The organism is Aeromonas sp. S12(2024) (assembly GCF_041402305.1).
In the GTDB taxonomy this organism is placed as follows: domain Bacteria; phylum Pseudomonadota; class Gammaproteobacteria; order Enterobacterales; family Aeromonadaceae; genus Aeromonas; species Aeromonas veronii.
Genome location: NZ_JBGLRB010000009.1, coordinates 1 through 57,671, shown reverse-complemented (window position 1 = coordinate 57,671; position 57,671 = coordinate 1). Strand labels below are relative to the sequence as shown.

The following is a 57,671-nucleotide window of genomic DNA, read 5'->3' as shown; positions in this document are numbered from 1 at the left end:
ATGACGAGTTTGGCCTTATCGCCGCCAGCACCAATCAGATGATCGGTGAGCTGAAATCCCGCAGCGACGAGCTCAACCTGACCCGTGACGTGGCCATCCTCGGCCTCGCCTCCCTGGCGGAGACCCGTGACAACGAGACCGGCGCCCATATCATTCGCACCCAGCACTACGTCAAGGCGCTGGCGCAATACCTCAGTCGCAGCGATTGGGATCGCTATCCGCTCGATGACGCTACCATCGATCTGCTGTTCAAGTCGGCCCCTCTGCACGATGTGGGCAAGGTGGGCATTCCCGATGCCATCCTGCTCAAACCGGGCAAGCTGACCGACGAGGAGTTCGCCATCATGAAGCGCCACCCGCAGATCGGCGCCGATGCGCTGGCGAGCGCCGAGGCGCAGCTGGGCTCCAACTCCTTCTTGCGGCTGGCCCGGGAGATCTCCCTCACCCACCACGAGAAGTGGGATGGCAGCGGCTATCCGGCAGGGCTGGCGGGTGAGGACATTCCCCTCTCCGGGCGCTTGATGGCGGTAGCGGATGTCTACGATGCCCTCATCTCGAAACGGGTCTACAAACCTGCTTTCAGCCATGAAGAAGCGAAGGAGATCATCGTGAAGGGGAGTGGTAGCCATTTTGATCCCGGCATTGTCGCGGCGTTTCTCGCCTGCGAAGCGCAGTTCAGGGAGATTGCCGCGCAGTTTCAGGATCACCACTGAGCAAGTACATGCCGACCAGCTTGCCCTGATGGCTGACAGGGCAACCGGCGTCATAAATTGTACACAAACAGGTCTGACCATGGCCGACTCAGCACCATGCTGACGGCCTTTGCCACGCCGCGCCCATATTGATATTTCCCTTTATTTACAGCTATTTTTTGTCATTTTGTGATCCGGATTCGTGCCAATGACGCAACCGGGATCACAAGATGGCAGGAAAAGGCCGCAATTTGCCCTCCGGCGCCAATGATGGCTTCCAATGAAAGCGAGGTTTGCTATCATCCGGAGACATTTTTCATCTGTCGCCGGCTACAAAAGAATACCCTCATGTACACACAGTTCTTCGGCCTCTCGGAACACCCGTTTTCCATCTCGCCCAATCCCAAGTACCTCTATATGAGCGAGCGCCACGGCGAAGCCCTTGCTCATCTCAACTATGGATTGCAGGATGGCGGCGGCTTTGTGCTGCTGACCGGCGAAGTGGGCACTGGCAAAACCACCGTCTCCCGCTGCCTGCTGCAACAGCTGCCCGCCGAGACCGAGATCGCCTATATCCTCAACCCCTCCCTGACCGAACGGGATCTGCTGGCCGCCATCTGCGACGAGTTTCAACTCCCCTATCCCGAAGATGCCGGGATCAAGCGGCTGTTCGACCTTATTCGCGATCACCTGCTGGCCAACCTGGCGGCAGGCAAGCGCAGCGTGGTACTGGTGGATGAGGCGCAGCACCTGCTGCCCGGCGTACTGGAGCAGCTGCGTCTACTCACCAACCTCGAAACCGACGAACGAAAACTGCTGCAAGTGGTGCTGATCGGTCAGCCCGAGCTGCAACAGATGCTGCGCCAACCCCTGCTGCGTCAGCTGGCCCAGCGCATTACCGCCCGCTATCACCTGCTGCCGCTCTCCCACAGCGATGTAGATGCCTACGTCCGCTTCCGGCTGCAAGTTGCAGGCTGCGTACAACCCATCTTCACCCCACGCGCCATCAAGACGCTCCATCGCCTGAGTGGCGGCATCCCCCGTTTCATCAACCTCATCTGCGACCGCGCCCTGATCGCCGCTTTCGCCCGTGGCAGCTACAAGATTGTCCACAGCGATATCAGCCAGGCCGCCTTCGAGGTCAATGGCGTTCGGGACGAAGGGAGCTGGGCCTCCGGTCTGATGGTGACGCTGGCGGGCGCCCTGCTGGTGGCCGCAGGCTGGTGGGGCTGGCAATTTTTCGGCGTGTTCCCCACCCGTCCGGTAGTCAAGGTCGAGGTGCCGGTCACCATCGATGAGACCGCCGAGCAGCAGGAGCAGCTGACCGAGGCGATCAATCAGGCCATCGACCCCGACAGCGCCATGCAGAATCTCTATCGGGTCTGGGGGTATGAACCGGAACCGTTCGAAGCAACCTGCGATAACGCCCCCCGTGCCGGTCTGCGCTGTCAGGAGGGAGAGGCAAGCCTTGACGAGCTGCGCGCCCTGCAGTATCCCGCCATGGTCACGCTCACTGACCAGACTGGCGGCCTCTACTACGCGACCCTAGTCAATCTGGGGCCGAACAAGGCCAGCCTGATGATCGGCGACCAGAGCTGGCAGGTGGATCGCCAGTGGCTCAGCGACAACTGGGGCGGTAGCTACACCCTGCTCTGGCGTATGCCGAAAGGGGGCGTCAGCCTGATCGCCAGCAATGCCGGTCAGACCCAGATCCAGTGGCTCGACAACGCCCTGAGCCGTGCGCTGCAACAACCCGAGCGCAAGGTGCGCCGTTTCGATGGCGAGCTCAAGAACAAGCTGCAGCAGTTCCAGCGGGATCAGGGGCTGACCCCTGATGGCATCGCGGGCAGCAACACCCTGCTGCGTCTCAACGCCCTCTCCGGTGAACCCATGCCCAGACTGGAGGAGGCCTCCTGATGTCTACCCTGCTCAAGGCGCTGCACCGTGCGCAGCAACCGCAACTCTCTGCCCATATTCCGGCCATGGGCTTGCCCATGCCCCGGGAAGAGGAGCGCAACCCACGCCGCATCGGCTGGCTGCTGGCTCCCCTTGCCCTGTTGCTGGGGGCGGGCGCCAACTATGGCTGGCATCTGATCCACCTGCGCCCCATCGAGGAGAAGGTGGAGGTGAAAAAGGTGATCACCCCGCCCTTCGTGCGGGTCGAACCCAAGGCGATGGTGACCCGTCCGCTACCCCCGCCCCTGCCGGAGCCGGTGGTCCAACCCAGAGCAGTGGCCAAAAACGAGGGGTTCAGTCAGGGGAATACCCCCACGCTGAGTCTGGCCGAGCAACTGATGAAAGCCCTCAATGAAACCCCATTGCAGGAGACGCCACACGCCACCGGCCAGAACAACGTGCAACCGGCCCAGTTGATGGCGCTGGGCTCGGCACCCCAATCGGTGCGCCAGCAGGTACCTCAGCTGAACTACGGCTCTCATGTGTTCTCCTCCAACCCCGCCAAGCGGGCCGTGGTGCTCAATGGCCGGGAATACCGGGAGGGGAGCGAAATCGCCCCGGGGGTCGTGCTCGCCACCATCGACCAGCAATACATAGTGCTGCAGGTCGCCGGACAGAGCGTGACCCTCAAGGCGCTGCAGGATTGGCGAGGGTGAGTACACACCGTACCCTGATGTTCGCAGGCAAGCAGGATGCACCTCACCTGAGTGCCACTTTTGTGAGCATTCAAAGGTTTACGGTGTGATGAAATATCCATTTTTACGGTTTGGCGCGCCCCGACCCGTTGTGTCACAGCCACCGGCCGTACACAATACGCAGCCGCCCCAGAGCCTGGAATTTGTTGATTAATATGACGCTACGATTCAGGGATGACATCTTGACCATGCTGCTGGCCCAGTGCCGGCGGCTTCCCATGACCAGAGTCACCCAGGTGGCCTTTCTGGCGCTGCTGATCATGCTGGCCCAGCAGAGCGCCGCCCTCACCTGGCGTCTGCTCACCCTGGCAAGCCCGCAAACCAGCCAACCGTGGCAACCCTCCGCCGTGGCGGTCAGCGGCCAGAGCAACCCGCGCCTTGAACTGGGCGAGGTGAGCCGACTGGCACTTTTTGGCAAGGCGATCCCCAAGGCGCAAGCCAAGACCGCCGTGGCCGCCAATGCGCCGCGAACCCAGCTCAATGCCCAGCTCAACGGTGTGCTGGCCAGCTCGGATCCCGCCAAATCCATCGCCATCATCGCCATGTCCGGCATCCAGAACTCCTACGGGGTCGGTGACATGATTGACGGCACCCAGGCGCGGATCCGGCAGGTCTATCCGGATCGGGTGATCATCGAGCGGGATGGCCGCGACGAGACCCTGATGCTGGATGGCGAGGAGTATGGCAAGCCGCTGCCGCAGACCAACGCCGCCCCCCTTGGCTCCCTGCGCAGCGAGCTGATGGCCGATCCGGGCAAGATCACCGATTACCTCAATATTTCACCGGTTCAGGTGGATGGCCGCATGACCGGTTATCGCCTCAATCCGGGCAGCAATCCTGAGTTTTTCAACCAGAGCGGGCTGCAGGCCAATGACCTGGCCATCAACATCAACGGGCTGGATTTACGGGACAACATGCAAGCCATGCAGGCGATGCAGCAGATGGCTGGCGCAACGGAAATGACAGTGACCGTCGAGCGACAGGGCGAACAGTTCGACATCTATGTGCGCTTGTCAGAATAATGATTTGGAGTCGTACCAATAATGACCACTAAAGGGAAAAGCTGGCGTCTGGCCACTATCGCAGCGGCACTGATGATGGCGGGCTCAGCCTGGGCCACCGAATACTCTGCCAGTTTCAAGAACGCCGACATTGAAGAGTTCATCAATACGGTGGGCAAGAACCTCAATAAAACCATCATCATAGAGCCATCGGTGCGCGGCAAGATCAACGTGCGCAGCTACGACCTGCTCAATGAGGAGCAGTACTACCAGTTCTTCCTGAGCGTGCTCGACGTCTACGGCTTTGCCGTGGTGCCGATGGACAACGGGGTGCTCAAGGTGCTGCGCTCGCGGGATGCCAAGACCTCCGCCATTCCGGTGGTGGATGGCAGCAACCCGGGCTCCGGCGACGAGATGGTGACCCGGGTCGTACCGGTGCGCAACGTCTCGGTCCGCGAACTGGCGCCGCTGCTGCGCCAACTCAACGACAACGCCGGTGGTGGCAACGTGGTGCACTACGAGCCCTCCAACGTGCTGCTGATCACCGGCCGCGCCGCCGTGGTCAACCGTCTGGTGGAGGTGGTGAACCGGGTCGACCGCGCAGGCGATCAGGATGTGGACATCATCAAGCTCAAATTCGCCTCGGCGGGGGAAATGGTGCGGCTGGTGACCAACCTCAACAAGGATGGCAACCCCCAGGGGGGCACCGCCTCCCTGCTGCTATCCCCCAAGGTGGTGGCCGACGAGCGCACCAACTCTGTGGTGGTGAGTGGTGAGCCGAAAGCGCGCGCCCGCATCATCCAGATGGTGCGCCAGCTCGACCGCGACCTGCAAAGCCAGGGCAACACCCGGGTCTTCTACCTCAAATATGGCAAGGCCAAAGACATGGTCGAGGTGCTCAAGGGCGTCAGCTCCAGCATCGAGGCCGACAAGAAGGGCGGCGGCGCAACCACAGGTGGCGCCAGCATCGGCGGTGGCAAGCTGGCCATCTCAGCCGACGAGACCACCAATGCGCTGGTCATCACCGCCCAGCCGGACGTGATGTCCGAACTGGAGCAGGTGGTGGCCAAGCTCGATATCCGCCGCGCCCAGGTGCTGGTGGAGGCGATCATCGTCGAGATGCAGGATGGCGACGGCCTCAGCCTTGGCGTCCAGTGGGGCAATGCCAACGGCGGCGGCACCCAGTTCACCAACTCCGGTCTGCCCCTCGGCAGCGCCATTGCGGCGGGCAAGGATTACCAGAATGGCAAGACCGACACAGCTGCCGGTCTGCTGAAAGAGTTCAACGGCATGGCCGCCGGTTTCTATCACGGCGACTGGGCCATGCTGGCCACGGCGCTGGCCTCCAATACCAAGAACGATATTCTCTCCACCCCGAGTATCGTCACCATGGATAACAAGGAGGCCTCCTTCAACGTCGGTCAGGAGGTCCCGGTCCAGAGCGGTTCGCAAAGCTCCACCACCAGCGATCAGGTGTTCAACACCATCGAGCGCAAGACGGTGGGCACCAAGCTGGTGGTGACCCCGCAGATCAACGAAGGGGATTCGGTGCTGCTCAATATCGAGCAGGAGGTCTCCAGCGTCGCCCAGACCCAGGCGACCGGTACTGCCAACCTTGGCCCCACTTTCGATACCCGTACCGTCAAGAACGCGGTGCTGGTCAAAAGCGGCGAAACTGTGGTGCTGGGCGGTTTGATGGACGAACAGACCAAGGAGCAGGTCTCCAAGGTGCCGCTGCTTGGCGATATTCCGGTGCTGGGCTATCTGTTCCGCTCCACCTCCAACACCACCTCCAAGCGCAACCTGATGGTCTTTATCCGGCCGACCATCTTGCGTGATGCGGATGTCTATACCGGTGTCTCCAGCAACAAGTACTCCCTGTTCCGCGCCGAGCAGCTCAATGCCGCCTCGCAGGAGGGGTATCTCACCTCCCCCGCCCGTCAGGTATTGCCTGCCTATGGCCAGGATGTGATGGTGTCGCCCGAGCTGCAAAAAGAGATCCAGAAGCAGATCAACGAGATGCGGAGCAGACAGCAGAACACTGTCGAGACCACCACCCCGTTTGTACAGAGTAAGCCCTGATGAGCGCCTACCATCTGGATGGAAGCGTCGGGCCTGCGCCACTGCCCGAGCTCCCCTTTGTCTTTGCCCGCAATTTCGGGGTGATCCTGATTGAGCGGGACGGCGCCCCCGTGCTGCAGTGCCGCCCTGGCGTCACCCCGCAAGCCCTGCTGGAAGTGCGGCGGGTCGCTGGTTGCAGCTTCGCGGTGGAGCAACTCGACAACGAGGCCTTCGAAGAGCTGCTGATGGCCCACTACCAGCGCGACTCTTCCGAGGCGCGCCAGCTGATGGAAGATCTCGGCAACGAGATGGACTTCTTCGCCCTGGCCGAAGAGCTGCCGCAAAGCGAAGATCTGCTGGATGCCGATGATGACGCCCCCATCATTCGCCTCATCAACGCCATGTTGAGCGAGGCGATCAAGGAGGAGGCCTCCGATATCCATATCGAGACCTTCGAGCGGGCACTGGTCATTCGTTTTCGCATCGATGGGGTACTGCGGGAGATCCTGCGCCCCCATCGCAAGCTAGCCTCACTCTTGGTCTCGCGGATCAAGGTGATGTCGCGGATGGATATCGCCGAGAAGCGGGTGCCGCAGGATGGCCGTATCTCGTTGCGTATCGGCGGCCGCGCCGTCGACGTGCGGGTCTCCACCATGCCGTCCAGCTACGGCGAGCGGGTGGTACTGCGTCTGCTCGACAAGAACAACGTGCGCCTCGAGCTCAAGCAGCTGGGGATGACCGCGGCCAACCGCACCATCATCAGCGAACTCATTCGCAAGCCCCACGGCATTATTCTGGTCACCGGCCCGACCGGTTCCGGTAAATCCACCACCCTCTATGCGGCGCTGTCAGAAATCAACTCGCGGGATCGCAACATCCTGACGGTGGAAGACCCCATCGAATATGACCTCGAAGGGGTGGGCCAGACCCAGGTCAACACCAAGGTGGACATGACCTTCGCCCGCGGCCTGCGCGCCATCCTGCGTCAGGATCCGGATGTGGTGATGGTGGGGGAAATTCGAGATCTGGAAACCGCCCAGATCGCGGTGCAGGCGTCGCTGACCGGTCACCTGGTGATGTCGACCCTGCACACCAACACCGCCATCGGTGCCATCACCCGGATGCGGGACATGGGGATCGAGCCCTTCCTGCTCTCCTCGTCGCTCTTGGCGGTGCTGGCCCAGCGGCTGGTGCGTACCCTCTGCCCCGATTGCCGCGCCCCTCGCCCCATCACCGAGCAGGAGCGCCTCGCCATGGGCATCGAGCTGGCCCCCGATCAGCAGGTATGGCGTCCGGTCGGCTGCGAGCTGTGCAACCACACCGGCTACCGTGGCCGGACCGGCATCCACGAGCTGGTGGTGATCGACGAAGCGGTGCGTGAAGCCATTCACAGCGCCAGCGGCGAGCTCGCCATCGAGCGACTGATCCGCGGCCACACCCCCAGCATCCGCCGTGATGGCATCGACAAGGTCCTCAAGGGGCAAACCAGCCTCGAAGAGGTGCTGCGCGTGACCCGGGAAGATTGAGATGGCGGCATTCGAATACAAGGCCCTCGACAACAAGGGGCGCAGCAAGAGCGGCGTGATGGAGGGGGATTCCGCCCGCCAGGTGCGCCAGCTGCTGCGCGAACAGGGGCTCACCCCCCTCGAGGTGAACGAGACCACCGAGAAGGCGAAACGGGAAGCGACCCGCTTCGCCCTGTTTCGGCGCGGCGCCAGTACAGCCGAGCTGGCCCTTATCACTCGCCAGCTGGCCACTCTGGTGGGGGCCGGTCTCACCATCGAAGAGGCACTCAAGGCAGTGGCCGAGCAGTGCGAAAAGGCCCACTTGCGCTCTCTGGTGGCGACCGTGCGCAGCAAAGTGGTGGAAGGCTATTCGCTGGCCGACTCGCTGGGGGCCTTTCCCCATGTATTCGACCAGCTGTTTCGCTCCATGGTGGCGGCCGGTGAAAAATCGGGCCATCTGGAGAAGGTGCTCAACCGCCTTGCCGACTACACCGAGCAGCGCCAGCATATGCGCACCAAGCTGCTGCAGGCGATGATCTACCCCATCGTGCTCACCTGTGTCGCTATCGGGGTTATCTCGATCCTCCTTACCGCCGTGGTGCCCAAGGTGGTAGCCCAGTTTGAACATATGGGTCAACAGTTGCCGGGCACCACCCGCTTTCTCATCGGTACCAGCGAACTGATGCAGGCCTACGGCCTCTGGTTCCTGCTGCTGATATTCCTTGGCAGCTTTGTCTGGCGCTGGTGGCTCACCGATGAAAAGCGCCGCAGACGCTGGCATCAGGTGCTACTCGGTCTGCCGGTGATTGGCCGGGTCAGCCGCGGTCTCAACACCGCCCGCTTCGCTCGCACTTTAAGCATCCTCAACGCCAGTGCGGTACCGCTGCTGGAAGGGATGAAGATCTCCGGCGAAGTGCTCTCCAACGACTTTGCCAGAATGCGCATTCTCGAGGCCGCCGAACGGGTGCGCGAGGGGACCAGTCTGCGCAAGTCGCTGACCGAGACCAAGATTTTCCCGCCCATGATGCTGCACATGATCGCCTCCGGCGAGCAGAGCGGCGAGCTCGACAGCATGCTGGAGCGGGCGGCAGACAACCAGGATCGGGAGTTTGAATCCCAGGTCAATATCGCCCTCGGGGTGTTCGAACCCATGCTGGTGGTCTCCATGGCCGGGGTGGTGCTGTTTATCGTGATGTCGATCCTGCAGCCGATCCTCGAGCTCAACAATATGGTGAATATGTAAGTTTCCGGCGTTCGATAGCCCCGCTGGCGGCCCGTCGAACCCACCCAGTGATCACTCTCTGATGGGCTATCCCATCTCATTCGTTACGGAGCAACTCATGAACAAACGTCGTCAATCCGGTTTTACCCTGCTGGAAGTCATGGTGGTCATCGTGATCCTCGGCATTCTGGCCAGTCTGGTGGTGCCCAACCTGATGGGCAACAAGGAAAAGGCTGACCAGCAGAAAGCGGTCTCCGACATCGTGGCGCTGGAAAATGCCCTCGACATGTACAAGCTGGACAACAACCGCTACCCGACCACCGAACAGGGTCTGGACGCACTGGTGACCAAACCCTCCATCGACCCGGCGCCGCGCAGCTACCGCGATGGCGGCTACATCAAGCGCCTGCCGCAAGACCCCTGGGGCAACCCGTATCAACTGCTGAGCCCGGGCCAGTACGGCAAGATCGACATCTTCTCCATGGGTCAGGATGGCGAAGCCGGTACCGATGACGACATCGGCAACTGGAACCTGAAGGATTTCCAATAAGTGATTAACCGCCGCGTGCACTCTGTGTTGCTGGAGCAGTCCGAATGAGGGCTGCACCATCTGCCCGTCGCCAATCCGGCTTTACCCTGCTGGAAGTGTTGCTGGTCGCCATGCTGATGGGGCTGGTGGCTACCGCCGTCACCCTCAGCATGGGAGGCGCCAGAGGGGATCGGGAGCTGGACAAGCAGGCGCGCCGCCTGATGGCGACCCTGCAGCTGGCGCAGGAGTATGCGGTGATGGATGGTCGGCTGGTGGGCATTCGTATCGAGGATAACGGCTGGCAGTTTATGCAGCGTCAGGCCAAGGATCGCAAGTGGCTGGCCCTGACTGGCGACAAGCAACTTGGGCCGGTGCAACTGGCCGAGAACATGACGCTGGCGCTGGAGCTGGAAGGCTTTGGCTGGCAGCCGGACTCCGACGAGAAAACCGAACAGAAGCGCGACGAGAAGGAGCGCACGCCGCAGTTGCTCATCTTCCCGGGCGGCGAGCTGAGCCCGTTCGTGCTCACCTTCACCCAGCAGGATGAGGATGCCCGCTACACCCGCATCGTCAAAGGGGACGAGTTCGGCCGCCTCACCCTGCTCACCGGCGATGAAGATGAAGAGGTGAGCGAATGAAAGCCCGGGGCATGACACTACTCGAAGTCATGGTCGCACTGGCCGTCTTTGCCATCGCGGGTCTCGCGGTAATGAAAACCGCCAGCGAACATCTCTCTGCCCTCAACTATCTGGAGCAGAAGACACTCGCCACCTGGGTGGTGGAGAACCAGCTGGTGCAACAGAAGCTCGAGAACAAGTGGCCCGGTGACAGCTGGGTGGAAGGGGATGAGCAGATGGCGGGCAGCACCTGGTACTGGCGCTATCGCGGCGTCGCCACCGCCGACAACAACTTCCGGGCGCTCGATATGGAAGTGCGCACCGAGGCCAAGGCCGAGAACCCGGTCGCCATGATGCGGACCTATATCAGCCGATGACCCAGCTATCCGCCCGCACGCCTCGCCCCGTCCGCCATGCCGGTTTCACCCTGCTCGAAATGCTGGTGGCGATCGCCATCTTCGCCACTCTCAGCATGGGCGCCTATCAGGTGCTGCAAGGGGTGCTCACCAGCGACGAGGTAGCCAAGCGCAAGGAGGCCCGCCTCAACGAATTGCAGCTCGCCTTCACCCTGCTGGAGCGAGACATCACCCAAATGGTGCCGCGCAGCGGTCGCATCGAGGGGGAGAACAACAAGGTGCTGCTGGCGGCCTCCCGCTTCGGCCAGCAGAGCGATGACTGGGGCATGGCCTTTATGCGCAGCGGCTGGCTCAACCCGGACGGCATGCTGCCCCGCTCCCATCTGCAACGGGTCGGCTGGCGACTCAAGGATCAGAAGCTGGAGCGCCTGAGCTACCTCTATCCGGATCCGGTGATCGGCACCGAGCCGCGCATCCAACCGGTGCTGACAGGGGTCACGGCGTTTCGCCTCTACTTCTTCGACAAGGGCAACTGGAAAGAGGAGTGGAGCCAGCGCAGCGTGCTGCCCCACGGGCTGGCGGTAGAGCTGGATCTGGAAGATTACGGCACCATTCGCCGTCAGTTCCTGATTGGTGCCGGAGGCCAGCGCGCCGAAGAGAACAGCCAGAGCAGCAATCCCGACCAAGGGGGTGGCAGCAACAGCAACAACGGGAACAGTGGCGGCAACGGCAATACCAATGGCGGTAATGGTGACAACCAGAACGGAGGGGGCGCCAATGCGGGCTAATCTCGCCGCCCCCGGTCGCCAGCGCGGCATGGCGCTGCTGGTGGTGCTGCTGATCCTCTCGGTGATGGTGATCATCGCCAGCAATATGAGCGGCCGCCTGCAGCTTGAGCTTCGCCGCACCGCCAACATCACCACCGGCAAACAGGCATGGTGGTATGCCCTCTCGGCAGAGGCGCTGGTGAGCAAGGTGCTGACGCAGGATTTCAAGGACAATCCCGAGGTGGTCAACCTCAGCCAGAACTGGGCCCGCAAGAACACTGTATTTCCGGTGGACGATGGCCAGCTCAAGGGCGAGGTGACCGACCTGCAATCCTGCTTCAACCTCAACAGCCTGAGCGTGGCCTCCAAGGCGGGGAGCGGCGAGGAGCTGGCGCAGCAGCCCTATCCGGTGCAGGTATTTCGCGAACTGCTCAAACAGCTGGCGATGGATGATTACGAGGCGGCCCAGCTCACCGATGCCATCCGTGACTGGACCGACAAGGATACTGTGCTGGTCTCCAGCCTTGGCGCAGAGGACTCCTATTACGAGGGGCTCAAGCCCCCCTATCTGACCGCCAATCAGTGGATGCTTGGCAAGGATGAGCTGAGGGCGGTGCGCGGGGTGACGGCCCGGGTCTATGCCAAACTGGCACCCTACGTCTGCACCCTGCCCAACGACAAGTTGAAGATCAATATCAATACCCTTGCCCCCCAGCGCCCCGAGCTGCTGGTCGCCCTCTATCTGGGTACTATCGGGCTGGATGACGCCAAGCGAGTACTGAACGAGCGGCCACAGAAGGGGTGGAAAGAGAGCAAGCTGATGACAGACATGCTCGCTCCGGTCGATGCGGTGAAAGGGCTGAAAGAGGCGCTGGTGGTCAAGAGCGACTTCTTCGAAGCCCGAGTCGTGGCCGAGGTCGGCGACAACCGGGCCTGGCTCGAAACCCTGTTCCAGCGGGGCAAGGACAATAAACTGGTGATGTTGCGCCGCCTCAGTAGTGGCGCCGAATAAACAGCGCATCTGCGGGCCCTCGCCCGCGGGTTCGAGAGATGTTGGATGCAGCCTGCGGGCTGCGCACCGGTTGCCAGGGCGCACAACGCCCTTTGCAAACCGGTATCGCAGGAGAGAGATGCGTGAGCGAAAGTCTGGTCATCCGACTGGGGACCAATAAACAACAACCCGTGGCCTGGCTGGTCTGGTCCGGTCAGGAGCAGGAGATCATCGCCTCCGGCACCCTACCTTCGGCCGATGCCCTGAGCGAGCTGCAGGAGCGGGCCGGTGGCCGCCCCGTGGTCACCCTGGTGCCGGGCAGCGATCTGATCTTCCGGCGCGTCACCCTGCCGGGTCGCTACAACCGCCAGTCGGCGGCGGCCCTCCCCTACCTGCTGGAGGAGCAGACCGCCTCCGATGTGGACGAGCTCCATCTGGTGGTGCTGGCCCACGAGGGCCAGCAGGTGGATCTGATGGCAGTGGATCGGCAGAAGATGGGCGAGTGGCTCGGCTGGCTCGATGCCGCTGGCCTCAAGAGCCTGCAACTGCTGCCCGATGTGCTGGCGCTGCCACAGGCCGCTGATGGCTGGTCTGCGCTGCAACTCGGCAATGAGTGGCTGGTGCGCCAGGGCCCCTGTCAGGGGATCGTCGCCGACGAGCCGCTGCTGGCCATCTTGCTGGCAACCGAAGTCGAGCCAGTCACCATCCACAGCCACACCCCGGTGCCCGCCATTGCCGCCGCCAACTGGCAGGCGGCGGAGCCCGAGCTGCCCATGCTGCTGCTGGCCAAGGGGGCCCTCACCTGCCGCGCCAACCTGCTGACCGGCCCCTACCGGCCGCAGACCGAATATGCCCGCTACTGGTTGCAGTGGCGCAAGGTAGCCATCACCGCGGGTCTGTTGCTGCTGGTGGCCCTCGGCCAGCGCGGGGTGCAACTCTATCAGCTCACCGAGCAGGACAAGGCGCTGAAAGCGGAGATCCGCGCCGTCTATACCCGCATCTTCCCGGGTGAAAGCCGCATCGTGAACGTGCGCAGCCAGATGACCCAGCATCTGCAACAGATGGGACAAGCCCCGCAAAACGGCGTACTGCTGATGCTCACCGAGCTGGCCCCCACCTTTGCCGAAGTACCCGGCCTCAAGCCGCAGGTGATGCGCTTTGATGCCAGTCGCCGCGAGCTGCGGCTGCAGGTCACCGCCCCCGGCTTTGCCGAGATCGAGCGGTTCCGCGAGCTGGCAGGCAAGCAATTCGAGGTACAGCAAGGCGAGGTGCGCAGCACCGAGGGCAAGGTAGAGGGCGCACTGGTGCTCAAGGGTAAATCATCATGATGGAAAAATTGCAGAGCTGGTGGCACGGCATCACCGCACGGGAACAGCGGCTGGTGGTCACGGGTGGCGTTCTGCTGCTGGTCGGTCTCTTCTACTGGAGCGTCTGGCAGCCCATCGCCAACCGCATCGCAGAGCGGGAGCGGCAGGTGCAGAACCAGCAGCAGACCCTCGCCTGGCTCAAGGAGAAAGGTGAAGAGGTGCTGGCCATGCAGGGTGGCTCAGGTCGCCAGATCGACACCAGCGGCACCCTGGAAGGGGTGGTCAACCGCACCGCCTTCAACCACAAGATCAAGATTGCCCGGCTGCAACCCCAGGCGCAGGAGCTGCAAGTGTGGATCGACACGGTCCAGTTCGATGACTTGCTGCTCTGGCTCTCCACTCTGGTGGAGCAGCACGGCATTCAGGTTCAAATCATCGAGATCGCCCGCGAGGATCTGGCCCCGGGTCTGGTCAAGGTCAGACGTTTGCAGTTGAGTCGTCCACAATGAAAAAACGCATCCTGATTGCCAGCCTGTTTCTGGCCGCATATCTGGTATTCCTGCTGGCCACCCTGCCCGCGGCACTGGTGGCTCGCCATCTGCCGCTGCCTGCCAATGTTGCCAACCTGCTGAAACTGGAAGGGGTGAGCGGCACCCTCTGGAGTGGCCAGATTGCCCGACTGCAATATGCCAGCGAATCGGTGAACCAGCTGCGCTGGGATCTCAACGGCTGGTCGCTGCTGCGCTTCGCCCCCGAAGTGGCCATTCGCTTTGGCGATCGCAACGGCCTCAATGGTCAGGGCGTTGTCGGCTGGAATGGCGCCGCCTTCGGCCGCGACCTGACCCTCAATGCCCCGGCCCCCTGGTTGCTGAGCCGGGTGCCGATGCGCCTGCCGATCCCGCTCACCGTCAGCGGCCAGCTGCAGCTCAAAGTGGAACAGTTTGCTCAGGGCAACCCCTGGTGTGACAACCTCTACGGCAACCTCGACTGGTACAACGCCAGCGCCGATACCCCGGCGGGCAAGCTGGATCTGGCCGACCCCGAGCTGAAACTCACCTGCCTCGACTCCAAACTAGTGGCCGAACTCAAGCAGGGCTCCGATGCGGTGCAGACCATGGGTCGCCTCGAGCTGCAACCCAATGGCCAATACCTGTTCCAGGGCACCCTGAAACCGGGCCCAGAACTGCCACCGCAGATGCAACAGGGGCTCCCCTTCCTCGGCCAGCCCGACAGTCAGGGGCGCTTCCCCCTGCGCTATCAGGGGCGGATCTAAGCCATCATTCAAGGTGAAAATGGCTCAGGGACAACCCGAGCCATTTTTATCGTCCATGTGACGTGTCCGTTGAAATACCAGATACGGCAGATACAAAAAAGCCCAAGCGATTGAATCGCTTGGGCTTTCTCTTTGAATATGGCGGAGGAGGTGCCCGCCGCAATCAAGTCCAATCAACTCCACACAAACCCAACACACCATTTACTATCAGTAAGTTATAGCCAAGAATTGTCCAATCCATCCCAATCACATATTACCACTGCGCATGCTTGGTGGCATACTGCGTGGCATATTCAATTCTCAAGGAGGTTCCCTGATGGCAATCCTCACCGATACCAAAGCTCGTAACATCAAGCCGGAAGATAAACCCCTTGCTCACGGTGGCGTTACAGGCTTGACGCTACACCCTTCTACCGCCAAAGGCAGAGGCAAGTGGGTATTCCGCTATGTCAGCCCACTGACAAAGAAACGGCGGAATGCAGGCCTCGGGACTTACCCCGAGATATCCATCGCTGATGCAGCTCGAGACGCACAGGCAATGCGGGAACAGCTGGCGAATAACCTGGATCCGCTAGAGGTCCGACTGCAGGAGCAGAACAAGCCGAAGATCCCGACGTTGGAAGCATCTACCAGATTGGTCTACGAAAGCTTGTTACCAGGTTGGAAGAACCCCAAACACGGTAAGCAATGGATCACTACATTGGAGCAATATGCCTTTCCTACCATTGGCGCTATCTCCATTGATGCGATAACCCCAGCTAATATCGCTTCAGTTCTGCAACCGATATGGCTGACGATCCCGGAAACAGCAAGCCGTGTTAAGCAACGCCTACACGCAGTCATGGCTTGGGCATGGGCTCACGGCTATACCTCCGCAAACCCAGTAGATGTGGTGAGTCACTTACTACCGGCCCAACCCAGCAAATCAGTGAGGGTTGAACACCAGCCCGCGATGCCTTGGCGTGATATCCCCGCCTTTGTGCAAAAGCATCTGCGAACAGCGCAACAGTACGATGTAACCCGCTCCATGCTGGAGTTCTTGATCCTGACTGCATGTCGCTCAGGTGAAGTCAGAGCCATGAAGTGGTCAGAAGTAGACTTGGAAGCAAAGATCTGGACTTTACCTGCCGAGCGTATGAAAGCCAAGCAACAACATCGTATTCCGTTATCTCTTCGTGCCGTCGAAATCCTGAAGGGGTTAATGGGATTACATGACGAGTTGGTATTCCCTTCTCCCAGGGACCAAGTACCGCTCTCAGACACCGTGCTGACGATGTTTCTGAGAAGGGCCAAAGCGGAGAGCTGTACTCCTGGCCGAATGGCAACGGCACATGGCTTTCGTTCCAGCTTTCGAGACTGGTGCAGTGAGCAGGGCTACGCACGAGATCTCGCTGAACGAGCGTTAGCCCATACTGTGCAGAACAAGGTGGAAGCTGCGTACCATCGCACCGACTTGCTGGACCAACGGCGGCCCATGATGGATGCGTGGGCTGAGTTTGTATCCGGTAATTCACCAACTAAATAGGAAAGAAGCGGCCTTGGTGGGCCGCTTCCTGCTCTATTCATTTTTGGCTTTTCCTCGCGGAGGATGGCACCTTGCCAAGTGCAGCTATCCATCAGGGACTGCACAAAGCAGGTCGCGCTGTCGGCGGTGCTCTGCTGGCGCGCCTTCATCTGTTCAACCTGCTGTTGTACTTCCTTTTGCTGCTCGGGTGACATCATTACATCCTGGCCATAGGTGGACTTGGGCGAGGTGAGATAGCCCTCCTGAGCGGCAGCATCAAGCTGTTTAACACGGAACAGGGAGTACTTGTTTCTGGAGATGCCGGAGTAGACATCGGCATCGATCTGGCAAAACATGTTTTCTTTTCTGAGGTGACCCCTACGTGGGGTTATAAACCGGAACCGCTATAAGGACATCCCCTTGTGGTCAATACCCTGCGTGTGGCGTCTCGTTGACATAGCAGAAAGGTTGCGGACAGCGAGCCTATAAACGGTCATTGATGCACCAAACCATCACTGGCTGGTGCGGACCCTGATGAAAGACGCACGCCTGAGACTCCATTCGAAATGCAGGCATCAGCCCTTACGGACAGATATGCCTTGGCGGTTCCTCGAGTACTCTCTGGCGCAGGTCCAAACCTTCAACACATCAACTGTTGCTCATCACGCGGCGGTAGTTTTTTGCAGTCCAGTCAACGTCAGGCAGGCACCTTGAATTCCTCCTGCAGGTGCAGTGCAGCCCAACACATGCGCGCATTCTTTGCCGCTATGGCGACCAAGGCGCGACCATAGCCGCGGCGCTCCCTCAGTTGCAAAGCCCAGCGGCTAACAGGATCAGTTTTTCCAACCGCACTCGCTAGCAATGCTCTCGCCCCAAGTACCAGCAGTGTGCGTAGGTAGGGATCGCCTTCCTTGGTGATGCTTCCGAGCTTGGCTTTGCCGGCGGAACTATTCTGTCTCGGCACCAGACCCAGCCAAGCGCTGAACTGGCGCCCGTTCTTGAAGTCGTGCCCGTTGCCAATACTGGCGACAATGGCGCTGGCTGTTGTTGGACCTATGCCACGCAACCGCATCAACCGCTGGGCCTGTGCGTCATCCCGAGCCATCAGCTGGATCTGGCGCTCACTCTGCGTGATGCGATCCTGGAGGTGGCTGAGTTCGCTCATCAGCTCGCCAATGACCTGCTTACCGTAGCTGGGTAGGTCCTCCAGCGCTTGGTGCACGCCCAAGTTAAACGCCTTGAATGCTTGGGGTAGGACGATGCCAAACTCACTCAGCATGCCTCGGATACGGTTGATGAGGGCTGTTCGCTGGGCGACGTAGCCCTGGTGCGCACGGTGTACGAACAGCTTACCCTGTTGCTCGATGGTTTTGATCGGTACAAATCGCATGTTCGGCCGAGTGACCGCCTCGCAGATTGCCGCCGCGTCGGCGGCGTCGTTCTTGCCGTGCTTACCACCCATTCGGTAAGGCGCCACGAACTTCGGTGCCATAAGGCGCACGGTGTGACCACACTTCTCGAATTCGCGTGCCCAGTAATGAGCGCCAGAGCACGCCTCCATCCCGATCAGGCATGGTGGTAGGTTGGCGATGAGATCGAGCAACTTGGCCCGCTTGACATCTGAACGACGTAGTTCTGGCTTGCCGGCATCGTTGACGCCATGCACAGCAAAGACATTTTTAGCCAGGTCGACTCCAACAGTTACAATTGTCACGGGCATCCCCTTCGAGTTGATTGATGAGAGTTGATAACCCCATCATGACACTTTGGTTGCTGTCAGCCACCTGCACGGTGGCCAACTTGGGACGGGGATGTCCCTTTCATTCGAAATTTCTGTCGGGTTGCGATTGTCAAACAGGGGTTGCAAGTATTAGTGTGCGGCCTTTTCCTCCATCTCCTTGATAAATTTATGGTAATAGTCATAGAGTTGGTTACGCCGATAGATATTGGCAAGTTCACCACTGCGGATCAAGCTAACCATCTCTTGATCCCATATACGTCGCAATTTTTCACCCCGTTCGCTTTTGCTAAATGCTGGATAGGTGGGGATCCAGCGTAGCAATACTCGGTAAATGTTGTCCGGTGTTTCGTTAGCCGCATGTAACACGCCGACGGTTAGATAATAGCGATAGCGCTCTTTTTCCAGCCCCCACCCTCGGGGCCATAATACTTGTTGTCCTGCTAGGCTGGACTCACCATGCCAATGGGGCCCCCACTGTTTGAGCATCATCACCGTCAGGTCATCTGCCGAATCGGGGTATTCCGGCGTCAAGACGTTGCGCAGTTCATCTCGATAAACCCCCAGCATCATATCTCCGCCACTGCGGCTGCTCATGGAACTTGCACGTTTATAGGGCACGATATGGGGGACAATGGTGTAACCGTGGGGTTGGTAGATGGTGCTGACCAAGTCGAGATAAAAGCCTCTGCCATCGGCTTGGCAGAATCCGGGCCAATTGTCACAGTAGACGTTGAGTGGTTCTGCACGGCAGAAAAAAGAAGTTGCAAGGCAACAGACCAATAGGGCAGTGATATGGCGTGTTTTCACTCAAGTCTCACGTATGTATAGAGAGTCCATGATAAACTCATTTTACATCATGTAGAGTGAAGTGATTGGCAACTGGGCACGATCTCTGATGTTTGATTTCGGATACCCTTTACTTTGGATTCAATGGTAAGAAGGACGGAGGATAATACCGCTATCCATGATGTGAGCTCAGTAGGCCTGCACACTCCATTTATCATTGAAGTCACGAATAAGTCTCTCCCCCACCTCGTTACGCGAGGTGACAAGATAAAAGGTGACATTCTGGCGAAACAGGGACAGCCGATATAAGGCTGTATAGTCCTCCTTGGATAGGCTCTTTTTAGAGGTATCATTAATGGGGACAAGGTCTACTTTGCCCTTTTTCAGCAGTTCCACACACTGGCTCAAACGGTTGGTTGTTCTGACGATGAGCCCTTGTTCGGTAATGACCCGCGCGATGGCATCAGAGAACCATCCCTTAGGTATGCAGGCTGCTTTTTGTTGCCAAGACAATGATTCCAGTCTCTTCTTATCCGGAGTGGTGTACCAAGACTGAACATCGAAAGCGATGGGAATACTGAACAGAAGGCGGTTACCTCGCTCGTAGGTCCAGGTAAAAGGGAAAGCGGCGATGGCATTGCCAAGTTCGATGTTTTTAAGCCCTCTCGGCCATGGCTGGTAAGAAACCTGCAGATCCGGGTAGCCGACCGATCTCAAGACGGTGAGCACCTTGCTGGCCAGCTCGCCGTTGTTGGCTAGTCCAGCAGATGAGTAGGGGGGCAACTCCCCGGTGATGATCACTTCCGCCCTGACGTAACCGAACGAGAGAAGCAGTTGGAGGGCGGAAAGAGAAAGTAGGGGACACAAGCCGGATGCAACCGCAACGGCACGATGAGTGACAAAAGGGACCAACTGATAACGCATGTTCATACCTGTTGAACTCACCTTAATCTATTCTGTTTGACAGCATAGCGCTTTCACAGGGAAAAACCAGATTCGATGTACGCTGTATCCACTGGCGCAAAGGCAAGGAGAGTACTTGCCGAAATTTCCGTCTGGTTGCTCATGCCTGATGGACAACATAGCCATCTCAACGATTTTCTCGGGTATGCCACAGCCGCAGCACGTAATCGGTGATTGATTTTTTGATTAAATAGTCGGATTTATGGTCTGACGCAGCAGCGCCAAGAGCGGTATAGGTAAGTTCAGGCCACTACAACCCCTATCATCGGCTTAGCGTACGATATTTTCCGTTTTCTGAGGCAACCCCTAGTGGACATTTTCCAGCGAGACTACTTGTGCCGCCACGATATCGTGGGTCACAGGGTCTACCGCCAGATGCAACTTGCGCCAGACTCACCGCTTCTTAGCCCCATGTTTTCTGATCTTCCACTTGTCTTCATCAAATACCTTGAGGCCAGTGGAGTCGATAACCAAGTCGGTCATGCATCCCTTTGGGGGCTGTCGATAAGCCACTGTCACCGAGCGAGCCCGCTTGCTGACACAGCTATAGTCCGGAGCGTACAACGGCACATTCATCAACTCAAACTTCATCAACTCGAACAGGGAGCCATCAGGAAGGGACCCGCGCGTTTGAGTTGGAACCCAGAACGACTGCGGTGAGAATCCCACAGAGCAACGATATAGCGGAGAGCTTCGTGAAGACGATGAAGTGAGACTATATCGAGATGAAGCCAAAACCGGATAGCTGAACAGCGGTAGGCAATTTGGCTATCACGTTTGAACATTATAACGAGCCCCCCCGCACAGCGCATTGGGATACCGTTCACCCCGGGAATTTCTGTGCAGTCGGGTATCACAACCCTAAGTGGAAAAAGTGCCTGGAACTATAGGTGTCAAATCCAGTCTGTCGGATACTCTGCGTGGCACTTTAGATCCGCGAATTGCTTTGATCTGGTTTAGTTGCATAAGCCGTCTGACTCGATTTTTACAGCATATCTAGCCGGCCTCATTCAGATCACCAAGAACCCAGCAATAGCCATACACGCCAGTGCTCAGACTATATGAATTGCGGATGAGCGTCAGTAAACTCTGGTTGTCTTTATCATGTATCCTGACAGGATTCTGCAGCTATTAATAAAATCCGGCCCGGGCAACATTCAGTGCCAAACACATAGTCATGAAACCGTATACAGAGTGGTGTTCATTGATAAGGCGGTACTTCATTCGAGCTCCCTTGCCAAGTACCGCGCAGCCTCGTTCAGAATATCTAGCTCTTCTTCGATGCAATTCAACTGCGCCCATAGCTTCAGGATCTCACTCTTTGCTACCAGTAAATAATAGGCATGCTGCTCACTATTATTTGGTTGGATGCCCCTTAACCATTTATAACGACTGCATACAGACCTCCTGCTGGTCAGAAACCTCTGCCAATAAATAACCACTCGCAGTAAATAGTCTGACGCACTAAATTTCAGGTGTAAATCGTGGTGTGTCCATACGCTCCGCCTATGCTCAAAGTTGAGAACAGGATCGTCTCCTGGGGCGTGAACTGCCCAGTGGATTTTCAACATGAATAGCCACTGGAGGAGCAAATTAAAATAAAATAAAATAAAATAAAACGACTGCAGTTTATTTCTTTTTACTTTCCATGAAGCCAAATGAAAGTATCATACAAGAAATAAAACATATTCGGCCCACCTATTGAAAACATGAGTTTGTTTGATTGCTGTTTGTGTCCATATCCTGTGCGTGTGTGTCCTTTAGGAGGGGGGTTCCCCTCCATTTTTTGTAAGAACAGATACATTATCGACTACTCTCTGCAGTTGCAGAATATCTCATCCGAGAGCATCACAATAGCGCGAGCCGAAGCTCCATAAGCTATCTGTTCAGGCAGATTAAAATTAAAGCACTAGGGAATTATGGCCTTGCAAAATCTTAAATTGACTGACAAGTGTTTTTGCCGGTCAACTTACAATAACATCTGGTGACAGTCTGGATAAGCACAAATAACTTAAACTACAATCATTGAAATTCTTGCATGAGAGTAATTCTTATTGTTCAGATAAGAACACAAAAAACTCTTAATTTAAAGGAGATAGGAGTGCAAACGCTACACGTTAGTTTTAAAGACATGAGTGACAGTGTCAAGTTATCAAATGTCGTGTCCTGTGAGATACTTATGAATGGCACAAACATCTTGATCACTCAAGATGATTTTAGTGATTCCAAATTCATGATACAAACCCCAATAAATGACCATACAGGTAAGTATCAAATATTTAATATTCAATGTTTGGCAAGTAATGCATTCTTACTAAATGTCATCAGAAAGTAATTTATACAAAATCGTCTTGGCGCCTGTTAGATCACCAATTATATAATTATAGTGAATGAACACTATAAAAAATGTGTACAGATCTAGTTATCACCTGACACCGGCCTCAAACCGGTGTCTTGTTTACGCTACTTTAGTCCGCACTTCCTTCGGTATCAATTACAGAACCATTTTGAACATGCTGTTGGGGGTCTATGCCTCCATCATCCAGCCCTGATGTGACCGCTGGGCGTTGTAGTGCTCCAGGTAACTGTCCAGGTCTGTCTGCATCTGTTCCACCGACTCACACCAAGTCGTTCTCCCCTTGATGCGGAAGTGTTCATCCAGCAAGGTTCGATGCAGCCCCTCGATACAGCCGTTGCTCTGCGGCCTGCGCACCTTGGTTGTCCGATGTTCAATCCCCTCCAGTTGCAGGAACCGCTCGTAGGGATGATGGTCAGGGCGCCCACAGAACTCACGCCCGTTATCCGACAGGATGGTATAAACCTTCACTTCATGAGCTTCGAAGAACGGCAGTACCGTTTCATTAGGTACGTGGACTGAGCTCACGGCAGCTTGCAGTTGTAGAGCCGCCCCAAGCTTGGCGGCTGCAGCAGTCCCGCACGGTTTCCTCCTTGAGTACGCCGACGAAGAAGGTATCAACCGCCACCAGTTCACCAGTTCACCAGTTCACCAGTTCACCAGTTCACCAGTTCACCAGTTCACCAGTTCACCAGTTCACCAGTATTGACATTCGAAAAAGTCGGGACTGAAGCACTCGAGCAGACGAATTTTCTCTTCATTGAGCTCAATCGGCTGCTCCCGGTGGGTCTTCTCGAGGCGCAGCAAACGGTCGTGTTTGGAGAGCAAGTTGTGACGTTGCCACACGCCACGGCCCCCACCGGCACTGACGTTGATACCTTGTAGAGCCAGTTCTTGTGCGAACCGCAGCGGGCCATGGGTTGGTCTGGTGAGGGAGTAATCGAAGATGGACTGTTCAATCTCAGGAGCGATCCAATTCGGGTGCGCACCTTTACAGCTCGGCAGTTTGTCGAGTGGGCCTCAGCACCTTAGGTCTGGTAATTACGGAGAATATCAATCTTGTAGAACTGCTGGTGGCTGTAGTCGATGATCTTGCAGGCTTTGCTGACGTTATTGAGCTCTTTGGAGAGCACTAGCAGTGCTGAGTTTACGACGGGCTACTTTCTCCTTGATGGTCATACGGTGACTCCAGATAACACGGAAAGGGTACCGATTTGAAGCCGTAGACCACTCCCTTTGTGGACAACTGTCAGGTGAACTCCATCTCCATACACAAAAATGATTTTTCTGTCCAATAGTTCCCTCAAGTAGCCAAGGCGGAAAACCTGTACAGATTTGAAATTATATTTCCATCACCATAATAGCGCAGCCTACACCCCATATTTCATTGAACGAACGCACCTCACTAAGCATTTAAAAATACAATTAAACATCCCTCGTAAATATAGCAAACATTCCAATGCAACTACCAGAAGCTCATATCGCCATGAATTGTTGCTATAAATGATAATGGGGTTGGCGTTCTCGATAACACTACATACATATCAGGTTCGACTTTTTCCATATAGGAGACTCTCACTCTCATATCTCGATACAGATCATCGATCACATCATGTAATGAGGGTTGACCTTTAATTAATTGTTCGTCCCAACCATACAATGGTGAAAAGTCATATCTGACTGTAATAGCCTTATTTGAAACATAGCCAAACAACATAGTACTTTTAAAGATTCGACCTGTCTTTTTTTCATATTGAATGGATGAGAATACACCTGCCTGACAGCGTCCTTTAGAGTGGAAGTTATCTGTATTAACCTCATATGTAAAGTCACAACCACTGCCATTTATAAATGGATATAGAACCAGCAGACATAATGAAAAGGTAATGGTATAGAATATCCGCCTAAAGGTAAGTTGTTTTTGTTCTGTCATGATACTCAACCCCTATAAAATGCCGACCACTGGTAAATGGTGACGAAACAATTGGTGGCAATAATGATTGTTCTATACTACATAGTTCCAATTCATCATATTGCTTGCAATACAAAACAGGCTTTACTCTAAGATAGAATGCTAAACAATAGAAGCTAAATAAAAACAAAAAAATGACTACGAAAAAAAAACAGTACCAACGAAAACGTTTAATATAAATACTGAATTCTGTCAAATTCGACTTGATATCACTTCCCTTTTTACTAGTGGCATCATATAGATCAACATCGTGATTAATAATCCATTGATCCGTAGATACATTGCTACCATCACCTTCATTCCTTGCTGAGATTTCAACAAGTGCTGTAAGCTCTTCTTCAGACAGATCCCTATTACTTTCTTTAGAAAAATCCCTTTTTATAGTGGAATTTTCTCCACCATGACCGAATGTTAAAACTTCAAAACATGATGGCTCACTTAAAAAGAAGCCTTCCCGGGGTATGGTCACAATGGTATGATCTAACTTAACAGGCTCCAAAATTGCACGTAGCTTACGAATAACCATATTAATTGAATTTGGTACGACTACTTTCCCTGGCCAACCCAATTCAAGCAGCTGATAACGATTTAGCACACTTTTATTCGCATCAAGCAGTGCTATTAACACTCTCCGCTCAGCTTGATTTAAATATCCGAGTTCAATATCTCCTAGTCTGAGCTCCCCGGTCAGGCTATTTATACTTACCCTATTGGTAGAATCAACATCAACCATTTACACTCCTTTATGGATTAAAATCACTTGATATGCTCAACCAAATATCAAGCTAGAGAACTAATCGATAATGCTCTTCATAGCATCTCTGCCACTTTACCGCTTGCTCAGTGTCTTGCAGTCCCTGCCAAAACTCCACCATACATCTTGCCAACTCTGCCGCCATCGAATGGTCACCATCACGGCGACAAATGAGATAACTAGCGAGTAGATGTTGATACTCACTTATCTGCATCTTATTAAGCACTCAAAAAGCCTTTTTATCAAGATAACAACATTTAACTTCGTACACGATACATGAACTAGTCATTATGTACTTGATCAGATGGAACTTTCACATTTTTCAAACCAGTAACCCCCATCAGCCTCAAAAGCCCCCCCCTGTACCTCTCTCCACCCGCAGCAGCTTCAGTTGTTCGTGATACGAAACAATCGCTGCAGCCAATGGCCTCTCTCGAACACAAGTTCCATAAGCCTAAAACTATGCAAGGCTTACTTCCCCTTATAACAGAGATGTTTTTTCGCTTGCTGATGGACAGCGTATCTTGAACCAGAAAGACCGAACAATGCTGACCGCAACACTCTTCAGAGATGAAATCAGTCATGTCGTAATTGTGATAGCTCGCCAGCGCGCACCCAGCCCCTAACAGTGGTAGACACCGCCTCAGGCATACATGGGATATCGCAAAACCTGCCAGTGCCAGTGCCAGTGCCAGTGCCAGTGCCAGTGCCAGTGCCAGTGCCAGTGCCAGTGCCAGTGCCAGTGCCAGTGCCAGTGCCAGTGCCAGTGCCAGTAAAGGATATCGCTATCGCGCAACCTGAACACCTTACCAACAAAGGATATAGACTGCCGATATGATGCAGCCGGCCCTGAGGAACTCAATCTCTACCAGTCCGCTCCAGCAAAATCCCATTGTTGTAAATGATCTCAGACATCAGGGCCGCGGGCAAAGTTAATTCATAAATCCTCTCGAGAGCCCCATTGCGCCCCCCAGAGACACACATGGCTACTACCTTGCAGCGGACCTCTACCTCAAGGACCGCCATATCTAGCATTTGACAATGTTGGCTGGCAGGCGAAGCATAAAATTGATCAACGCACATCACCATCTGCTGCGCCATCCCCCTGGTCGGGATCAGCACAGCTAGCAAAAGTGACACCGTCATACCGAAATGCAATCCTTTTTTCCACCATCGGTGTACAACACCATCATTAAACGCCGTCTCGCACAACATAATTTTCAACTACTCCAGCACCGCTATTCCACTATTATAAACAGTGGCAATTTACAATTTCCGACAGCATCGCCCCCATCAATGTTGGTATGAAACTCTTAAACTCAAGTATATGTCAGCCTTAATAATTATCTCATTCGTTTATCGCGCCCCCCCGAATATCTTTCACGTTATGATGGATGATATAGCATCAGCAGTGATATAAATAGATGATAGAAATGCATCAAATATTAAACAGCGGTAACACTAAGCACGACCTTAAGATACTATTTAATATACCCACCATATGCGCTTACTTAGCAGCAGATACCTAGTGGGATCACCTGCCTGATATTATTTCATCCATCAAGACAAGCTTTGCTCACTGGCAACTCAAGTCTCTTTACGACTCTTGCATATTAGGCGCTGTTGTCATGGTGATACGAAGCAGCTAACGACAGCAAATAGGGATAAATCCAACTCCCTCAACTGCGCTTCCGCACATCATCTGTTAGCTATGATGGCAAGAGATTTTAGCGTTCTCCAACCATCAGGGCCCCCTGCTTATTGATCAAGATTGACATATCTGCCGGGGGGACGGTCAACACATGAACCTGCTCAACCGGACCTGTCGGTGAACGTGAACCACATTGTGCAACCAGTGTACAATGCGCGCCCTGCTCTGCCACCCGAACATCCAGCAACTGGCAGGTGATACTGGCGGGCGATGTATAAAAATGATCGACGCACTCAGTCAACTCCAACGCCAGCCCTCCTCGTGGCATACATATTGTCATTAAAAAAAATAACACTTGAAAAATAAAACAACTCGTTTTATTCATTAACAACACCTTAGCACTATAAATGTGCAACATTGTTATGGTATATCCACAAAACGCCATAAAGGCAGATGCCTCTATGGCTCATGTCATTCCTGTGTTTTAGCGTTCACAACAATTACTTTTATGATAACTCATCTTGGTCCTTTCTTGGGTTATACACAGGCCATCCATGTAACTGTTATGGGCAATTAGGTCCTCTAGCGACCAACATTTTATCATAATTACTCATTGAGATTTGGATATCATTATGAAACGCTTCCGCAGCATCACTACCCACACTACCACCGCTATGATTTATAGTTGCCCAACGAGCACTCTTATAGGGGTAATTTGGCCAACCTGCCACAGAGTAAATTTGTCGTCCTACCGTTGAATTTAAGTCCTCAAGAGTAGTAGCGCAAATAGATATGTAAGGAGGAATGTATGATGTGATAGGATAGCTGGTTGAATAAGGTATTGCAAACCACGCTTCATTATTTATCATTACCTCACTTACAGACTCGCCACGTCTGTTAGGTGCATTTACAGGAATTCGACACATTTTATCAGTATTAGCGTTGCCAACCCCACGAAAAAAAATTTGACAATCGTTGAGGGTAAACTTAGTTCCTGCGAAGACCTGAGTTATCGAAGACAACTCCTCTCTAAGGTAGGGGCGTTTTGCCTGCCCAACGATCTCTGTCATATTTCCCCACATATTAGCTTGGGGAGAATCTGGGCTGGTTTTTACTCTGCCACGCACCGTCCCCCCCTTGGCACCATTCCTGTCGCGAAATTCAAAGGCGTGGGCGACACCGATACCCGCGGGATCTGATATTTCCAAGGAAACGATACCAGAATGCGGAACGGTCAATGCTTTTTCTTGCCCAACCCTCAACTCAAAGACCTCATTAGAGACCAAGTTTCTAACGCGTAAGGCACCAGTGTCACTACGAGCTCGCCCTTTGCGATCTGTTTGTGCCAGAAGTTTGAAGCTTACGGTTTCGCCCCCCATTCCATACCCGAACTCATCAGCAAGCGCAGTCGCTACCTGACTCGTACTGGCAGCTCTTGCCTGTATATCGGCGACATAAGCCCCGCCAGTCGGGTTGGTAACGCTATATAACTGCTGGCGCTTGGATATATAGCGTCGTACGCACTGCTTCGGGGCTACTTTAGGTAACCCCTCGTGAGCTATCGCCCCCACGCAAAGCTCCAAATGCTTCCCTTGCCATGCATCAGGGTTTTGCATAAACACCCTGGGTATGGCAGGAGAGCTGGGGTCGAGTGGTATCGGCGTTTTGGTTGTACCATCCACCAAAAAAAATTCCACGGTCGTATCAGCCGTAATGTTTGTCGCATGAGAGTAATTGAATCGCGCATTAATATGTTGCTGTACTGGCACAATTTGATTTTGGAACTGTCGACTACCATTGGGGGTGGTGTTAAATTTTCCTTCAATTGCCAGTGACGAGATCACTGGTGGTGGCGACAATACAATGTCACTTGGAACACTGCGTATAGCCTGCACTGATGACGATACAGTTACCGCAAAGCACATCAGCAGTATATACACTAATTGGTATTGGCGTACTTTCATCGTTCTGTTCCATATCAATCTATTTGGGCTGCCTTACAGCATTGATGTTTTTATCGCTCCTCTGTCTGAAAAAAGCATCAACGCCATAAACAGGCAGATACTAGTTTAATAATGAGAAGTCGGGTGTCACATCGACAGATATTCTCTTTCCTATGTAAGCAGCTTGGATTTGATATTCAGGTGCGGTTGCGCCCGGGATATTCTCCCACTGCCCTGGGGCTTTTTCGTATAGCCACTGGTGCTTATAGAAACGGGGCATGGAGCATAACTGAGGATCAATATTGGCATTACAGCGATATGTAACATGCCACTTACTACCATGTATAGGAGATGTCACACTCCCCCCAACCCCTGTGGGTCCATACATTCCAGGATGACGCTCATCCAATGCTTGCCAAGAGAGCCCCGACAACAATTTCAGGGAGATATCCTCCAGAGCCATTTCAGGAATAACAGTATTTGGTGACACGGGGCCAATAGGGTCTTTTATGATAACCTCTCGTCCTTCATCCTTGACCTTAGCAATCGTTGCCCAGTACGCAGCGGGGCCTGTATCTGGGTTACTCCCTTCCCCTGTTTTAGGGGTGAATTTCGCAACCAGATGATAGCCAACCTCGCGAAACGAAACCCCTAGGCGGTTAGCCTTTATGTATGGCTGCCACTTATTGGGATCTACGCTGACTTCAGTGGCATCTGGCGTCGCTGGTTTGACCCACTGAAAGTAAATAGTTTGCTCAACAGGAGCATCGCCATCAGCATCATCTTGTGTGTCGGAAAATGAGATAAAGTTGGTGGGATGCAAGAGCTTGGCAATATCGCCTGAAATTGTTTTGATTTCTGCATCAATCTTTCCAATTGGTGGATGCCCCATGATTACGCCAGTCTCATCCGAATGCAGCCCCACTGCCTTATTAGACACCAATCCCACCATCATAGCTAAAACGACTCTATTAAGAGGTCTTTTGGTCTGCATGTGGTCATCATTCTCTATTAAAAATCACTGTGCTCAGCAAATCGCTGCTCAATTACGACTTATCCAGATACTCAAATCGGCATAAATAAAATCAATATCTCAGATTAGGCCTCCCTATACAAGGAGGCCCTATTGTGTCAGGGCCATCACAGCAATGATGACACTCAACTTGCCGATCAGTTAACCAACTTACCGTCCCGGATCATGGATTCAACAGCATCGATAAAGGTCTGGTTGGGGGTAACCTCAACCGACAATTTCTTACCTTGATATTCACGTGTAACCTGGTACTGGGCCGCTGTTGCCCCTGGGATCTCTTGCCACACTCCAGGCGACTCCTCATAACGCCACTTGTGACTGTATTTGGTGCTGTCATTACACAACGAGGCCTCAATTGAGGGCACGCAGGTGTAGGTCGCTTTCCATACAGCATGAACGATCGGCGAGTTTTCTGCGCCCTCGGTATAAAGATCCGGATACTTCGACTGCAGCGAACGCCAAGTATCACCAGACTCGATGACAGGCACTACTTTGGTCAATGCTTGCTCCGGAATGATGGTATTACCTTCTACTACACCACGATTTCCATTGGGTGTATACGTTTTGCCCTCTTCAATCACGTTGGCGACTGTGGCCCAGTAGACCCGTTCGCCTGTATCAGGATAGGTACCAGCCACCGTTTTCGGAGTAAACTTAACCACCAGATGACTACCAATCTCATTAGGAGTAACGGTGACCTTATCACCACGCTGATAATTAATCCACTTGCTACTATCAACCGTCACAGTGGTATCCGTAGGTGCTGCCGGCTTCACCCACTGGTAATAGATCTCCTGTTCGAGCCGATCATCACCATCCTCATCTGTCTGGCTATCAAGCACTTCAAAGGTATGGGTTGGTCTGATTTTGTCTGCTGCCCCCAACTGGGCTCCAGCAAGGTTTTTCAAAGGGACATCAAGGCTACCTACAGGTGGATGCCCCATCATAATGGCAGTCTCTTCGGAGATTAACGCCATTACTTGTCCGCTTCCTATAGCCATAACAACACTTATAGCCAATGCATTTTTTGTCAATTTATACTTCATCTCTCTATTCCTACTTTATTTCAGGGTGACACTATTTATATAACAACCAAGGTTTTATGCTTCAACTGAAGCAACCAATCGGAATACATAACCTTGATCTCTCGCACTGGTAACATATTCATCCCCCTGACTATCAGCAATCTTTTCCCAATCCCCATCATGATTGACAGATTTTCGCTCCCAGTGAAACTGATGTCCAATAACACCTGCGGCAATCACGCCTTGGAACTCAACATGTGGTATCAGTTTCACTTTACCAACACGAAGCACTGGGTCTGTATAAGGAGTGCCATCCAAATTGAATAGTTTTATCGCCAGCAAGGTTAATTTCCCATTCTCCTCATCGGCGATAGCCACACTCATAGAATCTTCAATTTGAAACCCTCCGGGTGTTACCACTGATATTTTTACCACTGCTGGTTTGAGTGCTTCGCCAGCAGCTATTACTTTTCTACCTTGCATATAAGGACGCAATGAATCATCAACTACCAAGGCAACTTCATAATCCAGATTTTCAACACCACAAGGTTGGCAAGATGGATTACGAGGATCAAAAATAGACCAGTCAATTTCATACACCGTATGCTTAGCTAATACTACTGATTTATCTTTTAACCGAACATGAGGCACTAAACTAGAATTTTCCTGTACAATGACATGCGTCATTGCACTTTTTGTCTGCCCCTTATGATCAGTAACACGTAGCGTCAAGTAATAGTCATTCCCCCCCATACGATCAAATGGGGGCATCCTCTCAATCTTTAGCTGGCGATCATGCTGAACTAAATTATCGATTGCTATTGTTTGCAATAGCTCACCTTCCCAGGTATAACTCAATCCTTTTGCATCACCGATAATTTCGGGTTCAAGTACAAAAGAGCTCAGCTCCAGCACACTGATTTGGTCAGGTAGCTTTATATTAAAGGTATCAACCTCCTTATATTGAAGCACGATATCATTATTACGTTCAACCAAATCCATGGCCATGCCACTTAATTTTCTAGAGGCCGCTACTTTAGAAGAATCGAGCATTTCATCAAAAGACTTACCCAAATTCCAATTCATCTGCAAGCTAATATCAGCACTGCTACCCTGGCCTTTAGTATTAACTTGTCCAGCCTTGACGGTCACAAGAGGAATAGGAGTGTACTCCAAACCCAAAGTCAAGGCATGGGGCGATTCAACCAACTGCCCATTTGAGAGAAGATCTACTTTCTCACCAAAATACTTTTCTAGCTTGCTATTAAATCCAAGTTGTGGATACGACGGAAGATAAGCTGTAGCTTGGATATCAGCACCGTAAGCAGCTTTTTCCAAATGATTTTTAATATTAGGCGATTCTTTCCAACCACTTATTGGCGCGTAAAGATTGACATTTGTTTTGTAATAATCTCCCCACGCCTCCCCACCTAAACCAAGGCGGTTATGTTTGCGTGAAACATCACGATCAAAAAATGCGTTGTAACCAAACATCTGTTCATTTGAAAAATACCGCTGCCCAATACCAATATTTGCAATCAGACGACTACCTTGCCCCTTATGACGGATGCCACCTTGGACAAAAGCAAGCTTCTTTTCCGTTTTACTAATTGGCATTAGCAGATCTGCACTAATAGATGTCACTTTCATTCTTTCATCTATTTTGACATTTGTCTTTGCCGTACCTATCCGCGTCGCTTGATTTGCAACAAATTCATTTACACTATCATTTACTAGTTGAGTTGCCTCACTGATAGCTTTTGATTTCCAATAATCGCCTTCTTTTTCCCTAGACTGCAGCCCCGCGCCATCGACCTCAATTTTTTGTGAAGAAAGATCTGAGTATTTATTCCCTAGCCTACTGGATTCATTTGCAATGAAACCCTCAACTTTTTCAGCTGTCAACCCAACTCGGCTTATTAAACTGGTTGGACCTTCCGCAGTAATATTTGGTAACTCATGTCTTTGCACACCACTAATTATTGGCAAAAATATTTTCTGACCGACTTTGATTGAATCTTTTTTAAAAACAACCCCACAAGATAAATTCAAGGCAGTTAATGACTCAACAGAAAAGCCCCTTGAGTTCGCCAATGAATAAAGAGTATCACCATACCGAACAATATAGTAGGATGCATGACAGGCATCATTTACTATTTCCTGAGGCTCATCCTTCTTGGAATGCTTCACTTCAGCGTACGCAGAAAATACCACTACAGATGAAATCAACAATCCCCTCAAGCACACAGACACTGCTTTAACGGTACATCTCATAGAAAACCTGTCCAAAATATAAAACCATTAAAATCTTCATGCTTAGCTTGTCGATAATATATAAAACGCTCTTGCACAAAAGGCAAATAAACACATAAAGAACGTAACCAAACAACAAACGATACATTTTTCAAGAAAAAGATACTCATCCAGAAGAAGGCACTGTGATGGATTCATTGTATCTAAGCACACTTGCACCAAGAACAGTATCGGCACCACAAGAATCATAACAAAAAAAAGCATCAGCATTGTTGAATCAACATGCCACAACCCAAATGAAACATCATGATGAGCATAACCTTTGCTTTGCAAGAACATATCTTGCAAAAAGTAAAGACCGCACACACACATAACAACAACCAAAGAAAAAACAATCACACTTCTTAAAATAAACATCATCACCTACATCACCTATCAGGCGGAAAGCCCATATCAACATTAAACACTCATTTTTTCTCGTGCGCCAAAATTTGGTCGATTGGTTTTACCGCCCCCCCCTGACGCTCTAGATGGGAATAATTTACCAGCCCCCTCAAAAACCCACCAATAAATTAATATAAAAGATAAATAACCTTAAAAAACAAAAACTTAACCGGTTAGCGTTGGCATTTTTTATTTTTATTTAAAATAAATCGAACCGAACCAGCTGAAATTAACATCATTTAAACTATTCATCGCTGAAAAAAGAACTAGAAATGGCAGTTTTAGAAATGGCAATAATTATTTCATGAATTCCTTTCTAACCATGCCCTAAACAATTGGAAGCATTTTTTTACAGGTTTGCACTTATCAGAGCCCGAAATGACATACTAGAATGATATGCCCTGCTCGAAACCTGTATGGTCTAACTAATTCACTGAGGTTGTTTACATTAATGTATCTGACCTGTCTGTGAACCACTTTAAAAATCTTGCATGAATAACCCCCCCTCCAATAAAGCGACCAGTCACGCGAGACTGCTTTTTGGCCAAGCTGTAACGTCGTTGGGTGAGTGCTTATGTCATCTATTTTTGGTTAGTAATAACAGAGAATGTGTTCTACCAGCTTGCGCTAGAATACACTTGGTAATCCCTGCTAGATGTCAGCACTTTCCAGCAACATAGCTAATCTTGTTGCCCAAGCTGATAAGGACCACATGATGGTGATAACCTCCCCCCCATTCGCATAACGATGATTATTCAGGCTTCATGTGAATTGTCAGCGCTGTTGTTCCCTTCCACCCTCAAATTGTTATTACCGCGCTTAAATATCCGACCCTGTTTAGTATTAGCTGCCCCCCCCCAATCAGGCTGAAAGTTAGCGTGCATTCTTGAATTTTGAGCAATTGCCAGCCTCAGCAATTAACTCGACTGATAAAATATATTCAATACCGAGGACGATACTTTTTTTGCGTAAACTCGATGCACTCGAGGTAACGGATAATGCCTCTGCTACCTGCCTCTGTAGTGGTCAACCAAATCCCCTTCCCAGTGACCCAAAGAGCGTCGGTTATCGATGAGCCTGGAACGCTCATGGATTGAAAAGCCGTTCACGATATTGATGGTGCCTCTCTCTCCCTTGCGGGTATGGCGTTTTCCATGGCGCAGGCTGTGGGAGCGACGCAGATGTTTGACAAGCAAATGGTGCAGCGCACTCCGACTGCGAAAATACAGCGTTTTATAGATTATTTCGGCAGAGATCTGCATCGCCTTCTGGCGGGGCATCGTTCTTCTGATCCACCCCGATATCTGCTCTGGAGACCATTTCAACTCGAGTTTTTCCAGCACCAGTTTTCGCAGTTGCGAATTCCGATCCAGAAGGCATGCCTTGGGTCTTTTAGCCATGCGGCTAGCGCGATTATTCGCATCGACAGCTTTGTAATAGCGTCTGCCACGGTTGCGTTTAACCTCCCGGGATATTGTTGATGGAGAACGGTTAAGGGCGTGCGCAATTGCACGGATACTCATTCTCGCAGACAAACCGGCACGAATTTCCTCGCGTTCAGATAGTGTCAGGTGAGCCACAGCACGGCGACGCTAGTTAGGCTTTATGCCCCCTGTGTCCCTCAACATGGTGAAAATTGTGCCGGGTTTCGAATCCAGGATTTTCGCTATCTCACTGAAGCCGGTTCCGCGCTTCCACAGCTCAAAAACAAACGCTTTTTCCTTTGCTGTAAATGTTCGCTTCATTCAACAATCCTCCGCACCTGCATGTTTTCACATGGTTGTTGCGTTGATCAATTGAATCTACAGACGCGTACTTTGCCAAGCTGTCAGGGTAAGGTACACCTTCATCCGGGAGCACGCGTCTACATATCCCATCCGCAGACTGTGTCGAATGATAAATGTCCACCCGAGCGGTTATTACGCCTGGCAGCACCAGCCTTTATCTGCCAGAGACCTAGAAGACCAACGCCTCTTGGGCCAGATCAAGCACTGTTGGCTAGAAAGCGGGGCGTCTATGGTTATCGCAAGATCCGGGATGACCTGCGAGAGATGGGCGAGACCTGCGGGAAACACCGGGTGGCGCGATTAATGCGTCATAAGGGTTTACGTTCACAAACCGGTTATCGTCGCCGTCCCGGTCATTATGGTGGCAAGCCGGCAGTGGTTGCACCGAATCATCTTGAGCGCCAGTTCGATGTGACTGAGCCAAATAAGGTCTGGGTAACGGACATCACTTATATCCGAACCCATGAAGGCTGGCTCTATCTGGCCGCGGTATTGGATTTGTTTTCACGACAAGTCATTGGTTGGTCAATGAGGCAACGGATCGAGAACTGGCCATCAGCGCGTTACTGATGGCGGTGTGGCGACGGCGACCTGGGCAAGAAGTGTTGGTTCATTCCGACCAAGGTAGCCAGTTTAGCAGCTATAACTGGCAGGATTTTTTGCGGGAGCCCCGGCTCAAGGCCAGCATGAGCAGACGTGGTAACTGTCATGATAGCGCGGTGGCAGAGAGTTTCTTCCAGCTCCTAAAACGCGAGCGGATCCGACGTAAATCCTATGCGGATCGCGAGGAGGCCCGGCGGGATGTATTCGATTACATTGTAATGTTTTACTACCCCAAGCGTCGGAACAGTTTCAACAACGGGCTATCGCCAGTAGAGTGTGAAAAGCAATATTTCGAACGGTTCAAAAGTGTCTAGAGAAGTCGGGGCGATTCACCCAAGAAATGAGGAAATTCGAATCAACTCACATTTTTAGCGGCGCCAAATACAGAACCCCCGATGTAATGCATCGGGGGTTCTAAATGGAGAAAAACGAGTTGAAAAAGTGCCAACCTATTTAAAGACTAAACATTATCAGATGCGGAACATACCTACCTGATTACTAAGTTCACCGGAAATATTTTTAAGTTGTTCGGAAAGATGGCGTGAGCTGTCGGCATCAACAGCCAACTCGTCCGAGACATCTTTCACCGCCTGAATGTTGCGGCTAACCTCATCAGTGACAGCACGTTGTTCCTCTGCAGCACTGGAGATCTGGGTCGCCATGTCGGAGATCTGGTTAATAGAGGCTGTGATCTGTTCTAGCGCCAGGGTGGCGTTGTTGGCATCATCCACGCTGTTCTGGGCTAGCAACTGCCCTTCATGCATGGTACTGACTGCCCCCTGGGTATTGCGCTGCAGTGTTTCGATCATGCTGCGTATCTCGACAGTGGAGCTGTGAGTGCGCTGTGACAGCACACGTACCTCGTCAGCCACCACTGCAAAGCCACGGCCCTGTTCCCCAGCTCGTGCGGCTTCAATAGCGGCGTTCAGTGCCAGCAGGTTCGTCTGCTCAGCAATGCCCTGAATGGTGGAGAGGATAGTGTTGATCTCCTGCGCGTTCTTCTCCAGCTCTTGAATAATGCTGGAGGCCTGCTCGACCTGAGTCGCCAAATTGGTGATGGAACGCTGGTTCCGGGCGATCACCTGTTTGCCATTCTCACAACTGCGGCTAGAAGAGCGTGCAGCTTCGGCAGTCTGCTCGGCATTGCCGGCTACCTCGACAGCAGTGGCCGACATTTCGTGAACGGCCGTCGCAATCTGGGAAATCTCGTTTTGCTGGCGAGTGAGCCCCCGATTGGCTTTCTCAGCCATGTTGTGAGAGGACTTGGCCTGCTGGTTGAGTTGGCCTGAGGAGTTGGATATATCCAGTACCATCACATGAAGCCGCTCGATGAAGGTGTTAACGTGTTTGGCGACAACGCCGACCTCGTCTTCACGCTCGATCTTGATGCGACGAGTGAGGTCGCCATTCCCACGGGAAAGCTCGGCAATCGCTTCACCCAGTGTTTTAAGCGGAGCCAGAGAGCCGCTGATGGCGACATAAGAGAAACCCGCAACAATGATAATAGTGATCAAACCTTGTAGCAAGGCTGAGGTGACCATCCGACTGACAGCTGTATAGGCAATATCTTGGTCAACAACAATGCCATAGTACCAATTGGTATTAGGGACTTGTGTGAGGTCAAATACGCTTGGCTTACCCTTGATAGTTAGCTCAGAAATTGTTCCATCATGACCAAACTCTTGAATTTTTGCTGCTGTTAATTCTGGAAATATTTCAGTACTAGATTTGGTCGAAAGATTTTTGTCCGGGTGAGCAATGATCGTACCATTACTATCCAGCAACATAGTGTAAGTTCCGTCCAACTCGATCGCAAGTATATCAGAAATAAGATCTTCGATACTGATGTCCCCTGCAATAACCCCTTTAGTGGCTCCTCGTTCAAAGGGCTCTGCAATAGTTATCACCATTTTTCCGGTACCAGCATCTATATAAGGAGAAGTGATAATCAATTTGCCCGCAGCGATGGCATCCTGATACCAAGGACGTTGACGCGGGTCATAGCCTACTGGGAGATCTACTGAGTGGCTCTGAAGCATTTTTCCCTTATCTGTACCCACGTAAACGAGGTCAAATTTACCTGCTTTTTCTGCTTGTAGCATATAGGTCAGAGGCTCATCTTGCAGCAAAAATGCCTCTTTGACTGAAGTGACCATGCCTGCACGTGATTCTAGCCAACGAGATATACCATGCACATAGGATACCGAGGCAACGTCAACGGAGTCCCATACTAACCTGCGAGTCTCTTCACGTAATTGCGAGGTGTTGTACCAGACTTGCAGGCCAGTGATCATAAGAATAATGATCACAATAGCTAGAACAAGTTTATTTTTAATCGAGAAGATCATAGTAAGTTCCTGTGAGTGAAATTTGTTGTGTGGTGACGAAATTAATTTCGGCTGGTATTAGATGCTGTGTATCCAAAAAATTAATTTTAAAAAGCATGTTCAAGCAGTTTCAAAAGTTTCGATCAGCCTCTCCTAAAGTAAAACAGTGATAGTAAAAGATAACACTACATGTCAATAACTTGAGTCGCGTTATGAGGTGAATTTTGCTACGTGAGATACATTTTGTGATAATTTATCCAGTTAGACGTATCTTCTTATGACTTCTCCCACAGTAATCCTTAGTCATCTTTCAACCAGAAGAGAGACACGCAGACACAGTGATTTCGCATTATTTAATGTTTAGTTATGGCCTCAATTATATCAGTGGCATTGATTTACTCCACATGCATAACGAAAGCCATGTGATAATGGAAATATAAAAAACATTGTAAATCAAAATTCAGAAGATTAAAAACTCCGCCCTATACCTTGATCTGGATAAACTTTTTTCAAAGGTTAATTCAATGTTATGAAATATAACCATTTTCGCAAAAACAGTCGCTAAGAGTGATTGCTTTTCGTTAATTTAACGCTTCTAGTTATGCTGGTGGATGCAAATAATTCACTCCATTATAAATATGGAGGGGTATTGCAAACACAACAAGTCGCCACACTTATTCGCATTACTTTATTAACATTGCTCAATGCCAAAACTCACCACCAAACCTAATTAATGATATAGCATCATAATAGCGCACGTTTTGGTAGATACCATCAATGCACCTTACTGCATTAAATACTTGATATAGCTGTGATTAAAAAATAACATCAAGCATCATCAATTTGGGTCGAATGTCATATCAGTAGTCCAGTTTAGACTTTCTAAAGTAAGTCTAAACAGGTGTAACACGCTTTTTAACAAAGTCGTTTAAGTCGTTTAAGTCGTTTAAGTCGTTTAAGTCGTTTAAGTCGTTTAAGTCGTTTAATATGATTTTTTAGTTTTTGGTTACTAGCTAGCCTTCACGGGAGGTATACGATATGCTCATATAGCGATAAATTGAAATAATTTATATTAAAAAAATTTTATTTATGGATATCACTTGATGACACCTGCTACATACAGTTACTGTTGTGCCACAAATCAATGTATGAACAGAACAATATCATCGGGATGCAACTAGCTGTTCCCAATAGCAAAACTATGCAGTAGATAGCTCAATCCAGTTTGGGAAACCCGATTAGTCACCAAACGAGACAAGCCGCGCCAAATGACCAGGTATGATCACTATCTCCCACATTCAATAAATCATCCATGCCACTCGTTAGTGGATTTGACCCCATTAATTGAGCCCCTTTTCCCATTCCACTATGTAAGTTAGCCCCTACTCTCAAGCCACGCAGGTGCTCGATGGCATTCTCTGGATACTTTACACCGGTCACCTGGGCAAGATCTGCCAGAACATTTCTGGCCCATGGTTCTCGGTCTACAACACCTTTTGTAGTGGTCAACGAAATCTGTACACTCAATAGGTTATGAGAAATATCTTTATACTAGCGTGTTGCAGATTTTGTCACCTCACAGTAAAATACATCATATGGAGTTAATCTTTCTTGTATTTCAATGATATGTGGGACTGGATTGGCTGAACTGATTTTTGAATCGAGACCTTGCTATATGGCATTCAGTAGTTGATTTTTTATCATGCTGCCTTTTATGTTTTCAGAACCACTTTGAAACTTATTTTTTATTTGTAAATGCCTTCAACTTATATTATTCACTGGGTTTTATATGGGTTTTATTTCCGACGCAAAAAGCTACAACAAAAAAATTATTGTGGCCGGTGTTGAGTATGATTATGCACGCCAAGAGTTTGTTTTTAAAAACACCAAATACACATTAGACCCTAAATCGACCAGTTTATTTGAGCTTCTTCTTAACAACCCAGATAAAACACTATCTTCCCATGAGATCCTCATTTCCATATGGAATAATGAGTTCATTTCAAAAAATGTAGTGACTAACCGTATCGGTATGATTCGCTCCTTCTTTTGTAAGAATTTTGGTTCTGGCATGGAGGATGTTATTATGACTTACCCTAGGAAAGGGTATAGTATTAAGCGGGGCGCAATCACCCTCATTGACACAGCCATATATCACCATGAAGATAAAGATACTTTTATTAATGATGGTGGAAATGAATTAACACATGAAGTGATATTGCCATCACCGTTTGACAAGCCTAACGAAACTCAAAATTCATCTGCTTTCTCTCAACGCCTTCAAGCTCTGCGAGAATTCAATTTAACATTGACCCAAATTACATATAGGCGATTACTTTTATCTTTGCTGCTTTTGCTCTTGTGTACAATTGCATTCCTCACTTCCGCACCACACCACACTAAAGCTTCAAATGAAAGCAACGTTTCGCGCCAGGAATTAAGAAAAAAGGATGTCGTAAGGGTAATGTTCAATAGTATTCATTCATCTAGTAACACATCAAATATAAGTGAGCTAGAGCTTTGTTACAGACTAATTAATGCAGCATCAAATTTCAGCAACATGTCAGTGGTGAATTTATACTCTCCACGTTTTTTCACTGGCGCTCAGAACCAAGTCTTGTGCCCTGGCAGTGAATCAAACAAATCGAATAAAGATACAGATTTCAACATTAGCATTATTCTCAATTCTAGTATGATGCAGCTTCTTATACAACACAATATAAATGGAAAACAATACCATCATGAGATTGAGTTGACGGATATCAACTCGATGGCAACTATTGCAGCTCACCACATTAATATGTTGTTAGAAAGTCTAGAGGTTGGTGAAAACAAGCAGACATATCATCTAACAGCACCTGAACAACAGGACGAGTATCGTTTCTCCATGCAATCAAGAATGATCGCTAATGGTGGGCATGATGAAATGCTTGGCAACCTAATAGATGAAATGATGGCGCATGAAAAATACAGAGGACTATCATTCGAGAATAAATCATGGCTTCTTTTTTTACTTGCCTACAATAAGAGGTATGATGATGCTCTAAGCATGTATCATTACTTTCAAAACGATGACGCATTGAAAAACCCATTATTATCTATGGTTTTGGCATATGTAGCATATGAAAAGAAGGACTATTCCCTTTCTGCCTATCACCATTTTAGCGCCATGGCATTGCTGGCAAGAAATCAGCAAGCATTGGCCACTCAGTGCTTTCTTAGCAATGATGAAGGCCAAACCTGTGCAAGATTATGGAGGCAATTATTAAATCAGAAAAGTGCGTTTTGGGAGTACCTCATCGGACAATATTGTAAAATGGTTGTTGATATTAGAAACAAGTCAAGCTAGGTATTCAGTGTGTACAGTTCTAGTTATCACCTGACACCGGCCTCAAACCGGTGTCTTGTTTACGCTACTTTAGTCCGCACTTCCTTCGGTATCAATTACAGAACCATTTTGAACATGCTGTTGGGGGTCTATCCCTCCATCATCCAGCCCTGATGTGACCGCTGGGCGTTGTAGTGCTCCAGGTAACTGTCCAGGTCTGTCTGCATCTGTTCCACCGACTCACACCAGGTTCTCCTCCCCTTGATACGAAAGTATTCATCCAGCCAGGTTCGATACAGCCGTTACACTGTGGCATGCGCACTTTGGTTGTTTGATGTTCAATCCCCCCCAGTTGCAGGAACAGCTCGTAGGGATGATGGGCTGGGCGTCCGCAGAACTCACGCCCGTTGTCCGACAGGATGGTATAGACTCACGCCTGGTGAGCCTCGAAGAACGGCAACACAGTTTCATTGAACACATGGACCGAGGCCACCGGCAGCTTGCTTGTGTAGAGCCGCTCCCAGGCGTGGCGGCTGTAGCAGTACAGCACGGTTTGCAGATACACCTTGCCAACCCCCTTGAGCGCGCCGACGAAGAAGGTGTCAACAGCCACCAGTTCCCCGGTGTAGTGAACCTCAATCTGGCTTTCACGAAACTCGGGGCTGAAGCGATATAATAGGCGAATTTGCTCGTCGTTGAGCTCAATGGTCTGCTCCCGGTAGGTTTTCTCGAGTTGCAACAAGCGGTCATGTTTGGAAGCAAGTCGTGCCGTAGCCACACGCCACGACACCCACTGGCACTGACGTTGATACCTTGCAGAGCCAGTTCTTGCGCGACCCGCAGCGGGCCATGGGTAGGGAGTCAGTGAGTAATCGAGGATGGCCTGCTCAATCTCGGGAGCGACCCGGTTGGGATGAGCCCCTTTACAGCCGGGCAGTTTGTCGAGCAATCCCTCGGCGCCATAGGTTTGGTAGTTGCGCCAGATTTCGTAGAGCTGCTGACGGCTGTAACCGATGAGCTTGCAGGCTTTGCTGACGTTATTCTAGCAAGCTGAGTTTGCGACGTGCTACTTTCTCGTTGGTGGTCATACGGTGACTCCAGATAACACGGTAGGCGTACCGTTTTGTTATCCGGTTTGAAGCCGTATGACCACTCACTTTTGTGGACAACTGCCAGGTGAGCGCCCCCTCCATACAGTTCCTAAAAGCACGGCATTCTCCTTCCGTTCGATGAACGCCAGGCTCGCCAGTTCCTGTATCTGTGCCCGAGGTGCGCCACTGGCGAACTTGAAGTCGAACTGCTCCAGCATCTTGACCACTGGCAAACCCTAAAGGCGTAACAGCGTCTGGCGTCGACGCTCATCACGACTATCAGACTCCAGCTTCAGGAGTTGCTCAAGAAAAAGCACCTAGTGAAGAGGCGCTATCTATCTCTTGATGCGCGAGAACCGGCCACTCAGATACGATCAAGCCGAAACTGTTCGCAGGGTTCAGCGATCCGTTGATCGATTACCGAGATGATGGCGCTTCTCAAGTTCCCACCGGTGGTTGGCACCATTCACAAAACTGGCATCGGCACTATGGTGCAGGTATGTGAATCGTAGTTGGCGATAAGCCTCGCCCAAGATCTCATTTCTTAGATCTCTAACCACGCCCCCCTTCACCGCAGCAAATTGCCATCGCGTAGCTAACCTTGACAGAATAGGGCTATTTTCCCCTTTAGATGGAGAGTTGAGAGCCAGGAAACTACTTTCCTCATTCCAGGGATTGAACGGAACACCCACTGATCGTGCAGCTTCAATCATCATGCGCAGCGGGATACGCGAATATTCCCCTTCCACTACACGGTACAACAATACCTCAACAGTCACTTCCCAAGCGTAAGGGGAGGCCAGCGTAGGCTGATGTCTCCTGGCCACAAGCAGGTTCACCTTGCCAAGTAAGGGGGGCGTGTCCAAGGAGGGGAGGACGGCAATGCCATTTGCCCAGCCTTGTACAACTTTGTTGCGGGCATATTCCATCGCCTGTCGGTAAGCCAAACTCGCCGTCAGGCGAGTTTGGCTGGTTTCGATACTTATAAAACGTTGTATCACCTTCCCCTCACTCAAGGCTGGATGTGGGTTGGCATGATTGATCTCATCTCGACTGTAGTAACCCCCTCCAACATCCGAATGAGAGCCTGGCAATATCACTTCGGTAAAGTGAGGGGAAATGTGCTTCCCTTCCCCGTCCTCACTAATACGTGTTAGAGCAAAGAAATGACGCGACTCATCCCCTGCAACCAGATGTACCACTCGCTCTGCACAATCTGACTGCAGGGTTAAGTGGCGCCTTCCCAGCGGAGAGGCACATACAGTATCAAATATACCAATAAAGCGAATACGGCATTCCGCAGGGTTAGACCAATCAAAACCTTCCCTGAGACGTAGAACACGCTCGCGGGTCACTGCTTTAGCCAACGGATGTTGGGTACGCCGATGGATTAAGTTAACAAACTGGCGAGCAGCGGAAGCGCCGCGGCTGAACCCAAAAACATCAAACTCAATGCGGTCAATTACCCCAGGAGGTGATAATCGCTGTTCTAACTGTTTTCTTATTTGTTCAACAATACGTTGACGGCAGGCTCTCATCATTTTGCTATAGCTCGATGTTAGCCCTATGTCCAACGCGAGCCCCAATAGAAAATTGCGGCGGCCTGGAGCGGTACCGATGCCATCGAGATAGACTTTCACTGTAAGTTGATCGCTGGTATCAGTTGAGTACATGGCATACGCCTTGGCAATATTGCTAAGCGCGCCTAGCGAGCTGCTCACCTCATTCAAGCCAAACGAGCATTCGGTACGGGGAGCTAAAGACGTGTCACTACATTTGGTTAGCAGTGCATTAACAAAATTCATATTCTGATGGTGATTGGTCAGACTGTTCCCTGTGCCATCAAAAAACAACCCCACCCTTAGTGTGGTGTAATTATTTTCCAATGGGGGGGGCTGTCGACAGGTGGGCCCTGTTAACGGGGTGTATTTATATTCATTCATATGAGGATACTACTGGTCATGAAATGGTATTGAAATTCAATGCAGGTGAATATAAATGATCTGGCTGTGGCCCCATAAAAATAATCAATAGGGCCACATAGGGTTTATTAGTGGATAGGCGCTAGTCGTTTATACGCAGTATCATTTTCATCTTCTTTCACCACGTACCAAGCGTGATAGGTGATCGTTGTTTCATCTTTCATTGCATTCACACGTCGTATTTCACGGTCAAATGCGTCATAAAATACCGAATGTCCCACCAATCCCTCTGTTGACCGAGTATAGGTATAATCTACTGCGTCATAGGGAAGATAGTTTTTGATGATCTTCCCGTGAGAGGTGATGAGCGCCTTGTGGGTGATAACCCAGCGTTGAGGCGTCACTCTTTGTGTGCTCTGGATCGTCTTACCCTGCCCATTGGTATAATGCAAGGACACTCGTACCGCTGCTGGCTGGCCAGTCTGAGGGAAATTCTCCGCCTGCAGTGTTACAGTGTAATTTGGTGTTCGCTGGGCCGCCATCAGCGCTTGATAATGGCTCGTGTTGAAGTCAGGACATAGCCGAGTTATCTCAATGTTCGACAACCAGCGACAACGAGCCCGAATCGCACCCTTGTCGGTGATAAGTCGGGCATTCAACAATTGTTCCCATGCTCTCCCCAACTGCTCTTCTGTGACATGCCCCATCCAGCTCCACTGTTCATAACAATGTACACTGGCATATCCCTCTATCTCGCGCTCAGGCGCGACTAAGCATACCTTTGGTTGTTTATTGGTAGCGTTACGCTCGACTGGATTAAACCCGACTCTGGCGCCTTGCTCTGTTCCATACACTGTGCGGAGCTCTACTTGCCCCAATACATTAAACTGGATTTCTTCCTTGTTCCCATTGATGTCCTCCAGGCAATGAGGTCGTAGCATATCTAGGTCATAGCTAATCCTTTGTGTTCCCCCCAACGCATTAGTAATGGTGGTGACAAACAGGTTGTTACTGTCGTAGCCATAGCGGGTTTCCCCAGCCAAGCGGGAGACATGTTTATTAACTCGGTATCGCTCAGCCAGGGGGCCGTAGTGTGCTTGCAGACTGGGCGCCCACAGTAATTCTCCCCACGTACTGAGGTCTGTGGGCTGTTTCGGTAGTTTTACATATCCGCCTGTCGTGGTGAGTTTACTTTCCAGCCCCCCCCTTGTTTCCCCTGTTGTTTCAGCTAATTTGTCGAGCATCGTCATTGTCAGCTCTGCACTGTACACCTCAAACAGCAAGCCTTCAGCAGTAGCCTGACCATGTGGTAATGGAACATTCAGCGTGTCTGGCGATGTGTAATAGTGACGGCTGCTGGCGATGAGTGCGCTACTGCTTGTCGTTTTCCAAAATTGGCGCAATTCATCTGCACTATACAGTGCACCTTCCGCTTTTGCGGGCAGATTATTGAGCTGTATACTCTTCTGCTCGGTTATCAGACCCAATCGTCGTTTGTTCGCCTCCTCTATGTGTACGTAGTCAGTGACCTGTAGTGTCACCCTCAATTTTGTTTGTGCCAGGTCCACATACGGAGTTTTACCTGTCCGTCGTGGGTATTGGAGCTGAGCAGACACAGTCGTAAATCCATAATTGTCCTTCACCAAAGTGAGGCTGTGAGCGCACTGTGGGTCAGTTGGGGTGTCTTCATAGACCCAGTTTACCTGTTCCCGCTCATAGCTCTGATATACCTTGTCTGTTGCTTGCTGTATCTGCTGGACGCAATAGCGTTTTGCGCTGACTTGCGCCGGATGGTGAGAATGTTCACCTGCGGTTGAACTATAAAATTCTTGTCTCAGCAATTGTCCAACCAGACAACGGGCCATATCTGATGTCCCTGTGGTTACCTTTCCAGCTAGGTCAAGGTATTCGGTGCCCGCGAAACGGCCAACCATTGGGTCATGGGTCGATACATCAATCAGATTTTCATCACCTGGTCGACCCGTGTGGAACCACGACTTCGTCAGCAAGTCTGGCCGATTTCCCCCCGGCTCACAGCTGGTTTGCTGCACGAACCCAAACCCGTTAATTTGACGCTCTTCAGGATCGTAGAATCCTCTCCGGTAAGACCAGCGTTGATAAGACGTTAGGTTTGATATTTCATCAAGCAAGGTCAGTTGATGGAGTAAGTGGGAGGGAAATGGCAATAAGTTTCGCTGCGGGCTATTGGCCTCTTTGCGCTCATCCAGCCACTCGTGTGCAGAACTGCGGTAGGTCAGTACTTGCTCGGCCCCCATATTGTTATTGATACGTTGCAGTAAATAGGGGGGGGTTCCCCTGCTGGGGTCCAAAACCCAGTGACGCAACATCGGCGTTCGCTGGGAGACCACAACGCAAGATGTCCCCATCCCATACAGATCGCTAACACTGAGATGGCAAAGGGCATTCCAGACCAGTCCTTCTGGCCAGGTGATGGCCAGTGGGGTATCAAAACCGTTGCCATGACGGTTTCGCCACACATACAGCCCTTGGGGGTGGGCATACAGCACATCTACCGCGCCCAATCCATCCAAATCAGCCAGGAACAGGTACTGGACATCAAAGCTGCTAGTTTGAATGGCATCGGGCATTTTCAGCGTATGCTGGATAACATCTCCCCACTGTCCATGCCCCAAATTGGGCCAGCATGTCAGCTCACCATATTTCACTTGCACCAGATGTTGCTGCCCTGACCCCATGACATCTGCAAACGCGGTCAATGATTGCTTGTCGCCGAATGAAGAGGCTAATCCTTTAGGTAGACCCATAGTTGTGGGAGATGCATACCCTTGCGTTCCCGTAGAGGCATACAGGCGAATGCTGTTTGGGCCCAGCATCAGCAAGTCTGCCAAACCATTTCCAGTCACATCTACATAAAGGGCATCGGAATGGCCCAGTTCAGTAGGCAGAGCCTGATAGGGAATAAATGAGCCCCACCCTCCGTCCGCTGTCCGAGAAATAAATCCCTGACATGGAAGGGTGCTCACGTCATATTCAAGCAGTCCATCACCGTCCACATCTTTCAGTTGTCCCCCTTGGATATGTCCTATCGGGGCGGGCTCCTCATACTGAACCTGGTGTCCTCCAGCCTGTGCAACAACGCTGTTGACACGCCGATAGTGATGACATTCACCCTCACGTATCAGGATCCCAGGAATGCCATCACCATATAAGTCAACCAACTGGTATTGGTCGTGATTGAGCCCTGCATCACCAAACACACTTTGCTGGAAACGTGCTTGTGTTAAATCAAATGCGCTGTATTGTAAGTCTGTGGGGGGCAGCTTTTGACTGACCTTCCGGTTCGCATATTGACGAAAATGCCGAGTAGAGACAGCCACCAGTTGGCTGACATAGTGACTACGGTCATACTCAAAGGCCAATTCCTGCAAGGGCAGACGTTGATCCGCTTTACATCGAAACAAGATTACGCGGCAGCAAAGCAATGGGGTAACACATGCAAACCCAGGATGAAAATGCCAGACCACATCCCCTCGGCGAGGGGGGGACGGCGTGCCTGGAGCAAGCGTTGGCCAGCCATCGCCATCATCTTGGTATTCGCCATAATCCAGCGCTAGCTGAAATAGCCATTGTTGCTTCAAAATGTCTTCATTCGACCGTGTCAGGCACCATGGCTGATTATCGGGAACGTGGTTACCCCACCACACGCCCGCCAGCATGGGTGTTGTGCTCGCACCGTCATACGGGTCCTTTCGGTAAGTGTAATAGATATGGTCACCATTAAGTGCAACCTGTTCTTGCAAATACCACGCAAAGATCTTCTGTGGCACGCCATTTGCGGCACACTGCCCCATCGCGGTGAAACCAAAAATGGATGTCATGCCATCACTGTTAACAGACGACCAAAACTGTTTGTCATCTTTTTGCCAACGTTCCAATTTGAGTTGATGATCGTCATGGCGAGGGCGATAACGCGTCACTGTCCAGATAGTGCCGTTTAGGTCACGTGTGGTGGATGGCAGGATGGGCACAAGTTCATCCCCCGAAGGCCCGACAAATATATCCTGGTCGTCATAGCGAGGACGCTGTTTGTTTGTTCTGCGCTGGATTGTGGGTAAGTTGAGTTTCCCCCCCAAACCGAAGCTTCCGTTACCCTGCTGTGAGCTCAGGTGCAATGACAGTGCATGCCCCAAACGATGTTGTACGTCATTGGGTAGTGCAAATGAGATAGACGCCTCCCCTTTTTCAACCACCGGGGTCACGTTGCTGGCAATGTTACTGGTATTACCGCCCCCCTTGGGAAGGTTGGGATTAATGGTCTGGATTAAAGGCGCAGAGACCCCGTCAATATTACTTTTGTGAACACTCATCACATAACTCCAATAATATACTCCCGGCTTCCCGGGAGCATACACATGACTTAAGCCGATTTTGCAGTATAACGAATATGGATGATGACGTCGGTCAAGCTCGAGAGCAGTGATTTCAACTCGTCACTTGGCTTCACGTGCCACCCAGGGAAATCCAATTCCCATCTTGAATCGACCCCCGTGCCTTCAAAAGGCAAGTAGCGCGGGTCATTAAAATCCAACTGAAACAAGCCACTGTCATCCATGCCTTGTGATATTGCTACTTGTTGGCCATGACGAATATTTGTAATCGACTCTGTATTACTTACAGTCAATTTGTTATATGACTGCGTTAATGTCGCACTTATATTTTGATAGGGTTTTAGCACCGCAGGGAATGACAGGCTAACGGTTTTTATTTGTCGGCAGACATGATTGGGGTAATCATCATTAAATAATGATTCCGCAATTGCGAACGAGATCTTTCCTCTCTCTTTTAGCGTCCTAATCGCATCTGGTTCAATGGCTTTCAGTGATATCGTTTTGTGTATCTCCAAACGACGTTGATTGCGCATCAGGTAAGCGGCATCCATACGTTGCATATCTGCGTACAAGGCTTCAGCGCTCAACAGCCCGAAAGAAGATGTGTCCCAATGGTTGCGACCAATGTATTGTTTCTGGAATGACCCGGTTTCCAGTTGGTAGGCTTTTTCTGTCTGTAGACACAAATTCATCACTTCGTAGTACACTTTGTAGCACATCGCTTTTAACTGGGAGGTCATCCATGTACACATCTGTGGCGTGGAGAAGCGACGCCCCAACATTTGCATTTCTACCTCAGTTTGCGCCATTTGAGCCTCGTGGCGGCGCAACTCCGCAGTAATAATCTTACTTTGTGCCTGGGCGGCCTTTTTATTTGCCTCCTGAATGCGCTTTTCATCTTGTGTTTGAGCCAACAATTGAAGCCACTCTTGCATACGTCTTTCATAACTGGCGTGCCGCTCGGTGGCCGCAGCGGCCGTGGCTACGCCTGTCCCCCCTGCACTCAGGCCATGGCCTATCGCATTGGAGATCCCGGCATACTCCATGCCACCACATGCAAGCCCAAAAATATTCGGCATAACAGAAAGAGCACTGCCTACCGCAAATGCGACGCTAGCTCCACTCATAAGCGCGCCAGAGGTGATGCCCAAATCGATAGCCATTTGCTCTTGGCTTGAGATCCCCTCCGTGACCAGCTTCTGGTAATAGGCGATCCGCTGCTCAGTGCTGGCAACAGTGGCCGTCCACACCTTTTCGGTCTCTTTTTGCTGTATTTGCTGCGCGAGCAGCACCTCTTTTCCCAAGGCCGCCAACGCTTGCTGAGTCTGGTACTGCTGATTGAGCTGACTTTCGCTGTCTTGCCGCTCCAATACGTTTTGTAATCGCTGTCCCAGATTAGCCAATTGGTTTAAATAACCGTTCGTCAGGTCTCGCAAGACGACATAACGATAGTGCGGGAAGGTGGCGATTTGCGTACTTGACAAGTTGTTGAGCGATTTCCCGGTCGCTGCCATATTACGAAGCTGGGTTGACGATATTGGCGCGTCAAGTAGTGGTAGACCCAACGGTTTACCATCAATATCTTGACTGCGTCGTAACGTACCAAGACGTGTTGAAAGCTTATTCCAGTGCTCCAGCAACGAGTTATCGGCAGGGCGATAAAAAGACCCATTTTCGTCAGCGCTGGGCGCTCGTACCTCCCCCAGCGTGGATAATGGCGTGGGGGCGGTATAGGGCAGTACTGGCTTCATGCCCATCAGTTCCTGTGCGGTCGTATACCACATTTTCGCTTCTCTTAAATTCTCTCGGGTTGGCTGTCGATAAAGTGCATCGCCCCGCTCAATGAGACACTGGATATAGCGACTCACTAACAGTTTCTTGTAGTGAACCGGATACAACCGGGCAAGATCATCAGGGTCGTTGAGGGCGAATACCCAAGGAGATGGCTGACTTTTAAGCGCAAGGACTGGCCATTGGGCATCGCCCTCTTTGGAGGGGTCAAACAGATAGGCATACCACGCCAGAGCCTCATCATATTGTCTTGCCTGTTGGTACGCGTTGGCGATCCTGAGCGGGAGGTAGAAGAACACCTCCCAGAGGTAGCGTCCGAATGGACCGCTGAAATTGGCCGCAGTTTTTGGCGTGTAGGTGAGGGGCGCGAGCGTGATGTTACCCAGAGATTGCCCTTGCAGTGCACACACCGGGAGGTCGAATTGCTGGACTTTGGCGATCTCTTGATAGTGTGGGTGATGCATGATATCCCGCAGGTTGGGTGCATAAATAGCCTCTGCCTGCCATGTTAGTGCCCCTCCTTGTTGGCGACGGCATACCAGAAATTGTGCCTGCGCATTCTGACTGGTGTGAGAAGATGGCAAGCCAACATTTTTATTAAAGAGAGCTTGCAATAATTGATACTGCCCATCGCCCACTGTCATGGGGGCCTGCTCACACAAGGCTTGCTTGGTGCCAGGGAACAGGTTAGCCAATTCAGCTGTGGGTCTCATCATCACGCTCAGCCAAGGCGCATTGCTGCGAATTGTCAACACGCGGGGGTAGTTGTCTCTTTCTCGCAACTTAAATACGATACCGCCTAAATCGGTCTTGTTTCCTTGAGCAACGGCACCCAGTATCTTGAATGTGGCCGTCTCGGAAGACGCTGGGTCTTCCACCCCTTGCGCATTAATTGCCATTCCTTTCCAGGGGAAAGTTTGTAGGTGGTAGAACTCGCTCCAGTTTCCTTGGCTATCCTGTTGAGTATAGGTGATCCGAATATTATATTCCGGAAACGAAACGAGGTTGGTGTCTCCCCCCTCTTTTTTTGCAATATTCTCTTTCTCAAAGCAAAACAGATACAGCCGACCTGATCCCTGAAACAGGCAGCATGCCAAGAGTTCGCTGGGTTTGGCGGTCAGTGTGACATTCAGTGGCTGCCAGGGTTCCCAAGCGACAGGTTGGTATTCTGTTGGATGATGTTTTACCTTGCGTAAATAAAGATCTTCGCTTTGGCCACGAGCATACCCCAGATGATAGGTATACTCGGGGACAAACTGCTTGTCTGACCCTGTATTTTCTGTGGATATCCAGAGTGTTTCGATATCCAGTATTTTGTTGAACGACTTGGTGTATTCGCTCATAGCCCTTGACAAGATTTGTCCGGAGAGTTTCCCTTGCGATAGTGCCTCATCCAACCGCTGATATGCGGTCGACGAGTCTTTGAACATCCCCGGCTCGATAAATTGAGAGGGAAAGAGTGCGATGCGCTCATTGGCCTCCCAGTAACGGTAGTGTTTGAGTTCTTCCCACTTTTTCTTTAGCTTTTCCAGGTCCTTAATGCCGTGTTCTTTCTCTTGGTTATATATTGCACGGCTGATAAAAAGTTGGTGAGAGCCGATGGCTTCCATTAGACGAGTTGTCTTGACTTCAGCATGTACATTCACATCCAGCAACAGGTGTTGATAGATATCCTCTTTGTTTATGATGCCTGGCACTGGGGAATTGTTGAGATAATAATGACATAGTGCCGCGCTGGTCTGTTCATCCAGCGCTCCATCAATTTGGTTTAGCAACGCTTGGCCGTTCATCTGATATTTCCTTGAAATTTGTGAAATTGCATGGTGTCACGCAGGGCGACCGCAGCTTGTTGTGACATGGTGGATTCCCCATTTCTGGCATTGAATATCAAGACCAAAAAGTTGGCAGGGATCCGCAGATCCTTACTCAGCTGGATAAGTTGATAAATGTGGAGGCATTCACTGAGACTGCGCACTACCACCGAGCCTCCCAGCTCCAGCACCAGGCTCGTCAGTTCTAAGTCGTTGATGCCCAGCAGGAGGGCGACCGTGTTCATAGGCAGCCCCTGATCCAGAGCTGCTTCCCATTGGGCAGGGTTGTCTCGCACCATATCATCGAGGATTACCAATGAGCCGAGCCAGAGCACCAGCACATCACGATCACTTTCTTTCAAGCCGATAAGTTCCGGCCTTGTAACAATTTTGTTGAGAAAGGTAGGCCTCAGACTCAACGGTTTCACGAGCTCAATGTATCTACTCAGATCGTACAAGATCGCCACCACTAAACTGTCATGCCCCTTCTGCACAGGCGCACCTTCACTCGCATTGTGCAGGAGATGCATTACGGTATAGTGAGCAAGACCCAGCCAATTGAGCAGCGGAGTCATGAACTCAGCCGGCAGTGCGTCCTGTAAGGCAAGCCTGATTAACGCATTGTGCTGTTGCTCACCAGCTTGTTTGATGTAATTTTCGATGGCATGTTGCTCGGTCTGCAACAGTGTCTGTATTGCCCTGGCTTCGGGAGACCCCTTTGCGATAAGCGCTTGGGTGGTCGGGTGGGCATTGAGTTGCGTTGAGAGTGAGAATGTCGCCAACTGGGGCAGCGTCAATTTGATGAGCCCTGTGGCATCCGTCGCTCCAGAGCTCATACACAGCGGCCACCAGTCGATGGGAGACAGGCTGCTGTCCAGATCTTTTAGCATGCGGTTTACTTGCGCTACCTGCAGGTGTTGAATGGCGATTGGTTTCACCAACGCGGGCTGCACAGCGGCCTTCCACTCTGCAATTCGGGTGTAATAAGCCTCAGTCTGTAGCAACGGCAATCCGTGGCTGGGAGTCAATATCTCTGTGAGCCAAGCGATGGACCATTGCCGCTGTCGGGACAATTTCAGAAACTCGTATACGGTAGCGATATCTCTTATGGACCAGCCTCGGGAGGTACTCAGCAGCCCCCATAGCCCATCGAATGACTCAGGAGCGAGCGTGAGGGAGGGCAACAGAGCCATCGTCATCAGTCGGTACCACATGTCGTTGGGCGTTGCGAGCGAGGTAGTCAGCCACTGGTACCACGATGTAAAGTCAGCGCCCGCCAACTGCCACTTCCGGAGCAACGATACGGTAGTGAGTATCTTGTCGGGGTCATCGAGCAATAGTGCGATGGCAAACAATTCGTCGAGTTGACGATAGCTGATGGCCATTTGTCGCTGCAACAAGACCAGCATCTCCATCCGTTGCAGGGTCTGCGCGTCCAGTGGTTGTCCGTCACGCACCAACTTCCAGCGAGGCTGGACGGCTGTTGGTGTGACTTTTTGCTTGCTAATCGTGGCGCCATAGCCAAGGTTAAGCAGGTAGGCCGGTGGCAACCCCAGCACCGAGGACTGGGGGGGCTCTTGCAGTAACATATCCAGTTCGTCTTCGGAGATTGCCAGGTCGCGGATGACGGTGTCAATGGTGGTGTCGGCGAGCTCCACGATCCGGGTCAGGCGGGCGGCGTGTGCCGCGTCTGCGGTCAACACCGCCCAGTGGTCGCTGCGTTGCTGCACGTAGAGCCCTGATAGGGTATCGCCCGGTTGCGCCATGCGCAGAAGAAAGGTGTCTGCCGCCTCCGGTACTGGCACAAACTCAAAGATTTTGCGGTCGGCCATAGCGGCATTGGTTATAACATGTCGATTAACCCCCTGCGTTTGCCACCCCATATACCCCTTGTCACCATGCAGGTGGTATTTACCCGCCGAGCCGGCAATGGGCAACAGGCTCCATAGCTGGGGTTCTTGGTCAAAACGCGCCCTGCCAAGCGTGTCGGTGCCCAAAACACCGGTCTGGGTCTGTAACCTTACCTGCTGCAAGGGCCGCACGCGCACGCAAGTGGCCTGGGTCGGGTCGACGACCAGATCGACCCCATTGTCGGTCTTGCAGCGTACATAGCGGTCATGATAGGTGCTCCCAGGGTCTTTCATACGCAGCACAAATGCGTCTGCCGCCTCCGGTGCGGGCATAAAGTCAAAGATTTTTCGTTCGCTCAACGGCGCATTGGCGCGAATCAACGCTGCATCCTTCCATCCCATATACCCCAATGGACACTGCAGGTAAAACTGATTGGCTTCGCCGGCGATCGGCAGCAAGGTCCAGGGCCACCCCTGCTCGCTGGACAGTTGTTCGCCCCAACCATTGCTAGCGCCTCCCAAGATGCCAGATGGGGTATGCAGGAGTACTTTTTGGGACGGGGGGCTGGCGAACGGGGTATCTTCCGCCGTCAGGGACAGTGGGTGAACGTCAATCATCTCATGCATGGTGGTCGTGCTCCGGTTGAGAGGTGGAAGGGGTGGACAAGGCGGCTGCATCGGCAGGGGGCAGCAGGCAATCAAACAATTGCAGGTCGGCCAGTTCGCCGTGCCACTCGCCGCTGCCCAGGCTCAGTAATTGCTGGCCACCCAGCGTCAGGGGATAGGGCATGGTGACCGGACATTGACCATCTACGCTCAGTTGGACGGAGTCGGTATCGATGTTGAGCTGCAGCTGATGCCAGCGAACGTCGTCCGGGTCGTGGGGGGGGAATGGCAGTGCCAATTCGGTTTGCCCGCACAACAAGAGAGTGAGCGCCTGTTCGTCGACGAGCAGGGCGAAGGCGTCGGCATTCATAGAGATCTGCTTGAGGCTCAGCAACTCCCCGGGATGGTCGGTCCGCCAGCGCAACGTCAGGGCACAAGGGGTGGCCTTGAAGAGGGTGTCCAGACAGAACAGGGTTTGGCCGGTCAGGTGCAAGACGGGATGCTCGGCGTTGAGCGAGGGAACAAAGGTGGGCTCGGCCGTGTGGCGAGAGAGCGTGCGCAAGGTCAGCTCACCCGAGGTATCGCTCAGGGTCTCGGTCAGCGGCCAGCAGCGGCTAGGTGTGGGGGGCTCGGGTGGGAGACACGCGGCGACGACACTCGGGGGCATCCCCTGCTGGCTGGGGCGGGGAGGCTGAACGGTGGCGGCGTGCCATGGCCAAGCGGGCAATGCGCTGTTGCTGCGATAGCCCTGGGCATCAAAGCCATCCCGGTTGGTGACCAGACCTCCCTCAATCTGGGAGTGGGTACCATCGTGCCAGAATACCCGGAAGTGATTATCTTGTCCCAGAGACTCCGCCGCGCTGACGGTCTTGGTCATGGGCAGGCCGTAGTGGCTATTGGGGCGGTAGCCGGATTCATCGACCCCTAGCTCGCCTTTCAAGAAGCGCCAACTCGTACCCTCCACTTCATGCGCGTATAGAGCGTGGCTATTGTCATGCCAGAAAAACAGTGTGTACTGACGTGTGATAAGCAGGGTCGCTACCAGCCGCTTCCCTCCTGTGGGGTATTCCGTCATCGCGGAATTGGGGCCGGCATTCGTGAGCTCTCCCCCACTGTTCTCTATGATACCGACACTAGACGTGTGATCAGCCCAGAGCAGCCACACATTATGATGATACGGCCGGAAGGTGGCAGCGGCCAGAGTTTTGCCCGCCGGCCAGCCGGTCAGGGTGTCATTGCGCCTGCGTCCCTGTGCATCAAAGCCATTGCGCGCTCGATACCAGGTATTCTCGGTCTTGCTGTAGAGAGAGTGGGTGTTGTCAGGCCAAAAATAGAGGGTCTCACTGGCAGTCAAGTTGAGCTCGGCCACCGGGGTGGCCAGTGCCAGCAGGCGACGCGCGCTGAGAATGTTCCATTGCAGGGGGGACAATCCAAGCTCAAACCGAGGAGAGTTCGTGTCAATCTTCCAGTTGGGTATCTCTTCATTGGCGCGATAGCCGTCCTTATCATACCCCTCCCGGTCCTTGACCAAGGCATAGTTGCGCAGTTCGGAGTGCGTGCCATCGTCCCAGAACACCTGGAGTGAGCCCGCTGTTCCCATGTATTCAGTCGCGCTGACGGTCTTGGTCATGGGCAGGCCGTAGTAGCTATTGGGGCGGTAGCCGTCTGCGTCATAACCGTCGATACTTTTTTTAAAGATCTGGGAATACCCGCTGTGGGTACCATCTTGCCAAAAAAAAAGCCGCAGAGACTCATCAGGCATGCCGACCGCCACCAGCGCCTTGCCGGTGGGGTAGCCAGGCCAGACGTTGCTGATGGGCACAGGGGCGGTCACGCTGACCAGTTGCGCATTCGCATTGCACGTTACCTCGCTACAGGTGTTGTCGCTCCAAAACAGCATCAGGGCACGTTCGCTGCTCGCTCCGTTCCTGAATGCGGCAGCCAGCGTCTTGTCTTGCGGCCAGCCAGAGATTTTTTTATTTAAACGCCGGCCTTGCGCATCGTAATCTAGTTGATCGGTATAAAAGGTCTTGTCAGCGAGCCGATAGCAAGAGTGTGACGTGTCATTCCAGAAATAAACCTGCTCGACGGCATTTAGCCTCAAGACAGCTATCGGCGCAGGCCGTAGCATCAGCTTAGAGGGGGCACCCAAAGTGACATTCACCTGCTGATAGCTAATTCCGTGCGCGCGCAACGCCAACTGGATGAACTGGTCATGTCGTTGAAAGAGTGAAAGTAAACTGGTTTGTGGGGAGTTCAGTGCCCTCTCCAGCCCCTCCAGGTCGGTGAGGCCGCTCTCTTTTTGTATTATCGAGGCGGCAAGAGCCTGATTGGCTAAGGCGAGTGTACTGACCTCTTCATGCATGGTTGACTCGGTCAGGGGGAGGAATGCAAGGTCTGGGCGGCGCTGCTGGAGCCTCCCCTCTTTACCTCCCGTCAGCCTATAGAGTTCCGCGAGGTAGGCCGCGGGAGAAAGCCGGGATTGCAGGCTGTCCGGATGGACAAATTCCATGTCGGTCGCTTGCCGTTGCACAGCGGGTAAGTACTCGCCATCCGCCTGATTGGTGGCCAATGATGTTGGCCTTAGGGCTGGAATGGCAAGCGTGCAGGGTTCAAAGGGGGCATCGGTTAAAAAGGGGGTATCAGTGAGTGCTCGCCTCATTAGAGTCCTCTCGTATGGGTAACGAATGCGATGGGCGGCAATCTGCCTATTGGGGTAAATTGCCGCGTTGTTGTCGTTGTGGTGCGGCGAGTGGCACGCAGTACATAGACATGCGCAAGGTGAGCC

At 52.0% G+C, this 57,671-nt stretch carries 35 protein-coding genes and 10 pseudogenes (1 of these 45 running past the window's edge); 20 read left to right on the top strand and 25 right to left on the bottom strand.

Annotation, left to right across the window (positions count from 1 at the left end; all coding sequences use genetic code 11):
- The 16 genes and pseudogenes from ACB035_RS10555 to ACB035_RS10480 form a co-directional block, all read left to right on the top strand.
- Positions 1–713: the 3' portion of an HD domain-containing phosphohydrolase gene (locus ACB035_RS10555; RefSeq protein ID WP_371167238.1), read on the top strand. 733 nt of this gene lie to the left of the window's left edge; 713 of the gene's 1,446 nt are visible here — the last part of the coding sequence; its start codon lies off the left edge, out of view; it ends in the stop codon at positions 711–713.
- A 327-nt stretch (positions 714–1,040) separates the two neighbouring features.
- The gene (locus ACB035_RS10550; RefSeq protein ID WP_236342823.1) at positions 1,041–2,609 is read left to right on the top strand and encodes an ExeA family protein; all 1,569 of its coding nucleotides are present in this window, start codon (positions 1,041–1,043) and stop codon (positions 2,607–2,609) included.
- Positions 2,609–3,304, top strand: a complete 696-nt coding sequence (exeB, locus tag ACB035_RS10545) for a GspB family T2SS assembly factor variant ExeB (protein WP_371167237.1) — start codon at positions 2,609–2,611, stop codon at positions 3,302–3,304. The genes ACB035_RS10550 and exeB overlap by 1 nt, the downstream gene beginning before the upstream one ends.
- 227 nt (positions 3,305–3,531) lie before the next feature.
- Positions 3,532–4,365 carry a GspC family type II secretion system variant ExeC gene (gene exeC, locus ACB035_RS10540; protein WP_371167288.1) on the top strand — a complete coding sequence of 278 codons (834 nt, stop codon included), beginning with the start codon at positions 3,532–3,534 and terminating at the stop codon, positions 4,363–4,365.
- A gap of 21 nt (positions 4,366–4,386) precedes the next feature.
- Entirely contained in the window at positions 4,387–6,426 is a 2,040-nt protein-coding gene (exeD, locus tag ACB035_RS10535; RefSeq protein ID WP_106842466.1) for a GspD family T2SS secretin variant ExeD, read from the top strand.
- Positions 6,426–7,931, top strand: coding sequence for a GspE family T2SS ATPase variant ExeE (gene exeE, locus ACB035_RS10530; RefSeq protein WP_005338295.1), 1,506 nt, complete (start codon positions 6,426–6,428; stop codon positions 7,929–7,931). Before exeD ends, exeE begins: the two co-directional genes overlap by 1 nt.
- Position 7,932: 1 nt before the next feature.
- Entirely contained in the window at positions 7,933–9,153 is a 1,221-nt protein-coding gene (exeF, locus tag ACB035_RS10525; protein WP_005338296.1) for a GspF family T2SS innner membrane protein variant ExeF, read from the top strand.
- Positions 9,154–9,250: 97 nt separating this feature from the next.
- A complete protein-coding gene (gene exeG, locus ACB035_RS10520) occupies positions 9,251–9,682 on the top strand; it encodes a GspG family T2SS major pseudopilin variant ExeG (protein WP_257123442.1) in 432 nt (143 codons plus the stop codon).
- 44 nt (positions 9,683–9,726) lie between these two features.
- Positions 9,727–10,299: a GspH family T2SS minor pseudopilin variant ExeH gene (exeH, locus tag ACB035_RS10515; RefSeq protein ID WP_257123443.1), complete on the top strand. Its 573-nt coding sequence runs from the start codon at positions 9,727–9,729 to the stop codon at positions 10,297–10,299.
- On the top strand, positions 10,296–10,655 hold the full coding sequence (gene exeI / locus ACB035_RS10510) for a GspI family T2SS minor pseudopilin variant ExeI (RefSeq protein WP_021229089.1): 360 nt from the start codon (positions 10,296–10,298) through the stop codon (positions 10,653–10,655). The genes exeH and exeI overlap by 4 nt, the downstream gene beginning before the upstream one ends.
- Positions 10,652–11,299: pseudogene (gspJ, locus tag ACB035_RS10505) on the top strand (type II secretion system minor pseudopilin GspJ); the annotation flags it as partial. The gene exeI and the pseudogene gspJ, both read left to right, overlap by 4 nt.
- Before the next feature lie 112 nt (positions 11,300–11,411).
- Positions 11,412–12,413 (top strand): GspK family T2SS minor pseudopilin variant ExeK, encoded by a 1,002-nt coding sequence (exeK, locus tag ACB035_RS10500; protein WP_371167236.1) that lies wholly within the window; start codon positions 11,412–11,414, stop codon positions 12,411–12,413.
- Positions 12,414–12,535: 122 nt separating this feature from the next.
- Complete coding sequence (gene exeL, locus ACB035_RS10495) at positions 12,536–13,720, top strand: GspL family type II secretion system protein ExeL (RefSeq protein WP_371167235.1); 1,185 nt, start codon at positions 12,536–12,538, stop codon at positions 13,718–13,720.
- Positions 13,717–14,208: a GspM family type II secretion system protein ExeM gene (gene exeM, locus ACB035_RS10490; protein ID WP_042083641.1), complete on the top strand. Its 492-nt coding sequence runs from the start codon at positions 13,717–13,719 to the stop codon at positions 14,206–14,208. The genes exeL and exeM overlap by 4 nt, the downstream gene beginning before the upstream one ends.
- Positions 14,205–14,972: a GspN family type II secretion system protein ExeN gene (gene exeN / locus ACB035_RS10485; protein WP_236269683.1), complete on the top strand. Its 768-nt coding sequence runs from the start codon at positions 14,205–14,207 to the stop codon at positions 14,970–14,972. The genes exeM and exeN overlap by 4 nt, the downstream gene beginning before the upstream one ends.
- Before the next feature lie 316 nt (positions 14,973–15,288).
- Entirely contained in the window at positions 15,289–16,497 is a 1,209-nt protein-coding gene (locus ACB035_RS10480; protein WP_371167234.1) for a tyrosine-type recombinase/integrase, read from the top strand.
- Positions 16,498–16,595: 98 nt separating this feature from the next.
- On the opposite strand, the pseudogene ACB035_RS10475 reads toward ACB035_RS10480, so the two are convergent.
- From ACB035_RS10475 to ACB035_RS10455, 5 genes and pseudogenes are all read right to left on the bottom strand, one after another.
- Positions 16,596–16,817: pseudogene (locus ACB035_RS10475) on the bottom strand (type II secretion system protein GspD); the annotation flags it as partial.
- Positions 16,818–17,173: 356 nt separating this feature from the next.
- On the bottom strand, positions 17,174–18,190 hold the full coding sequence (locus ACB035_RS10470) for an IS110 family transposase (protein WP_371167233.1): 1,017 nt from the start codon (positions 18,188–18,190) through the stop codon (positions 17,174–17,176).
- 156 nt (positions 18,191–18,346) lie between these two features.
- On the bottom strand, positions 18,347–19,009 hold the full coding sequence (locus ACB035_RS10465) for a hypothetical protein (protein WP_371167287.1): 663 nt from the start codon (positions 19,007–19,009) through the stop codon (positions 18,347–18,349).
- A 183-nt stretch (positions 19,010–19,192) separates the two neighbouring features.
- Positions 19,193–19,933, bottom strand: coding sequence for a hypothetical protein (locus ACB035_RS10460; RefSeq protein ID WP_371167232.1), 741 nt, complete (start codon positions 19,931–19,933; stop codon positions 19,193–19,195).
- A gap of 342 nt (positions 19,934–20,275) precedes the next feature.
- Positions 20,276–20,551 (bottom strand): annotated as a pseudogene (locus tag ACB035_RS10455) (transposase); the annotation flags it as partial.
- A 38-nt stretch (positions 20,552–20,589) separates the two neighbouring features.
- On the opposite strand from ACB035_RS10455, the pseudogene ACB035_RS10450 reads away from it, so the two are divergent.
- A pseudogene (locus ACB035_RS10450) lies at positions 20,590–20,831 on the top strand (integrase core domain-containing protein); the annotation flags it as partial.
- 38 nt (positions 20,832–20,869) lie between these two features.
- Here ACB035_RS10450 and ACB035_RS10445 read toward each other — a convergent pair.
- From ACB035_RS10445 to ACB035_RS10390, 12 genes and pseudogenes are all read right to left on the bottom strand, one after another.
- Positions 20,870–21,463, bottom strand: a pseudogene (locus ACB035_RS10445) (IS3 family transposase); the annotation flags it as partial.
- Between the two features lie 997 nt (positions 21,464–22,460).
- Positions 22,461–23,501: pseudogene (locus tag ACB035_RS10440) on the bottom strand (integrase core domain-containing protein).
- Positions 23,502–23,787: 286 nt separating this feature from the next.
- Positions 23,788–24,255, bottom strand: coding sequence for a hypothetical protein (locus ACB035_RS10435; protein ID WP_371167231.1), 468 nt, complete (start codon positions 24,253–24,255; stop codon positions 23,788–23,790).
- Positions 24,227–25,027 carry a transcriptional regulator gene (locus ACB035_RS10430; protein WP_371167230.1) on the bottom strand — a complete coding sequence of 267 codons (801 nt, stop codon included), beginning with the start codon at positions 25,025–25,027 and terminating at the stop codon, positions 24,227–24,229. Before ACB035_RS10430 ends, ACB035_RS10435 begins: the two co-directional genes overlap by 29 nt.
- A 664-nt stretch (positions 25,028–25,691) precedes the next feature.
- Entirely contained in the window at positions 25,692–25,844 is a 153-nt protein-coding gene (locus tag ACB035_RS10425; protein ID WP_371167229.1) for a hypothetical protein, read from the bottom strand.
- Between the two features lie 62 nt (positions 25,845–25,906).
- The gene (locus tag ACB035_RS10420) at positions 25,907–26,272 is read right to left on the bottom strand and encodes a hypothetical protein (protein ID WP_371167228.1); all 366 of its coding nucleotides are present in this window, start codon (positions 26,270–26,272) and stop codon (positions 25,907–25,909) included.
- A gap of 503 nt (positions 26,273–26,775) precedes the next feature.
- Positions 26,776–27,084 (bottom strand): hypothetical protein, encoded by a 309-nt coding sequence (locus ACB035_RS10415; protein WP_371167227.1) that lies wholly within the window; start codon positions 27,082–27,084, stop codon positions 26,776–26,778.
- A 178-nt stretch (positions 27,085–27,262) separates the two neighbouring features.
- A complete protein-coding gene (locus ACB035_RS10410) occupies positions 27,263–28,663 on the bottom strand; it encodes a hypothetical protein (protein ID WP_371167226.1) in 1,401 nt (466 codons plus the stop codon).
- Positions 28,664–28,763: 100 nt separating this feature from the next.
- Positions 28,764–29,636: a hypothetical protein gene (locus ACB035_RS10405; protein ID WP_371167225.1), complete on the bottom strand. Its 873-nt coding sequence runs from the start codon at positions 29,634–29,636 to the stop codon at positions 28,764–28,766.
- A gap of 176 nt (positions 29,637–29,812) precedes the next feature.
- Positions 29,813–30,721: a hypothetical protein gene (locus ACB035_RS10400; protein ID WP_371167224.1), complete on the bottom strand. Its 909-nt coding sequence runs from the start codon at positions 30,719–30,721 to the stop codon at positions 29,813–29,815.
- A 54-nt stretch (positions 30,722–30,775) separates the two neighbouring features.
- Positions 30,776–32,974: an inverse autotransporter beta domain-containing protein gene (locus ACB035_RS10395; protein WP_371167223.1), complete on the bottom strand. Its 2,199-nt coding sequence runs from the start codon at positions 32,972–32,974 to the stop codon at positions 30,776–30,778.
- 1,451 nt (positions 32,975–34,425) lie between these two features.
- Positions 34,426–35,142: pseudogene (locus ACB035_RS10390) on the bottom strand (IS30 family transposase); the annotation flags it as partial.
- 61 nt (positions 35,143–35,203) lie between these two features.
- On the opposite strand from ACB035_RS10390, the pseudogene ACB035_RS10385 reads away from it, so the two are divergent.
- A pseudogene (locus ACB035_RS10385) lies at positions 35,204–36,101 on the top strand (IS3 family transposase); the annotation flags it as partial.
- A 156-nt stretch (positions 36,102–36,257) separates the two neighbouring features.
- Here ACB035_RS10385 and ACB035_RS10380 read toward each other — a convergent pair.
- Positions 36,258–38,135, bottom strand: a complete 1,878-nt coding sequence (locus tag ACB035_RS10380) for a methyl-accepting chemotaxis protein (RefSeq protein ID WP_371167222.1) — start codon at positions 38,133–38,135, stop codon at positions 36,258–36,260.
- Positions 38,136–39,415: 1,280 nt separating this feature from the next.
- On the opposite strand from ACB035_RS10380, the pseudogene ACB035_RS10375 reads away from it, so the two are divergent.
- Both ACB035_RS10375 and ACB035_RS10370 read left to right on the top strand, forming a co-directional pair.
- Positions 39,416–39,611: pseudogene (locus ACB035_RS10375) on the top strand (transposase); the annotation flags it as partial.
- Positions 39,612–39,903: 292 nt separating this feature from the next.
- Positions 39,904–41,463 (top strand): transcriptional regulator, encoded by a 1,560-nt coding sequence (locus ACB035_RS10370; protein WP_371167221.1) that lies wholly within the window; start codon positions 39,904–39,906, stop codon positions 41,461–41,463.
- A 95-nt stretch (positions 41,464–41,558) separates the two neighbouring features.
- Here the strand turns inward: ACB035_RS10370 and ACB035_RS10365 are convergent.
- The 7 genes and pseudogenes from ACB035_RS10365 to ACB035_RS10335 all read right to left on the bottom strand — a co-directional run bounded on the left by ACB035_RS10365 (position 41,559) and on the right by ACB035_RS10335 (position 57,455).
- A pseudogene (locus tag ACB035_RS10365) lies at positions 41,559–42,530 on the bottom strand (helix-turn-helix domain-containing protein).
- A 65-nt stretch (positions 42,531–42,595) separates the two neighbouring features.
- Positions 42,596–42,760 (bottom strand): ATP-binding protein, encoded by a 165-nt coding sequence (locus ACB035_RS10360; protein WP_371167220.1) that lies wholly within the window; start codon positions 42,758–42,760, stop codon positions 42,596–42,598.
- A 171-nt stretch (positions 42,761–42,931) separates the two neighbouring features.
- On the bottom strand, positions 42,932–44,476 hold the full coding sequence (locus tag ACB035_RS10355; protein ID WP_371167219.1) for a phospholipase effector Tle1 domain-containing protein: 1,545 nt from the start codon (positions 44,474–44,476) through the stop codon (positions 42,932–42,934).
- A gap of 107 nt (positions 44,477–44,583) precedes the next feature.
- Positions 44,584–48,804, bottom strand: coding sequence for a SpvB/TcaC N-terminal domain-containing protein (locus tag ACB035_RS10350; RefSeq protein ID WP_371167218.1), 4,221 nt, complete (start codon positions 48,802–48,804; stop codon positions 44,584–44,586).
- 50 nt (positions 48,805–48,854) lie between these two features.
- Positions 48,855–52,406, bottom strand: coding sequence for a neuraminidase-like domain-containing protein (locus ACB035_RS10345; protein ID WP_371167217.1), 3,552 nt, complete (start codon positions 52,404–52,406; stop codon positions 48,855–48,857).
- Positions 52,403–54,904, bottom strand: a complete 2,502-nt coding sequence (locus ACB035_RS10340; RefSeq protein WP_371167216.1) for a hypothetical protein — start codon at positions 54,902–54,904, stop codon at positions 52,403–52,405. Before ACB035_RS10340 ends, ACB035_RS10345 begins: the two co-directional genes overlap by 4 nt.
- Positions 54,897–57,455: a Tc toxin subunit A gene (locus tag ACB035_RS10335; RefSeq protein ID WP_371167215.1), complete on the bottom strand. Its 2,559-nt coding sequence runs from the start codon at positions 57,453–57,455 to the stop codon at positions 54,897–54,899. The genes ACB035_RS10340 and ACB035_RS10335 overlap by 8 nt, the downstream gene beginning before the upstream one ends.
- Between the last annotated feature and the right edge of the window lie 216 nt (positions 57,456–57,671).

Excerpts from the sequence above, each read along its gene's own strand:
- exeH (WP_257123443.1), top strand. The coding sequence starts at position 9,727 with ATGAGGGCTGCACCATCTGCCCGTCGCCAATCCGGCTTTACCCTGCTG.
- ACB035_RS10430 (WP_371167230.1), bottom strand. The coding sequence starts at position 25,027 with ATGGTTGATGTTGATTCTACCAATAGGGTAAGTATAAATAGCCTGACC.
- exeE (WP_005338295.1), top strand. The coding sequence starts at position 6,426 with ATGAGCGCCTACCATCTGGATGGAAGCGTCGGGCCTGCGCCACTGCCC.
- ACB035_RS10355 (WP_371167219.1), bottom strand. The coding sequence starts at position 44,476 with ATGAATGAATATAAATACACCCCGTTAACAGGGCCCACCTGTCGACAG.
- ACB035_RS10410 (WP_371167226.1), bottom strand. The coding sequence starts at position 28,663 with ATGAAAGTACGCCAATACCAATTAGTGTATATACTGCTGATGTGCTTT.
- exeD (WP_106842466.1), top strand. The coding sequence starts at position 4,387 with ATGACCACTAAAGGGAAAAGCTGGCGTCTGGCCACTATCGCAGCGGCA.
- ACB035_RS10340 (WP_371167216.1), bottom strand. The coding sequence starts at position 54,904 with ATGCATGAGATGATTGACGTTCACCCACTGTCCCTGACGGCGGAAGAT.
- exeK (WP_371167236.1), top strand. The coding sequence starts at position 11,412 with ATGCGGGCTAATCTCGCCGCCCCCGGTCGCCAGCGCGGCATGGCGCTG.
- ACB035_RS10395 (WP_371167223.1), bottom strand. The coding sequence starts at position 32,974 with ATGAGATGTACCGTTAAAGCAGTGTCTGTGTGCTTGAGGGGATTGTTG.
- ACB035_RS10380 (WP_371167222.1), bottom strand. The coding sequence starts at position 38,135 with ATGATCTTCTCGATTAAAAATAAACTTGTTCTAGCTATTGTGATCATT.
- ACB035_RS10345 (WP_371167217.1), bottom strand. The coding sequence starts at position 52,406 with ATGAACGGCCAAGCGTTGCTAAACCAAATTGATGGAGCGCTGGATGAA.
- exeB (WP_371167237.1), top strand. The coding sequence starts at position 2,609 with ATGTCTACCCTGCTCAAGGCGCTGCACCGTGCGCAGCAACCGCAACTC.
- ACB035_RS10550 (WP_236342823.1), top strand. The coding sequence starts at position 1,041 with ATGTACACACAGTTCTTCGGCCTCTCGGAACACCCGTTTTCCATCTCG.
- ACB035_RS10480 (WP_371167234.1), top strand. The coding sequence starts at position 15,289 with ATGGCAATCCTCACCGATACCAAAGCTCGTAACATCAAGCCGGAAGAT.
- ACB035_RS10350 (WP_371167218.1), bottom strand. The coding sequence starts at position 48,804 with ATGAGTGTTCACAAAAGTAATATTGACGGGGTCTCTGCGCCTTTAATC.
- exeF (WP_005338296.1), top strand. The coding sequence starts at position 7,933 with ATGGCGGCATTCGAATACAAGGCCCTCGACAACAAGGGGCGCAGCAAG.
- exeC (WP_371167288.1), top strand. The coding sequence starts at position 3,532 with ATGCTGCTGGCCCAGTGCCGGCGGCTTCCCATGACCAGAGTCACCCAG.
- exeM (WP_042083641.1), top strand. The coding sequence starts at position 13,717 with ATGATGGAAAAATTGCAGAGCTGGTGGCACGGCATCACCGCACGGGAA.
- ACB035_RS10415 (WP_371167227.1), bottom strand. The coding sequence starts at position 27,084 with ATGAATAAAACGAGTTGTTTTATTTTTCAAGTGTTATTTTTTTTAATG.
- exeI (WP_021229089.1), top strand. The coding sequence starts at position 10,296 with ATGAAAGCCCGGGGCATGACACTACTCGAAGTCATGGTCGCACTGGCC.
- exeN (WP_236269683.1), top strand. The coding sequence starts at position 14,205 with ATGAAAAAACGCATCCTGATTGCCAGCCTGTTTCTGGCCGCATATCTG.
- ACB035_RS10400 (WP_371167224.1), bottom strand. The coding sequence starts at position 30,721 with ATGAAGTATAAATTGACAAAAAATGCATTGGCTATAAGTGTTGTTATG.
- ACB035_RS10435 (WP_371167231.1), bottom strand. The coding sequence starts at position 24,255 with ATGACAGAACAAAAACAACTTACCTTTAGGCGGATATTCTATACCATT.
- ACB035_RS10405 (WP_371167225.1), bottom strand. The coding sequence starts at position 29,636 with ATGCAGACCAAAAGACCTCTTAATAGAGTCGTTTTAGCTATGATGGTG.
- ACB035_RS10460 (WP_371167232.1), bottom strand. The coding sequence starts at position 19,933 with ATGAACATGCGTTATCAGTTGGTCCCTTTTGTCACTCATCGTGCCGTT.
- exeG (WP_257123442.1), top strand. The coding sequence starts at position 9,251 with ATGAACAAACGTCGTCAATCCGGTTTTACCCTGCTGGAAGTCATGGTG.
- ACB035_RS10370 (WP_371167221.1), top strand. The coding sequence starts at position 39,904 with ATGGGTTTTATTTCCGACGCAAAAAGCTACAACAAAAAAATTATTGTG.